Below are 54,611 nucleotides of genomic sequence, written 5' to 3'. Positions count from 1 at the left end.
GGCGGACGTGGTGCGCCTGTCGGCGGCGAAATGATGCCGGCCCCCTCGGCGGGCCGGCAGGCCGCAACCGACCTGGCCATCGTGGGCGGTGGCTCGGTCGGCGTCAGCTTCCTGTATCAGTTCCTGCTGGCGCTCCAGGCGGCGCCGGGCGCGGGCGCGTTGACGATCCACCTTTTCGAGCCCCAGCCCGAGCCCGGCCCGGGCGCCGCCTACCAGGACGACCTGCGCAGCAACCTGCTCAACATCCCCGCGGGCAACATGTCGGCGCGCGCAGACCGCAGGCTGGACTTCGTCGACTGGCTGCGTGAACAGGATCCGGGCTGGCTCGCGGGGTACGGCGTCGGGTCCATCGACCCCGCGGACTTCCTGCCCCGGCCGCTGTTCGGCGCCTACATGCGCGCGGTTTACACGCGCTGCCGCCAGCTTGCGCCGGCGCTGGGCGCGACCCTGTCGCACTTGCCCAGCCGTGTCGGCCGCGTGGCGCCCCTGGCCGACGGACGCGTGCGCGTCGAACCCGAAGCTGGCACGCCGCTGCTGGCGCGCCGCGTCGTGCTGTGCAACGGCAATCTGCCGTCGCAGGCATTCCCCTCGCTGGAAGACGCGCCCGGCTATTTCAACAGCCCGTATCCGGTTTGCACCCTGACGGCCGGCATCGCGCCCGATGCGTCGGTGTGCGTCGTCGGCACCAGCCTGAGCGCGGTGGACGCCGTGGCGGCGCTGCAGCAGGCCGGCCACCGCGGCCCCATTCTGTGCGCCTCGCGCAATGGGCGCCTGCCTTCGGTGCGCAGCCCGCACAACCGCGCGCCCGACGTCCTGCAGCGCCTGAGCCGCGACGGCGCGGTGGCGCTGGCCGCCCGCCACGGCGGCGCGCTGACCCTGGACGTCGTCTGGCAGGCGCTGCGGGACGAGGTGCTGGCGCTGAACGGATCGCTGGAAGACGCTGACCTGCTCGGACCGGACCGCGATGCGCGGTCCGCGCTCGATGAGGAAATCCAGCGCTCGGCCGCGGCGCCGCGGCCGTGGCAGGCGGTGGCGGCGGCCACCAATGCTGCGGTGGACCAGATCTGGCATCTGATCCCGGATGGCGAACGGCGCCGTTTCCAGTCGCAGTGGCGATCGCTCTGGATGGCGCGCCGTGCGACCTTCCCGATGCGCAACGCGCTGAAGCTGCAGGCCCTGTTCGGCACGGGCCAGCTCGCTATTGCCGAGGGCTATTGCGACAGCGTCCACGACGCCGCTAGCGGCCTTTTCGTCACGCGCCTGCGCACGCCGCGCGGCCAGGTCGAACATCGCAGCCGTTATCTCATCAACGCGACCAGCTTCTCGGTGGATGCGCAGCGTACGCAAGATCCGCTCGTGTCCGGCCTGCTACGCGAGGGGCATGCCCAGGCCGATCCTCACGGCGGGCTGGCGCTCGACTACGGCACCGGCTGCGTCAAAAATGCCAGCGGCCGGGTCCAGGCAGGCCTTTCCGTATTGGGCAGCCTGGCCGGCGGCACCTACTTCTGGACCACGTCCATGGACGTGAATGCCCGCCTGGCGCGCGACCAGGCCGTGCGTATCGCGGCCGACCTGCGCGCCGCGCCCGCTACTGATCCAGAAAGCCCCGGCGATATCCCATCCCCTGCGAAATGGACTGCGCACAGGCCGCCACATCCGGCGCAAGCTGCTTCATCCTAGCGGCGCTCAGGCGGTCCAGCGGGCCCGAGATGCCGACCGCCGCCACGGGCTGGTCCAGACTGTTGAACACGGTCACGGCCAGCCCGCCCACCCCTTCGCGCCATTCGCCGCGATTGACCGCGTAGCCCGCGCGGGCAATCTTGCGCAGTTCGTCCTTCAACAAGGCCATGGACACGATGGTGGACGGCGTGTGGCGGACCATCTGGTCCTCATAGCGTTCGACGTAGCCTTCGACCTGATAGGCCAGCAGCGCCTTGCCAGTCGCCACCGCGTAAGCGGGCGCGCGCCCGCCCACCATGGAATACGCGCGGATGGGCTGCGGGCTGTCGATCTTGTCCACGTAGACCACATCAAAGCCGTCCAGCACCGACAGGTGCACGGTTTCGCCGGTCTGGTCCGCCAGCGTGCGCATGTGCGGCGCGGCCAGCTTGCGCACGTCCAGTTGCGCCAGTTGCCGCGCCGCCAGTTCGAACAGGCGCACGGCGCCGCGATAGCCGCCGCCGTCATCGTCCTTGATGACATAGCCTGCGTGGATCAGCGTCTGCAAGGTGCGGTGCGTATTGCTGCGCGTCAGCCCCACCCGCGCGGCCAGCGCATCGATGGTGCGCGGCGGATTGTCCACATCGGTCACCGCTTCCAACACCATCAGGCCTTTGAGCAGCGTCTTGTCCATTCGTGATTTTTCCTAATATTTAGGACGCGAACATAGCATGAGACGCGGCGCGGGAACAGCGCTTTCATGGCTGCCCGGCGCTACCCCAGCGCGGCGCGGACCGCGGCGGACCTGTCCCACAAATTGGGCAGCGTGGCCGACGAGTAGCCGGAGACAAAGGGCTTGGCCTGTCCGGTTTCCACATCGAAGACGTGGCGCGACACGGCCCCGATATTGCCGCCATACAGATGCACGCTGATGGAGACCCGGTCGGGATAGGCATTGGAAACGCGATGAATGTCGCCCTCGGCCGGAGACAGGCGCTCGACGTCGCCGGGCCGCAAGGTCGTGGGCTCTCCTGCGGGGGCCAGCCGGCCGTCGGCGGCGCGCACGTAACGCTGATTGATCTCGGCCCCGCGCAGCATGCCCACGTAGCCCCAGACCTCGTGATCGTGCACCGGCGTGAACTGGCCCGGCCCCCAGACGAAGCTCACCAGCGAAAAACGCTCCAGCGGATCGCAATGCAGCAGGTATTGCTGGTAGTACTGCGGGTGCGGCACGGTACAGGCCTCGGGCAGCCAGTCATCGTGGCCCACCAGGTCGGCGAAGGCGGCGGCAAGCTCGGGGGTCTGAGCCAGCGCCTGCGGCGAGGCCAACCGCGTCGCGATGGCGATAAAGCTGCGCAGCCGTTCCAGGCCGGTGATCGATTCGGGCATTGCACATCTCCAAGGCGGATTGAAATCCCAGATTGAAATCCCAGATTGAAAAAGCAGTATCCACCATTCAGGACGCAGACGCACGCGCCGCCCCACTCATGGCCCGGGAAATGGCCACAAGCCGCCCTTGACAGGTCCTTGGCGGGACGGGCAGCGTAATGGACTGTCTGCAAGGTTGGAAATGAAAAACACGCATCACGATATTGCTCCAGCGTTGGCGCAGGCGCTGCGCGCCGCGCGGCGCGTCGTCGTCTTCACGGGCGCGGGGGTGTCCGCCGAAAGCGGCATCGCCACCTTCCGCGACGCCCTGACGGGCCTGTGGTCGCGCTTCGACGCCCAGGCGCTGGCCACGCCCGAGGCCTTCCGCGAGCATCCCGACATCGTGTGGGGCTGGTACGAATGGCGCCGCGCGCAGGTCCTGCGCGCCGCGCCCAACGCCGCCCACCATGCCATCGCGGCCCTCGCGCACCACGTGCCGGAACTGGCCGTCATCACCCAGAACGTGGACGACCTGCACGAACGCGCCGGCAGCCAGGACGTCACGCATCTGCATGGCAGCCTGCATGCGCCCCGCTGTTCGCGCTGCGCCGCGCCCCAGGCCTTCGCCTCGCCCACGCCCGACGAGCCCGACGCCGGCCGGCGCATCGCCCCGCCCCTGTGCGCCGCATGCGGCGCGCCCGTGCGGCCGGGCGTCGTGTGGTTCGGAGAAAGTCTGCCTGCCCAGGCATGGCGCGATGCCACGCTTGCCGCGCAGCAGTGCGACCTGCTGTTCAGCATAGGCACCTCGTCCCTGGTGTACCCCGCCGCCGAACTGCCCCGCCTGGCGCTGGCCGGCGGCGCCAAGATCGTGCAGGTCAACCCCGCCGCCACGCCGCTGGACGCGCTGGCGCATCACAACCTGCGCGGCGCCGCCGCCGACGTGATGCCCCGGGTGCTCGCGGCCGCGTTCTCCGCGGGGATGGCGCCGCCGGCGTCCGGCCAAGGCGAGGTTTCGTGAGGATCCGGCCAGGCACTGGCACCGTGTGATGACACGGCGCGACAGTCGAGGGGAAACCCCAAATCTCACCATCGCACCAGGGCGATACAGTGGTGTAATGGGTTTCGATTGTGGAGATGATCATTCCGTTTTCCTGGAGACTTCCTGACGTCTTCGTACGTTCGCCGGACGGGGTGCTGCACCGTGTTGTGCGCCATGCCACGACGACGGAAACCATCGCCCAGCTTGAAGGCATGCCCAGCAATACTCACCTGGATTGCGAATGCAAGCTCGACAACGGCGAAACCCTTTGCTGGATAGGCAATGACAGATACCGCCAACTGAACGGCGGCGCGATTTTCATTGCCGTTTCGGCAAACACGACACCCCGGGGCGACGCGCGCAAGCGCGGCGACGCCTTGGGCCAAGAAAAGCCGGCGAGCGCACCGCCCCCCTTGCGCAAGCAGCTTGCCGGGGCGCAAGCGCATCTGCCGCCTGCTGTAGTCAATCTGAAAACCGGCAACGATTGGAGCCTGATACGAGCCTGGCGTGAGCATCTGAACATCAGCACCGCGGACATGGCGGCGCGGCTGGGCGTGGATCACTCCATCTATATCGAATTGGAACGGCCGCGCCCGCGGCCCCGGCAGGTCATCCTTGACCGCGTGTCGGAGGCACTGGGCGTATCGCCAGACCAGCTAGATGATTCATTGTTTGGAGGACACTTTCATTAGCGCAGCGCGCAGCGCATGCCATCGCGCCTGTGCCATGAATTGTTCAAACGACTTTGGCGCCGACACCTGACGGCCCGCGCATGGAGGTATTGAATATGCTCGGCACCGCAAGACGATTGACCGACGTGCTCGCCACATCGCCGGATGGCACGTTGTATCGCATTGAACGCTTCGTTTCCGACCCATGCGCGTATTCCGCCCTGGGAACGCCACGCTTCGACCCAAAAACGCATTGCATCTGCCGCACCAGTTCCGGCGAAAAAGTCACGTGGCTGGGCGGACAGACCTACCAGCTCCTCAAATCCGGCACTTCCCTGACGGCGGTGGACCGACGACGCATTTGATGGTTGCCGGACAAAAGAAAAGCGGCTTGATGAAATTCATCAAGCCGCTATTCATGTACGCATGACTGCGATTTTTTGACACCACGCGGTATTGGCGTGATCTCGAATAAGTTGGCGCGCCCGGCAGGATTCGAACCTACGACCCCCTGGTTCGTAGCCAGGTACTCTATCCAGCTGAGCTACGGGCGCCCCGAAAGAGGCGTGTTTATAACACGAAAAAACCAAGCCATGCAAATCGCCCCGCCTGAATTGGCCCTTGCGGCGCATCACGACCCCGCGCTTGCGCCAGGTCAATGAAACGCATGGACGCCGCGCAGTACCCTGAACGCAAGAAGAACACGTCAGGCAGACAGCATGGCCAAGAAGTTTCCCCTGCACCCCAAGCACCCCGAACGCATCTGCTGGGGCTGCGACCGATACTGCTCAACCGATTCCATGGCCTGCGGCAACGGCTCCGGGCGCACGATGCATCCGGCGGAGTCGCTGGGGGAAGATTGGTATTTGTTTGGAGACTGGGGATTCGACGACGAGAAAGACGAGGCGCGGGTTCTCGGAGAACAAGCCTCCACGTAAATACCTGCGCCTCGCCTCTGGACTTTTTTTCAGGGGCGCATCGACATTGGCAGGCTTCGCGTTTAATTCGTGAAGACGAAGCGGTAGCAGACTGCCCGACCTCAGACCTCCTCAATTTTGGGTATGCGGACGCAGGGGATAGTGGAATATAAATCGCTGCACCTGGGCAGCTAAATGATCCCGCTCTCCCGATCTTGTACCGACAGCCGGTGCCTGAGGTGGCGCGACGTTCTAGTGCGACCTGGTTCCATTCGATTGGCTATCAACCGGAGGCATCGCCATGCCCACAAAAATCCGGACAGGCTCCGCCACAACGTCGAAAGCACCCAGCGGCGATACCGACTGGGCCAAATTGGAAGATGCGCTACTAAACCTCAGTACACGCGACAAGCGGGGCCCCGAGACTTCGAAGGTGCTGGAGGGCTTTGATGAAGCCGAGCTCCAGGTGCTGCGCCGCCTCGCCATGCGGTCGCAGGTTGAGCGGTCACGCGCTTCTCCGCGCGGCAATGTCGTATTCCTGCATGGCATCACGGGATCAGATCTGGCAGTCACGGAAAACGGCGACCAAGATAATATCTGGATCAACTTCGCGCGCCTGATCTTCGGACGCATTCGCGATCTGAAGCTGCACGCCGATGGCGACCGTGAAGAAAATCCACGCCTGAAGGTCGCCGCCACACGTATCAACAAGCGTTATTACGCTCGAATCATGGTGGCGCTACGCGCTCGCTGGAACGCAGAATCCTTTGCGTATGACTGGCGCAAGGACATTGACACCTCGGCCGATGAGCTCGCCGGTCTAATCCGAGCGCGATTTTCTGGCCAGCCGGTGCACCTGGTTGCGCATTCCATGGGAGGGCTCGTGTCGCGCAACATGATCCGACGCCATTCCAAGCTGTGGGACGAAATGCGCGGCGCGGACCTCTCGGCGGGCGGAAGGCTGATCATGCTGGGCACGCCCAACTACGGTTCCTTTGCAATCGTGCAAGCCATGACAGGCGAAGATCGGATGATGGGGCTGCTGGAGAAGGTGGACCAGAAGCACGACATGTCGCAGCTTCTCACCATCACCAATTCCTTTCTTGGCAGCTACCAGTTACTGCCCGCGCCGTCGAAACTGCCACCAGCCCTCAACGATCTATATCTGGCGGGTTCGTGGTCCGAAGACGCTCATATCTCGCAATCACATTTAGACCGCGCCCACCGGTTCTACGAAGACTTGGAAGCGAGCCCAACCATCGATCCCGCCCGAATGATCTATGTCGCTGGCTGCCGTCAGCCAACCATAGAATCGATGACCATCGACGGTCGCGGCGACTTCGAGTACACACTATCGCGGGACGGCGACGGTCGCGTACCGCATTCGCTGGGGTTGCTGGAGGATGTACCCACCTACTACGTCGACGAGGTGCACGGCGATCTGGCGCGCAACGAAAAAATACTGACGTCACTCGACGACTTGCTGGAGACGGGTTCTACACGGAGCCTGGATACGAAACCGCTGCCCGCTCTTGAGCGCAACGTGCCCAGCATGCGCGAATATCGCAGCGCAAGCGACCAAGTGCTTATGGACAATTTGTCCCAAATCGCGGTCGCTGCGCAGCAGCGAGGCGAATCTGCGAAGCTGCCCCGCGAAGACTTGGAGCTATGTGAGGACGCATTGATCCGTGCCGCCTTGGGCAGCGGCCGGAGCTCGACCCCGGTCAAATTGTCGGGCGAAGTCCAGCAGGCTGCTGTCCGAGACAGAATGGCACTGCAGGTCAGGATCCACCGGGGCGACATCTGCGAGATCAAAACGCCGTTGATATGTGTTGGCCACTACCGCGGATTGACGCCGGTGCACGGTTTAGGCGCCATCGATGCTCGGCTTGAAGGCTGGATTTCGCGAGCGGTTCGACAGGGCATGATAGGCGGCTCGCTCGGCGAAACTTTCTACGTCCCCGGTGCCGGACGCATCGGCGCTGGCGGATTGGTCATTGCAGGGATGGGGGAATTCGGTACGTTCAATGAAGATCGTCTGCGCATTCTTATGACTAATGTCGCCATGGGAGCCAGCGCTTTAGGCATCGAGAACTTTGCCACACTCCTGGTCGGCTCCGGCGAGGGCAACCTGGGACTGGATAAAGTACTGCGCGGGCTGCTGAACGGTATCGGCGTTGGTCTCTCAAACCTGCACGACCAGACAGGCAAACTTCCTAGCCTCAAGAGCGTGACTATTGTGGAACACGACGCCGCGCGCTACGTGGAACTTACGAAAGACCTTGAGAAGCTCAGTGACGAAAATGCACTTCCGAACGTGCTCCTTCAACTGCACAAGCCAACCGCGAATGAAATGGCCAGCGCTCGGAAAGCGGCGACCACGCAACGGAACAGTAATGGCTCCAGGATGAACGGCGCAAAGGCGGCACAGCCGACGTTTGACGAGCTTCGGATTACCGTCGAATCCCCCAACGAGGGCCGAGATACTTATCGCTTTTCAGCCATCGCACAGAATTCGGTCGTTCCCGTGCGTGAAGTGGAAGTCAACGCCGATGTCGTGCGACGAACAGCCGATGCGCTGCGCACGTCTCACTCTCCGATCGAACAACAGAAGTACGGTCGACTGCTGTACGACTATCTGCTGCCAGAAGACTTTCACGACCTGATTCAGATCGATTCGCAGATGCGCCTGATCGTCGACCGCGCCACCGCGTCGGTCCCCTGGGAGATGGCCTGCTTCGAAACACGTTCCGGTGGTGGCGTGCGGTGGCTCGGATTGGATCATAAGCTCTCTCGTCAGTTTCGCAGCCTCCTAACCCAGCCGCCGGGCACGACGCCTCCGCTGAACCAGCACCTGAAGGTACTTGTGATAGCCGACCCAGCTGAAGAACGGGAGTTGCAATTGCCGTTCGCCCGCATGGAAGGCCGCCGTGTCGTGGACCTCCTGCGGCGCATGAATCGGGCTGACTTGCGTATCGACGTCGAGAGCCGCATCGGCTTCAGAGACTGCGACATGGTCGAGATCCTCGCCCTGGTCCTCGTTGGGGGATTCGATGTCGTGCACTTCGCCGGGCATGGCGACTATGACGCAGCTAACCCGATGAAGTCGGGCTGGATCTTTGGCCGGGACCAAGTGCTGACAGCGCGGGATATATTCCGCGCGCGACGGGTACCACGGCTGATTTTCGCGAATGCGTGCTTTTCCGGCGTGATCCGCGATGGCTACGCCCATGCTTCGGACGAACGGGACAAGGGGCTTGCATCCATCGCGCAAGCATTCTTCGAACGCGGCGTGCCCAACTTCATCGGATCCGGCTGGCCTATCAGCGATCAGCAGGCAGCAGACTTTGCGGAGACGTTCTATAAGAATGCGCTGGGCGAAGCCCCTCGCCTTTTGGATGCACTAACAGCGGCGCGCCAGCAAATTTTTAACCAGGGTAGAGGCGCGACGTGGGGCGCGTACCAACACTACGGCAACCCCGATGACCGACTGTTCAGGGAACCGACATAGGGCGCGCCAAAAAAGCAAAACAAAAAGGCCTTCGATGCAAGATCAAAGGCCTTTTCATTTTCTTTGCGGTTAGTGGCGCGCCCGGCAGGATTCGAACCTACGACCCCCTGGTTCGTAGCCAGGTACTCTATCCAGCTGAGCTACGGGCGCTCCGGCAAAGAGGCAAAATTATATCAGAATAATCGTGCCGTTGCTTTTACTACGATTGCTTTTTACTACCACTGCTTTTTACTACCACTGCATTCGCATCTTTCAATGCATTTGCAATGCATTTGAAATTTTTGGCGCGCCCGGCAGGATTCGAACCTACGACCCCCTGGTTCGTAGCCAGGTACTCTATCCAGCTGAGCTACGGGCGCTTGAAAAAGCAAGCCTTGAATAATAGCGTTGTTTCCAAAGATGCGCAAGTCAGGAAGGCTTGCCCCATCGTGGCGTACAGCTTGCCGACAGCGGATCGTCACACCGATAGCACCTTCCCTCTTTAGCCTAGCGGCCGTTACCGATGCCGGCTGTCATCCGGCGTTTCCGTGACGCAATGACAGTGCGCCACGTCATCCGCTAGCCAAAGAGACTTCCACATGTCCGACAAAGACAAACGCCCTGGAGAACCTTCCCAGGAAACCACGGGTGCAACGCCGTCCGTGCGCGCCACCCGCCGCGGGTTTCTGACCGGCATTGCCGCGCTGGGCGCCAGCGCGGCCGCCATGGGCGCGCTTCCCGGCTGCTCCAACGACAATGACGATGACGACGACAGTTCCGCCGCGCCCGCTCCCGCGCCAGAACCCGCCCCCGCGCCGGACCTGACCGCGCAACTGCGCGAGAACGTGAAAACGCTGGTCGTAATCTTTGCCGAGAACCGCAGCTTCAACAACCTGTTCGCCAATTTCCCCGGCGTGGAAAAGCCCCTGTCCGCGCTGACGCCGGCCGATTACACGCAGCTCGACCGCGACGGCACGCCGCTGCCCGTACTGCCGCCCGTCTGGAATGGCATGGTGCCTACCGCGCAGCAAGCCAATCACATCACCTACCAGGTCGACCAGGCCGCGGCCTACATGAACAACCTGCCCAACGCGCCCTTCGCGCTGCTGGGACCGCAAGGCGAACCCCTGCCCCAGGGCCTGGTCACGCGCGATCTCTGGCACGTGTTCTACCAGAACCAGATGCAGATCAATGGCGGCAAGAACGACAAGTTCGTCGCCTGGGCCGATTCGGGCGCGCTGGTGATGGGCCATTACAGCGACGCCGCGTACAACTTGCGGTTGTGGAAGCTGGCTCAGGAATTCGTGCTGTGCGACAACTTCTTCCAGGGCGCCTTCGGCGGCTCTTTCCTGAACCACCAGTATCTGGTGGCGGCACGCCCGCCCTTCTACCCTGACGCGGCCGACTCGGTCGCCAAGACCCAGATCGCACAGCTGCAGAGCGCCGACCCCACGGACCCTCGCCTCGCGCCCAAGCCTGCATCGCCGGCCAGCGCGCTCGCGGGCATTCCCCAATTCGGCGCAAGCGCGCTCACGCCCGACGGTTACGGCGTCAATACCATGGCCCCGCCCTACTGGCCGTCGTTCAGCCGCGACGCGACCGACCCGACGCTGGCTGATCCCACCAGTCCGCAGACCATGGTGCCGCAGTCGCACGCCAACATTGGCGATCTCATGAGCGCCAAAGGGCTGGATTGGGCCTGGTACGCGGGAGGCTGGCAGGCCGCCGTGGATTCCACGGCCAGCACTGGCTTTCCGTCTTCGCCCAATTTCCAGGCCCATCACCAGCCATTCAACTATTTCAAGAGCACCGCGCCGGGCACGGCCGCGCGCACGGCCCACATACGCGACGGCGGCCTGGGCGACCTCAACACCACCAACGAATTCCTGGCCGACGCCGAAGCCGGCGTCCTGCCCCCGCTGACCTTCTACAAGCCGCAGGGAAACCTGAACATGCATGCCGGCTACGCGGACGTGGACTCGGGCGACCGCCACATCGCGCACATCGTCGACAGCCTCAAGAAAAGCCCGCAGTGGGAAAACATGGTGGTGGTGATCACCGTCGACGAGAATGGCGGCTGGTGGGATCACGTCGCGCCTCCGCAGGGCGACCGCTGGGGGCCGGGCACGCGCGTACCGGCGATCATCGCGTCGCCGTTCGCCAGGAAGGGCACGGTGGACCACACCATCTACGACACGGGCTCCATCCTGCGCCTTGCCACGCGGCTCTTCGATCTGCCCCTGCTGGAAGGGCTGAAAACACGCGACGACGCCATGGCCGCGCGCGGTCAGACGCCGATGGGCGACTTGACCCATGCACTGACCTTCGGCGCCTGACGGCCCCGGGCGGGGGCATGCGAAAATCGGGCATCGATACACCGGGGCGATTTTCGTGAACCACCTGCTCGCCGGGCTGGACAAGCTGCATGATTTCGACGAAATCATCGACGTGCGCACGCCGATGGAATACGCCGACGATCACATCCCGGGCGCCTGCAACGCGCCCGTCCTCAGCAACGAGGAGCGCGTGCTGATCGGCACGATGTACAAGCAGGTCTCGCCCTTCGAGGCGGCGCGCGCGGGCGCCGCCCTCGTCGCGCGCAACATCGCGCGCCACCTGGAGACCACCTTCGCCGACCGCCCGCAGCGCTGGCGCCCGCTGGTGTACTGCTGGCGCGGCGGCAAGCGTTCCGGGTCCATGACGCTGATGTTCAACATGATCGGCTGGCGCGCCCGGCAACTGGACGGCGGCTACAAGCAATATCGCCGCGCCACGCTGGACGCGCTGCAGACGCTGCCGCGCGCCCTGCGCTATGTGGTGCTGACCGGTCCCACCGGCAGCGGCAAGACGCGCCTGCTGCACGCGCTGCGGCAAGCCGGCGCGCAGACGCTGGACCTGGAGGAACTGGCCGCCCACCGCGGCTCGCTGCTGGGCGCATTGCCCGACGCGCAGCAGCCCTCGCAAAAGCGCTTCGATACGCTGCTCGCGGCCCGGCTGCGCGAGTTCGACGCGCACCGCCCCGTGTATGTGGAAGCGGAAAGCCGCAAGATCGGCGCGCTGGAGCTCCCGGCAGCGTTGCTGCAGGCCATGCACCAGGGAGAATGCATCGACGTGCGTTGCAGCCGCGACGATCGCACGCGCTTTCTGCAGCAGGACTACGCGCGGCTCTTCGACAATCCGGACTGGCTCAAGGCGCAATTGCAGCGCATGGTGGGCCTGCACAGCCGCGACACCATCCAAGGCTGGATCGCGCTGGTCGATGAGGGCCGGCGCGAAGACCTGGCGCGCGAACTCATCGACCGACATTACGACCCCGCCTATGCGCGCAGTTCACGCTCGCACTTCACGGGCCTGACGCAGGCGATGCGCGTGGACTTCCGCCCCAATGATGAAGACATCGCAGACCAGGCGCTTGCCCTGATACACCGGCGGCAATGAGGGCCGCGCAACGGCTAGACGCCTTGTGCCACCCACACACCGGCCGGCATGTCGACGACCTCGCAATCGACCTGCGGCCCCTTGCGCTCCAGCACCACGAAGTCGCCTGCCGCCAGCGCCAGCAAGGGGTGGTGCCACACATCCGGCGCCAGCGTGATCCCGCAACTGCCGTCCGCCAGAAACGCCTTGAGGGTGGACATGTTGGGCCTGTCCGCGCCCAACGCCACCAGCACAACGAACGGCGTGCCCATCATGGGCACGAAGGTCTGGCTGCCCACGCGATGACGCTCCATCATCTTCATCTCGAAAGGCAGCGCGCCGGCCAGGGCGCGGAACACGCTGAGCGAAGGCCGCCCGCCCTCGCGCAGGATATCGGGCTCGGGCATGTCCACGCGCAACGTCGTGCCCGCATTGATCTCGCAGCCATCGCGGCCGGCGCTGGTGATGACCGAGCCATAGGGCGCAAACGCGTCGGGCGTGAGCACGTTCAGGAGCAAGGGGTTGTGCGGCATGGGAATGGCGGCGTTGAGCGTTCGGGTGATCCGCCCGGTGTGATTGGAATCGCGCATCAGGATCGCGCGGCGGAATCCTGTACGGTAGCCGCCATGGCGGCGGACCAGCAAGCGCGCGTATTCCCCAAGGCGGCACACGGAAAACAAAAAACCCGCAGAGCAATTAGCTATGCGGGTCTTGAGGCAACCTTGGTTCACTGGTGCAAGTGTCTTTGGCGGAGACGGTGTCAACAGTACTATTTATATAAATACTTGATTTCATTGTTTTTTCCATGTTCTGAAAAAAATAATACCAGCACATATACCAGCAGGTTTGGCGGAATACATGATCCGGGCTGCGGAGGCATCCATGTTTCCGAATTCCCGCCTGCCCCCTTCCCGGTGCGTCGTAGGTGCGTCGTTTTGCGTCACCCGCCAAGCCCCATCAGCGGCCCGCAGAGGCACGCCAACGCTGGCGCCAGGGGGTGATGCATGGCCGAGTCTTTTCTCGCTCATTTAGCGCGCAGGCGCGGAGGGGGGAGAACTGCGCGCCAGACCCTCGCACCAGCCAGAATGCTGTATATTTATACAGTATTCCGAGGTGCTGCATGGATTTCTTCGACCGCCCCCCGCCCGCACCATTGCCGGCGGCCCGCATACGCGAGCTGTACGCCCGCAATCCGACCGCCGAGGCCTGCGCCTTGGCTTGGGAGATTTGGCGCCTGCAACGGGTCATCGTGGCCCTGGACGCGGGCTTGCGCAGCGCCGGCGGATTGCGGCATCGGCAGGACATCATCGACCGCGTGGCCGAGCTGCAGGCATATGTCGCGGGCGAACCCTGTTTGAATGAGGCGCTGGCTATCAAGCCAGGCGCCAGGCGCGGAGGCCAGCGGTAAGGCCTAAGGGCCTGGGAAAAAAAAGCCCCGCATGAGCGGGGCTATGGGGCACGCGACGGCGGCTTACTCGCCGCCCTCGCCTGGGATGATGTACGGCTTGAACCTGACCACCTCCTGGCCGATCCATTCGTTAATTTCCATGAACTTGGCCTGCAACGGCTCCAGCTCGTTGCGCGCGAAAACCTTGGCCGCCGATATCGGCGTGCCGAATCCGCCCGAGTTCGACGGCACCAGGCCCATCAACTGCGGCGGCACGCGGTGCGCGGCCAGCACGTCATCCCGCGACACGTTCTTGATGTTGAAGAAATCGTCACGCGCGGCCACCTCGCTGACCGGAATAATCTGCAGGCCGTCCTTCTTGCCGCCAGGCGCATATACAAACAGGTTGCGGAAGTTGCCCGGCCCCTTGGCTTCCTTCATCGCCTTGCGGATGTCGGTCACATAGGTTTCATCCTGCAGCGGATCTGTGACGTACATCACGAAGCCCGCATGACTGCCATTCAGGTAGTACTTGCGGCGGAACAGCGTCGCCGATTCGTTGAGCCATGCCGAGTTGAGGGCCGCCAGATACTCGGGCAGACCATAGATTTCCTGATTGATGTCTGGCTGCATCAGGTGGCAAATCGTCCCGTCCTGAAACTGATGTTCCTGGCCTGCGCTGGGGATGAAGTAGTACCGTCCCGGTTCCACGCCCCGCCGCGTGTACTTCGCCAGCGCGTGGCGCGTGCCCAGCAGCTTGCCTGTCACGCTATCCAGACGCTCCGCGTAGGCGTTGCCGAACGTCAGGAAGTCCACGGCCATCTTTAGGCAGGTCTCGCGCCGGAATGCCGAATGCGGCTCAAGCGTGGACGCCAGAATGTTGGCCTTGAAGTAGATGGCAGAACTATGGTGCGGACTCGCCCGGAACGTCTTGGACAGCCCGCCGAAGTGAACAGGCGGTTCATACCACCGGCCGTTTCGCCAGCATTCCAGGTAGTCCAGGATTTCGCGCCGGTCCAACACCGGCACGGGATCGCCAAAAGAGAACGCCTCGACCTGGGCAGGCGCGGCGGCCGGCTGCGTATCGGGCGCGGTAAAGCTGTCGCGCTGTTTGCGTTTGCGTGTCATCCAAATAGCTCCATAAAGCCTTTGCTGGCGCCGGCGGCGCCTCCCAATGGTTCCCAATCCAGCGCATGCATGAGCGCCCAGGCGAGGTCCGCGTGTCCTGTCTCACTCGCGCGGCCGGCGTCATAGGTGACGCTGCGCCCGCTCGCGGTCATCGTCTTTCGTATCGCCATAAGGGATTGCGCCAAGTCTGTCGCGCCCGCATCGAACTCCAGCCGCTTGTTGCGGATCACGTCGCCCGCCTTGAGCACCAGGCGTCCCTTGACCTCGGGCGAGTAGCTGTAGGCGCGTGCGGCCGGGAAAAACTGTTTGACCAGCTGATAGACGCCCTGGCCCATGCCGGTGGCGTCGATGCCGATGTACGCGACGGCGTACCGTTCCGTGATTTCTTTGATCTTCTTGGCCTGCGCGGCAAAGTCCATGCCGCGAAACTGATGATGTTCCAGCACGCGAAACTTTCCGCCAGGCGTGCGCGGCGCGGCCAGCACAACACAGCCGGCCGAATCGCCGGTAAGCGATGGGTCATAGCCCACCAGTACCGGGAAGTGCCCGTATGGCCGCAACAAGAACTTCTGCACGTCGACCCATTCGACCATCGCATCGACCATGCAGCCCTGCAGCATGGCAAGCGGGAAGATGGACGCCGTATCGTCAATGAATCCGCACATAAGCAGGTTCTCGAACTGATCCGGGCTGTACTCAAGGCGAAGCTCTTCGATGTCGAAGAGGTTGCAGCCGCCCGCCTCCGCGTCCAGGATGGTGACGATCTGCCGCCAGATACGGTCATCGCAGCGGTGGCCATTCTTCAGGATCGAGTGCGCCAGCTCGATGGCGACCTGATCGCGCTTGGCGCGTCGCTTGTTGAATACCTCACCCGTCCACAGTGGATACGCTTCGTGCGCCATGCTCGACGGCGTGGAGAAGTACGTTTTGCGCCACTGCTTATGCAGCGCCATGCCGCTGGCCACCTTGTTCAACTCGCCGAACTTGGGCACCCAGAAGAACTCATCGAAATAAAAGTTGCCGTGATAGCTCTGCGCGGTCCGCGCGTTCGTACCCAAGAAGTACAGATGTGCGCCATTTGGCAACACGATGGGATCGCCTTTCAGGTCCACGTCCGCGGCCTCGCGTGCGAACTGGATGATGTATTGCTTGAAGACGTGCGCCTGCGCCTTCGACGCGGAAAGAAAAATCTGATTCCGGCCGGTCTCTATCGCATCTATCAGGGCCTCACGGGCGAAGTACCAGGTTGCGCCAATCTGCCTGGACTTGAGGATCATGCGCGTTCGCTGATCGCCGTTGCGTAACCACACCTTCTGGTAGTCGAAAAGCGAATCGCGGAACGCCTGGGAGAGCTTTACCGCCTGGTCATCGCTGATCGCGTTGCGCTCTGGCTTGCGCTTAGGCGCCGCATTGCGCCGCTCGATGTTGGGGTTGAGGGTCGATTCGCGTCCGTCCTCGTCGTACTTGCGAACGCGGGCAGTTTTCTCCAACTGTCGCCCGAGCAGGTCTATTTCCTTGAAGTCGCGGCCATCCTTTTCCGTCTTGGCGATGAGGGTACATAGGCGCGCCTCCAGCGCCGATTCCACGCGCTCGACGGGGGAGGCGGCGTCCCATGCGTCGCGGGTCTTCCAGCTATGAACCGTCGTGCGCTTTTCGCCCAGGTGACGTGCGATGGACGAGATGCGCCAGCCCTGCCAGTAAAGGTCACGGGCAACGCGGCGCGGGTCGGTGTGGTCGGTCAATTGCAACATGCCGCCATCCTGCCGGGGTTCTCCGCGCGCGCGTGAGGCCTGGTCTTCTGGAAGGCGGTTCTACAAGCTTCGCGCGTTGAGCGCACAGTCCGGCGGGGCCAGTATGGCAACACCCGAACACCACCCACCGAGCACACCCTTATGGATAAAACCCGCTGGTTTACCGTGGCCACCGAAGGCCAGACCACCGATGGCCGCAACATCCTGCGCGCCTGGTTGGAACAAATCGCCGAGACCTACAACCGCGAGACCTACGGCGCCCGCATCTGGATGGAACACATTCGCGGCCTGGTGCCCGAAAGCCCGTTCAAGGCCTACGGCGACGTGCTGGCGGTTCGCACGCAGGAAAACAGCGCCGGCAAGTTGGAACTGCAGGCGCAGCTCGACCCCACGCCCGAGCTGGTGGCCATGACCAAGGGCCGTCAGAAAATCTACACGTCCATCGAGCTGCAGGAGAATTTCGCCGGTACGGGCAAGTGCGGCCTGGTCGGCTTGGCCGTGACCGACAGCCCGGCCAGCTTGGGGACCACCATTCTGGAGTTCGCAGCCAAGAACCCGGCCGCCAACCCCTTGGCCAGTCGCAAGCAATCGCCCAGCAACCTTTTCAGCAGCGGGCTGGAAACGGCGCTGGACTTCGACGCCGATCCGATGCCGTCCGACGAAGCCGCGTCTGCGTTCCAGGCTATCGGCGCGTTCTTCCGCGCGCTGCTGCCCGGTCAAACCTCGCAACCGCAGCAACAGGCGCCGCAGCAGCCCGCGCCGGCCTCCTTCACCCCCAGCGACGTAGCTGGGGCATTGCAGGCCTTCGGCGCACTGGAAAAGGCAATCAAGCAATCCACCGACGGCCTGGCGCAATCGGTTTCCCAGCTCGCCGCCGATCTGCAGGAGTTCAAGAAGTCCGCTGCGAGTGCCAAGGACCTTGCGGACCTGCGCGCCGAGCTGGACAAGACTCCCGGCAACTTCAACCGGCGGCCGCAGGCCTCCGGCGGCGCGGACCGCGTGCAGACTGACTGCTGACGCGCATCAATCACAAACCCATCACATCCCATTCATCGGATACCCGACATGCGCAACGAAACCCGCAAGTACTTCAACGAATACCTGGAACGCATCGCCACGCTCAACGGCGTGACGGACGCAACCAAAACCTTCAACGTCGTGCCCGCCGTGCAACAGACGCTCGAAACCAAGATTCAGGAAAGCTCCGACTTCCTGGGCAAGATCAACATGATCGGCGTCACCGAACAGCAGGGCGAAAAGCTGGGCCTGAACCTGTCCGGTCCCATCGCCTCGCGCACGAACACGCAGGAGCGCGACCGCATCCCGCGCGACCTGACCACGATGGACCAGAATGGCTACTTCTGCCGGCATACGGATTTCGATTCGTTCATCAAGTATGCGCAGCTCGACGCCTGGGCGATCTTCCCGGACTTCGAGGCCCGTATCCGTGACCTGCTGATCCAGCGTCAGGCGCTCGACCGCATCATGATCGGTTTCAACGGTACGAGTGTCGCCGCCAACACCGATCCGGCCGCCAATGCGCTGCTGCAGGACGTGAACAAGGGTTGGCTGCAAAAAATGCGCGAGAGCGCCGAAGAGCGTGTCATGGCCGATGGCAAGACGGCCGGCAAGGTGCAAGTTGGCGCCGCGGGCGATTACAAGAACCTTGACGCGCTGGTGTACGACGCCGTCACGCTGCTGGACCCGTGGCACCGTGAAAACTCCCAGCTCGTCGCCATCGTTGGCCGGGGCCTGATGCACGACAAGTACTTCCCGCTGGTCAACCAGGACAGCCGCGCCACCGACACGCTCGCCGCTGACCTCATCATCAGCCAGAAGCGGATCGGCGGCCTGGCGGCGGTGCAGGCCCCGTTCTTCCCGGAAAAAAAGGTACTCATCACCTCGCTGGACAACCTTTCCCTCTACTGGCAAATCGGCGCGCGCCGTCGTCACGTCGAAGAGAACGCCAAGCGCAGCCGCGTGGACACCTACGAAAGCTCCAATGACGACTACGTGGTGGAGGACATGGGCCTGGCCGCGCTGGTCGAAAACATCGAGCTGGTGGAAGCCTGACGATGACCAGCCCCGCTCAACGACACCGCACGCGGGTGCTGGCCGCCAAGGCGAACGCGGCCGATGGCGCCGCGCCCGCCGTGGTGGGCGGCATTTTCGGCCAGATGATGGCCAAGCTCACCCTGGACCGGCGCCGCCTGCACGATATCCAGTCCGTAGAGCGCAAGGTTGCGCTCAAGCGCGAGCTGGTTCCGGAGTACCGGGACTATCTGGACGGTGTGCTGAGCGGCGACACCGGCCAGCAGGACGAGGTACTGGCCACGCTGATGGTGTGGCAATTCGATATCGGCGACTTCGCGCGCGGCCTGACGCTGGCCGACTACGTGATGAGACACGGCTTGGCGCTACCTGAACGCCTCAAGCGCAACACGGCCACGCTGCTGCTGGACGAAGTGGCCGGCGCCATTGCTCGCGGCGCTGTCCCCAAGCATGACGAAGCCATGCAACTGCTGCAGGAGGTAGCGCGCTTGGTGGATGGCCAGGACGCGCCCGACCAGGCCCGCGCCAAGCTTCACCTGGCCATCGGCAAAACCTTGGCCGAGCAAGCGGGCGACGAGCCGCGCGGCGCGCTACTGGACATGGCGCGCGCCGCCGTCGCGCAGCTGCGCCGTGCAGTGGACCTACACAGCGGAGTCGGCTGCAAGAAGCTTATCGAGCAGCTGGAACGCAAGATCAAGAACGCCGGCCAGGCCGGCTAACCGAGTGCCCCAAAGCGCACGGCGGCGCGGGCGGAAGGCTGGTCCCTGACCTGCTGGATGCCCGCCCACCGCCGACCTGACAAGCCTACGCCATGAGCTTCATCGCCCCAGCCCCCGCTACCCGCACCGTCCCGCCCCAGGTCATCCCCAATGATGGCTTTTTCCCGGACATCCAGCTGGACGCCGCCCGCCAGGCGCTGCGCCTTGATGGAACCGTGACCGATGAGCGCCTGCGCTTTGCCCTGGTGGGCGCGCTGCTGGAGACCGGCAACAGCCTGGCCGCGTGGAAGGCGGCCCAGATGGCGCGCGGTCATGAGAACTTGGCCGCCGTGCCGGCTGACCAGGTGGATGGCAAGAGCCGCTTGCAGCACGCTTACATCCGGGCCGTCTACAGCCTGGCCAAGGCGGACCTCATCGAGCGCATGACCGACTATGACACGACGGCCGCCGGTCAGAAGCGCGCCGAGTGGCTTAGCGAGGCGTCCGACGATCACCGCCGCAACGCGCGCTTTGCCATCGCGGATGTGATGGCGGCCTCGCGCGCCGTGGTGGAGCTGATCTGATGCTGGTGCGCGCACTCCAAGGCGACACCGTGGATGCGCTGTGCTGGCGGCACCTGGGCACAACCCGCGATGTGGTCGAACAAACCTACGAACTCAATCCCGGCCTGGCCGATCTGGGCGCGGTGCTGCCGCATGGCCAGGTTGTGACGCTGCCGGAAAGCACCCCTCAACCATCGGCGGCCCCTGCCGTCAAACTTTGGGATTGATCCAATGGCCGAACCATCGACCGTATCGGGCGCCGTGGCCACCACGCTGGTATCTGGCGCGGCCCTGTCGCAAATCTTGCCTCTGATCGACGCCAACGCCGCTTTTGGCGCGGTCATGGGTGCGGCCCTGGTGGCAAGCACCAAGAAGGACCTGACCGCCTGGAAGCGCTTCGCCTCGTTCCTGGTGTCTGGTCTGTGCGGCTATGGCGGCGCGGGCGAGATCGTGGCCCGCGAGCTGGCCAAGGAAACTTTTTTGCCTGCCCTGGTTGGCGCCGTCGTTATCGTGCCACTGGCGTTGAAGCTGCTGGCCAAGGCGCCTGACTTTGACCTGAGCGCCATTTCTCGCGCCTTTGGGGAAAAGAAATGACCGACCTTCACCCTACCCCCACCCTGTCCGCTATCGCCGTTGCCTGCGCGGTTCTGTACGCCCTGACGGCCGGGCGCTTTCTCTGGTATCGGCCTAACGGCGCCCGCCACCGCCGCGCTCTGTCCTGCCTGGCGAGCGCGCTGATCGCGGCCTTGTTCTGCCGCGCCGTCGAAATCCTGCTGCTGCGCTCGCCCGCCAGCGCCTCGGAGATGGTCATCGCGTGCCTGCTATGCGCGTGCGCCTGGCGCGTTCGCGGCAACATCGCGGCGCTCGCCAGGGGGGATTCCGATGTCTGACATTTTGCGCAAGGGTGACATCGGCCAGGCCGTGGCCGACCTGCAGACCGATTTGCGCCGCGCCGGCTATGCCGTGGAGCGCACCGCGATCTATGACGATGCCACGCGCGACGCGGTGGCCGCGCTACAGGTCGCCACCGGCCTGGTTGTGGATGGCGCCTATGGTCCGAAGAGCCGCGCCGCGCTGGCGAACTTCGACATTTCCCGCCTGATGCGCGAATCCGACCTCATCGCAGCCGCTGAGCGCCTGGGCGTGCCGCTTGCCAGCATCAAGGCTGTCAATGAGGTGGAATCACGCGGGCGCGGCTTTCTGGCCGATGGTCGGCCGGTCATCCTGTATGAGCGTCACGTCTTCTGGAAGCAACTGATTGCGCACGGTGTGGACCCCGCCAAGTACGCCGACCGTGCATCCATCCTGAGCCGTCAGCGCGGCGGCTACGCCGGCGGCGCGGCCGAGTATGTCCGCCTGGCCAGCGCCATGCAGATTCACGCACCGGCCGCCCAGGAGTCTGCAAGCTGGGGCGCGTTCCAGGTCATGGGTTATCACTGGAAGGCGCTGGGCTTCGCGGATATCGAGTCTTTCGTTGCGACACAGCACCGCAGCGAGGGCGACCAGCTCGCCACCTTCACCGCCTTTGTGCTTGCGGACCCTGCGCTACACCGTGCGCTCAAGGCCAGGAAGTGGTCGCAGTTTGCGCGCTTGTACAACGGGCCGGCCTACGCCGAGAACTTCTATGACACTAAGCTGGCACGGGCCTATGCGCGCTTCGCCGGCGAAGCGCAAGAGGTGGCGGCATGAGCGCCATCATTCGCATGCTCGCGCCCTATGCCATTTCTCTGGTGCTGGCTGCGCTTCTGTGGCTCCAACACGGCCAGATTTCGAGCCAGGCCGTTGCGCTTAAGGCGTACGGCGAAATCATCAAGGGGCAAGCCAGCGAATTGGCGAGCCTGGCCGAGCGAGTGAAGGGCCAGCGCCTAGACCTGGTGCAGCTGGAGCGCACGCAAGAGGACTTTCGCAACGCGCTGGATCAGCGCACGTTCGACTTCGAGAAGCTGAAAAATGAAAATCCGGAAATTCGTAGCTGGGCTGATACTTTGCTGCCTGATCCTGTTGCAAGGCTGCGCGAGCGCCCCGCCCTCACCGGGTCCGCGGCTTACGCTGAACACCTGCGCACCCGTGACGCCGTGCAGCCTGCCAGCGGCGGCGCCACGCACGGCCGGCGACCTGAATCTGCAGATTGACCGCGTTGAGGCCGCCTGGGCGATCTGCGCGGCCAAGGTGGACAGCATCATCAAGTGCCAAAGCGAGGCCGACAATGCGCAAGGCGACTGAACTGCGGGAATATCTGACCAGGCACAACCGCTTTCTGAGCGAGAACCCGGACCGGCTGCATGTTTTTGTGGAACAAGGCAACATTCATTGCACGGCAACGCGCAGCCTGTCGCACGAATACCGCTTCACCCTCACCATCGTGGTGACGGACTACGCCGGGCCTCCCGATGCGCTCATGCTGCCCCTGCTGGCCTGGATTCGGATCAAGCAGCCCGATCTTCTGGCCAACCCGACACGCCGCGAGAATGCCATCAGCTTCGACGTGGAGCTGCTGAATCACGACGCGGCAGACGTGGAAATCAAGATTCCCCTCACCGAGCAAGTGATTGTGCGCCAGGCGCCAGACGGCACGGGCATGGTCGCCACTCACGAGGATGAGCCGATCGACCCGGATATGCCGCTCGACGCGGAGGAAGTCACCGTATCGCTGCCGGGCTTCGACCCGGTGACGATCAGCATTCCGGCCTGGCCTCACCCGTATGAGTGACGACTTTAGCGACGTGCAGGCCTGGGCGGCCGCCTTAATGGCCCAGCTCCGCCCGGCGGAACGCCGCCGCGTAAACCGTGCTGTCGCGGTGGAGCTGCGGCGCAGCGAAGGCCAGCGCATCGCCGCGCAGCAGAACCCGGATGGCACGCCATACGCACCCCGGCGGGCCAAAAAGAACCTGCGGGGCAAGGCCGGAGCCATTCGCCGCCGGATGTTCACGCGCCTGCGCACCGCGCGCTATCTGCGCGTGCAGGCGACGGACACCGAGGCGATTGTTGGCTACAGCGGCGCAACCGCGCGCTTGGCCCTCGTCCACCAGGAAGGGCGCAGCGACCGGCCCGCACCTGGACAAAAGCCTGTGCGCTATCCGCGCCGCAAGCTGCTGGGCTTCACGCAGCAAGAGCGCGACGCGGTTCTAGATACGCTGGCGCGGCACCTGGCTGGCCACGGGCTGTAGAACGGCCAAACACAAGGCGCGCCCCGTGCGCGCGCGAGGCCGCGCCGGCAACATGGCCGGTATGAATGACGCCGCCGAACTCTTTCGCCTCATCTCCAATTTGATCCGCATCGGTACGGTCTTCGCCGTCGACTTGAAGACCCGGCCCGCCAAGGTCCGCGTGACCTCCGGAGACCTACAAAGCAACTGGCTGCCGTGGCTGGAGCTGCGAGCGGGCACGACACGCACCTGGAACCCGCCCACCTTGGGCGAGCAGGTCATTGTCCTGTGCCCTGACGGCGACCCCGCCGGCGGCGTGGTCCTCGCGGGCCTGAATTCCGAGGCCATCCCCGCGCCTTCGGACAGCCAAGCCGAACACGTCACCGACTACCCGGACGGCGCGCGCATCACCTACGACCACCAGGCCGGCAAGCTCACCGCCGTGGGCATCACGTCCGCGTTTGTTCAAGCCAGTGAATCGGCCATCGTCCAATGCCCGGAAATCACGCTGGATGGCAATGTGACCGTCACAGGCTTGCTGACGTACCAGGCCGGCATGGCGGGCAAGAACGGCAAGGGGAACGCCACCACCATCGAGGGCAACATCACCCACATTGAGGGTGATCTTTCTTCAAATGGGGTCGTCCTGCATACGCATCGGCACCGCACACAAGGCCTGGATGCGCTCACTACGGAGCCAACACAATGAGCTACCTAGGCATGAATGCGGCCACCGGCCTGCGCATCACCGGCCGGGACCACCTGGCGCAGTCCATCAGCAAGGTTCTGCAAACGCCCCTTGCCACCCGCGTGCGGCGCCGAGCATTTGGCGCGAAGGCCGCCGACATGATCGACACGCCGGCCAACGGCGCGGCCATCCTGCAGCTGTACGCCGTGGCGGCCACGGCGCTCATGCTGTGGGAGCCGCGCTTGCGCGTGCGCTCGATGTCTGCCGAGGTGGACGCCGAGCGACCCGGCCGCATTGTGCTGAACCTGCAGGGCGAAGCCGACACGGGCGACCGCATTGAATCCGTGTCTATCACCACGACCTTGAGCGCCTGATATGGCAAGCCCCAACACCATTGACCTTTCCCAGCTTCCCGCGCCCGATGTGGTGGAGGCGCTCGACTACGAGCAAATCCTTGAAACCCGCAAGGCCCGCTACCTGGCGCTTTTCGCGCAAGAGGACCGCGACGCCGTGGCCAAGGCGCTGGCGCTCGAATCGGAGCCGCTGGTTATCGTGCTGCAGGAGAACGCGGAGCGCGAGGTAATCTTGCGCCAGCGCGTGAATGACGCCGCCCGCAGCGTCTTGTTGGCTTTCGCCAAACGTGGCGATCTGGAACACATTGCAGGTGAATACGGGGTATCCCGTCAGCTCATTCAGCCGGCAAACCCCGATGCCGTCCCGCCCGTCGATGCGGTGTATGAAAGCGATGACGAGCTGCGCGAGCGCGCACAGATGGCCTGGGAAGGACTATCCACGGCAGGCCCGCGCGACGGGTACGTTTTTCACGCTTTGAGCGCAGATGGCCAGGTTGCCGATGCCACCGCCACCAGCCCCGCGCCCTGCGACGTGCTGGTATGCGTGCTTGCGCGCGCCGGCGACGGCACGGCGGACGCCGAGCTGCTGGCCAAGGTCCGAGCGCAGCTCAACGACGAAGACATCCGCCCGATGGGCGACCGCGTGACCGTGCAATCGTCGCAAATCGTCCCCTACCGCGTGCGTGCCGTCCTGCACATGAAGGGCGAAGGACCAGGCCGAACGGTGGCCCTTGAAGCCGCACGCGCGGCCTGCGCGGCCTACGTGAATCGTGCCAGGCGCGCCGGCGTGTCTGTGTGGCGCTCCGCGCTCACCGCTTCGCTGCATGTCGAAGGCGTGGACCATTTGCAGCTGCTGGAGCCGGCGGACGATCTGCTGCTGACCGCGACCCAGGCGGCCACGTGCACGGGAATAGAACTGTCCATCGCGGCAGAGGGTTGATATGGCGGAAAAGCCCACCTTGCTACCGCCCGCGTCCACGCCCGTAGAGCGCAAGCTTGCCCAGGTCGGCGCTGACATCGAGGCCGTGCCGCTGCCGATTCGCACCATGCGGCGCGCGGCGTCCGCGCCCGCCGCGCTGCTGCCGTGGCTGGCCTGGGAGCGATCGGTTGATCGCTGGGACGATACCTGGTCCGTTGCCGCCAAGCGCAAAGCCCTGGCGAACTCGTTCCGCATCCACCAAATCAAGGGAACCATCGGCGCGCTGCGCCGCGTGGTGGAGCCGCTGGGGTATCTGCTGGAGGTGACCGAATGGCACCAGATGGCGCCCGAGGGCACACGCGGTACGTTCCGCCTCACCATCGGCGTACTCGATGGCGGGATATCCGAACAGATGTATTACGAGCTGGGCCGGCTCATCGACGGCACGAAGCGCCTAAGCCAGCATCTCGTCGGCCTGGCCATCGCGGTCGAAGTCCGCGCCCCAGTGAATTACGGCGTTGCGTCGTATGACGGCGACGTGATGACCGTCTACCCCTACCAACCCCAACCCGTGGAAATTCAGGCCGGCGTATCTACCGGCGTGGCCACGCACATCATCGACATTCTCACGGTGTATCCATGACAGCTTTTTTCGGAATTCTGACCAAGATAGGCGAGGCCAAAGAGGCCAGGGCCAAGGCCCTGGGCCTGCCCGTGGTCATCGCAGAAATGGAAGTTGGCGACGGCGGCAGCGACTCGCCGCCAGCGCCGGACCGAGAACAGACCGCCGTCGTCGGCACCAAGCGCCGCGCACCTATCAATCGGTCATTCGTCGACCCCAGTAATGAGTCCTGGCTCGTCATCGAGCAGGTCATCCCCGAGCAGGTCGGCGGATGGTGGATTCGCCAGCTTGGCCTGCGTGATGCGGATGGCGATCTGGTGGCCGTGGCAAATTGCCCGCCCACCTACAAGCCACTGCTTGCCGAAGGATCGGCGCGCACACAGGTTGTGCGTATGGTGCTGCAGGTTTCGAGCGCGGCAAACTTCGAGCTGAAGATTGATCCGTCCGTGGTGCTGGCTACGCGCCAGTACGTGGATGACGGGCTGCTGCAGAAGCTCGACAAGGATGGCACCGCCGTTGCGGCCGCCAAGCTGGCTACCGCGCGAACCCTGGCCCTCACGGGCGACGGTACGGCCTCTTTGTCCTTCGATGGGACCAAAGACGTTTCCGGTGCGCTGACGCTGGCCGCATCCGGCGTGACTGCAGGAAGCTACGGCGGCGCCTCTACGATTGCCACATTCACCGTCGACGCTAAAGGGCGTCTGATTGCCGCCGGGACTGTCGCGGTCGGCAACGCGGCGACAGCCACTAAGCTGGCTGCGTCCCGCTCCTTTTCGATTACGGGCGGCGCCACGGCGGCGGCGGTGAACTTTGACGGCTCCGGCAACGTCATCCTCAACGTGACGGCTCTGGATGTCTCCAAGGCCACCCTTGGCATTCTGCCGGTCGCGCGGGGGGGTATGGGCTTGAACACCGTGCCCGCCGGATCGTTTCTGAGTGGCGACGGCGCAAATGCACTTGTGGCCAGGACGCCGGCACAAGTCTTAGCCGATATCGAGGCGCTTCCCAAGGCAGGCGGGAGTCTGAGCGGCCCCGTTCTCTTGGAGACCGGTGCAACGATTGGAGCGCATTACGGCGGCAACACTACCAGCGGACGCACCGCGCATGTCGTGCTGCCTGATGGCGGCGGGTATTCCGTTCACCTCGCGGCCGTCACGGGAGCCATGAAAATCACATTGCCGCCCGCAGCGGTGGGCGTCAACACCATGCTCCGCATGCGCGTGGACACCTTCGAGTACCTGGACAGCAGTGCGCCTGTGTCTTTGCTGATCCACGGGTATGCGCAAAGTTCGAGGACCTGGAGCCGGTGCGGTGCTACCGTGATCGGCGGTTCACCAGCAGCGGATATCCCTATCCGGTTCGGCTCCGACGCGGCCGGTAATCTTTGCATCTGGATTGGCGATACCAACAAGGTCTGGTCCTATCCGTCTGTCACTGTGGCCGAGGTGATGGCGAAGTACAACGCCACCGGGGCCACCGTCCAAGGCTGGGGGACCGGTTGGAAAGTGGAGCCGGTCACCGCGTTTGAGACAGTCGCGCAGACCCTTGCCAGCGACAACCTGGCGTTCGCCCGGTCGGACCTGGCGCGCGTGGCCGGACTGCAAGATGCCCTCAATCTCAAGGCAAACACCGCCACGGCCATGACCGCAGGCAACGGCCTGACGGGAGGCGGCACACTCGCGGCAGCGCGCACCTTCACCCTCGGAACGCCCTCTACCCTTACGGGCGCCACCAGCAATGCGGTGACCGCCACCAGCCACACTCACGCACTGGATACGGCGGATGTTGCTGATGCCTTGGAGGGCACGTCCAAGACCAAGCTCATCACCCCGGAAACGCTCGCGGCCGCCGTCCCGAAGTTCGCGCCGCACGGCATTCAGGTTATTTCCTCTTCTGGAAATTGGACCGTCCCTGATGGCGTGTACTGGATATCCGCGCAGGCCTGGGGCGGTGGCGGCGGCGGGGGCGGCATCGGGTCCACCGGAGGTATCGGCGGTGGCGGCGGTGGCGGTGGCGGTTACGCGCGCGGAAAATTTCCCGTCACGCCTGGTCAGGTCATCTCCTGCACCATCGGCGCGGCGGGGGGCGCGGGCGGTGGAGGCGGTGCTGGCGGAAATGGCGGAACCACGACATTTGGCGCGTTCCTTACCGCCGTGGGCGGCGCCGGCGGACGTCCTAACGACACAGGCAACGGCGGCGCCGGCGGCGGTGCTACGGGCGGCGCCTTCGTGACGAGTGGCGGCTCGGGCTCTGCGGCAAGTACGGCGGCCGGTGGCGCTGGCGGCTCGGCTTCCTTTGGTGGCGCGGGCGGCGGCGCCGGCGTGGGCGCGTCGGGCAGCGGCAGCGCGCCCGGAGGCGGTGGAGCCGGCCGGGGCCCGTCGTCCGCCGGCTCCGGCGCAGCTGGCGCGCCGGGTCTCATCATGATCGAGTTTTAAGGGGTAATAGCATGGAAGACAAAAGCAGCAGCGTCGAATCTGTGTATGCACTGGTTGCGGATGGCGTCGTGACCAATACCATCGTTTGGGACGGCGACAGCACCGCGTGGCGCCCGACCGCCGGTCTGGTGGCTGTTCGGGTAAGCGAGCCTGACCAGGCCGTGTCTATCGGATGGCATTACGACGGCACGCGATTCATCCAACCGGAGGAACCGGCCGAAAGCTGATTCCGGCCGGCAATCTATTGCCTGGCGCTTGTACGTGCGCCAGCCACAAAGCGCGCCCCGTGCGCGCGCGAGGCCAAGCCCCCAGAATTTGAGCGATCCCCCGCATGAAGCAGAGCGGGAATGGCTCAACCTTCTGAGGGCTTTTTTATGGCGCTTGACCAATACCATCACGGCGTGCGCGTTGTCGAAGTCGACGGCGGCACGCGCCCCATCCGCACCGTTTCCACCGCCGTTGTGGGCCTTGTGGCCACGGCCGACGACGCGGACGCAGCGGCCTTTCCTCTGAATACGCCGGTCCTGGCCACCAACATGGCTACCGCCGCCGGCAAGGCCGGCACCAAAGGCACGCTCGCGCGCTCGCTGGAGGCCATCGCCTCGCAGACCAACCCGGTTGCCGTCATCGTGCGCGTGGCACAAGGCGAGACCGAGGCCGAGACCACCTCCAATGTCATCGGCGGCGTAGATTCCAATGGCCGATACACCGGCATGAAAGCATTGCTGGCCGCGCAAAATTCCGGCCCCAAGGTCAAGCCGCGCATCATCGGCATTCCCGGCCTGGAAAGCACCGCCACCATCGCGGCGCTGGCCGAGACGGCGCAGAAGCTGCGCGGCTTCGCTTACGCCAGCGTCACCGGCTGCAACACCATCGAAGAGGCGGCTGCATTCCGTGAAGGCTTTGGCCAACGCGAATTGATGCTGATCTGGCCGGACTTCCTGGGCTGGGACTCGCGCACCAATGCCGAGGGCATCATCACCGCATCGGCCGCCGCGCTGGGCCTGCGCGCGAAGCTGGATAAGGAAGTCGGCTGGCACAAGGTGCTGTCCAACGTCGCAGTCAACGGCGTCACGGGAATCAGCAAGGACATCTTCTGGGACCTGCAGGACCCCGCGACCGATGCCGGCTATCTCAACGAGAAGGACATCACCACGCTGGTGAACCGCGATGGGTTCCGCTTCTGGGGAAGCCGCACTTGCGCTGGCCCGGAAAGCCTGTACCCCTTCGAGAACTACACCCGCACCGCGCAAATCCTGGCCGACACGATGGCCGAGGCGCACATGTGGGCCGTCGATGCGCCCATGCATCCGTCGTTGGTCAAGGACATCCTGGAAAGCATTAATGCCAAGTTCCGGCAGCTCAAATCCCTGGGCTACATCATCGACGGCCGCGCCTGGTACGACGAAGAGCCGAACACCAAGGAATCCTTGAAGAGCGGCAAGCTGATCCTCGATTACGACTACACGCCCGTGCCGCCGCTGGAAGACCTGGGATTCCGTCAACGCATCACCGACCAATACCTGATGGACTTCGCGCAGCGCGTCGGCACCTAACCCCCACGGCCGGCGCCGTGCGCGCCGGTCTACCTAAATTCCTGGAGCCAAAGAAATGGGATTGCCCAGCAAGCTCAAGAACATGAACGTCTACAACGACGGCACCAGTTACGCCGGTGTCGCCACATCCGTGACGCCGCCCAAGCTCACGCGCAAGATGGAGGCCTTTCGCGGTGGCGGCCTGGGTGGAGCTGTGAAGGCTGACTTCGGCCTGGACGATGACGCGCTCAAGGTCGAATGGGCGTGCGGCGGATATCTCACGCAAACGCTCAAGCAGTACGGCGCGGTCGATGTCGCCGGCGTGCAGCTGCGGTTCGCAGCGGCCTATCAGCGTGACGACACCAATGAAGTCATGAGCGTAGAGATCATCGTCCGCGGCCGCCATTCGGAGATTGATCGGGGCGAGCTCAAGGTTGGCGAAGACACCGAAATGAAGATGGTCACCGAATGCGTCTACTACAAGGAAGTCGTTGACGGCGAAACCATCTTTGAGATCGACGTCATCAACATGATCCACATGGTTGGCAACGTCGACACCATGCAGGCCATCCGCACCGCAATCGGCCTGTAACCCCTCAACACCTATTCGGAAACATCATGACCGACACCAGCACCAGCAGCACCGAGCCGAACGCCATCAATCAACCGGCCGCAGTCATCGACACGGACAACGTGAAATCCGTGGACCTGGACGAGCCCATCAAGCGCAGCAGTGGCGAAATCAAACGCCTGCTTATCCGAAAGCCCAACGCCGGCGCGCTGCGCGGCGTCACCCTCATGGCGCTGGTGCAGGTCGATGTCCAGGCCCTGCGTACCGTGCTGCCGCGCGTGTGCGATCCCATCCTGACGCCGGCCGAGATCAACGATCTGGACCCGGCCGACCTGCTGAACACGGGGGCAACGCTGGCCAGTTTTTTTATGAGCAAGGCGGAGCGGCTGGCTATCCAAACTCCGTAGAAGACGCCATGGCGGATATCGCCATGGTCTTTCACTGGCCGCCGGCCGCCATGAACACGATGGACCTGGCCGAGCTGGCCGACTGGCGCGAGCGCGCGCGTGTACGCTACCAACCCGAGACGTAAACGATGGACAAGGCGCTACAGTTGCGCGTCATCGCGGCCCTGCAGGACAAGCTGTCTGGACCGCTGCAGAAGATAAGGACCACGGCCGGTACGTCCGCGCAAGGCGTTGCCGACCTGCGCGGCAAACTCAAGCAGCTCACGGCCGCGCAGCGCGAGGTCGGCCAGTTCCGCGAGCTGGCGCGCGGCCTGCAGTCCACCCGCGCCGAGCTGGCCACCGCGCAGCAGCGCGTAACCGCGCTTGCGCAGCAGATGCAGGCGACCACCACCCCCACCCGCGCCATGACGCGGGAATTCAATCAGGCGGTGCGATCCGCGCAGCTGCTGAAAGACCGCCACGGGCAGCAGTCCATCGAGCTGCAGCGCTTGCGTGACGGCCTAAGCCGCGCAGGCGTTTCCAGCTCAAGCCTGGCGCGCGACGAGCGCAACCTACGCCAACAGATTGACCAGACTTCCCAAGCGCTCATGCGCCAGACGCAAAAGCTGCAGGCGGCGGCCGCCCAGCAACAGAAACTGACGGCGGCCAAGGAGAAGTACAGCGCGGGCAAGGCCACCGCCGGCGCGATGGCCGGGGCAGGCGCGGGCGCGCTGGCCACGGGCGGGGCGGCGCTCTACGCCGAGTCACGATTCATTCGGCCCGGCGTGGAGTTCGACGCCAAGATGAGCAAGGTTCAGGCGCTATCCCGCCAGGACAAGGCGAGCCCCGAGATGAAGGCGCTTCGGGATCAGGCCCGCCAGCTAGGTGCAAGCACGATGTTTTCGGCGACCCAGGCCGCCGATGCGCAGGGCTTTCTTGCCATGGCCGGTTTCAACGCCAAGGCAATCCTCGACGCCATGCCGGGCATGTTGTCGCTCGCCAAGGCGGGCGATACCGACCTTGCGCAAACAGCCGATATCGGGTCCAACATCCTGACCGGCTTTCAGCTACCCGCCGACCAGATGAGCCGCGTGGGCGATGTGCTGACGGGCGCGTTTACGCGGTCCAACACCAGCCTTTATATGCTGGGCGAAACGATGAAGTACGTGGCGCCGGTGGCGGCCGGCGTCGGGGCTGACATCGAGACCGTGGCGGCCATGGCCGGCAAGCTGGGCGACGCCGGCATACAGGGGAGCATGGGCGGCACGGCGCTGCGCTCAATCCTGGGACGCCTCGCTGCCCCGCCCAAGGCCGCCGCCGATGCGCTCGATGGGCTGGGCATTAGCACGAAGGACGCCGCCGGCAACCTGCGAGAGGTTCCGGCCATCTTGGAAGAGCTGCACAAGAAGACGGCCAAGATGGGCAACGCTGAGCGCTCCGGGATTTTCAAGGCCATCGCCGGCGAAGAAGCTTTCAGCGGCCTGCAGGTGCTGGTCGGCCAGGCCGGCACGGGCGACCTGCAGAAGTTCGTCACCACCCTGAAAGAGCAGACCACGGGCGAAGCCGACAAGACCGCTGGCACGATGGCCAACAACCTGGTTGGCGATCTGGACGAGCTTTCCAGCGCCTGGGAAGACGTGGGCATCCAGGTTGAAGAGCTGCACGATGGGAGCCTACGAAAGCTGGTTCGCGGCCTGGCTGGCGTGGTCGGCAGTGTGGGCGAATGGATGAAAGCCAACCCGAAGATGGCCAGCGCGCTCACGATGGGCGCGGCCGCCGTCGCCGCATTGGTTGCTGCCTTCGGTGCCCTAACACTGGCGCTAGCGGCCGTCCTCGGGCCGTTCGTGATGGTGCGCTTTGGCCTATCCATGCTGGGCATCCAGGGCGGCAGCTTGCTGGGTGTGCTGTTCAACCTGGCCAGAGGGGGCTTCGGGGTGCTGGGCGGCGCCATCATGTCCGTGGGCAAGCTGCTGATGGCCAACCCCATCGCGCTCGCGGTCGCGGCAATCGCGGGCGCCGCGTACTTGATCTACAAACATTGGGGAACGATCAGCGCGTTTTTTTCCGATCTGTGGGCGAAAGTGAAGACCGCCTTCGGCTCTGCGCTCGCCCTGCTGCGCTCGATGCTCACCGCGCTCGATCCCCGGCCGCTGCTGTCCGCCGCCTGGGCAGGCCTGGCATCGTTCTTTACGGGGCTGTGGGGCCAGGTGTCTGCGGTCTTTGGCACGGCCCTGGCGGGGCTGCGCGCCGCACTGGCTGGCCTGAACCCCATGCCGATCTTGACGGCCGCGTGGACGGTTTTATCCGGCTTTTTCTCGGGCTTGTGGGGCCAGGTCAGGACCACATTCGATACGGCTTTGGCCGGGTTGCGCCTGGCCCTCGCCGCCCTTGACCCTATTTCGATTCTGACTACTGCCTGGACCGGGCTTACAACGTTCTTCACCGGCATTTGGGAATCCGTCAAAACCGCGTTCGATGGCGGCCTGGCTGGGATCGGCGCGCTTCTGGTGAATTGGTCTCCGCTGGGCCTGCTGTACAAGGCAATCACGGGCGCCCTGAGCGCCCTGGGCGTCGAGCTGCCCGGCAGCTTTACGGAATTCGGCTCCATGCTCATCAAGGGCCTTATCAACGGCATCACCAGCATGGGCGGCGCGTTGAAAGAATCCATTTCCAACATCGGTAGCGGCATCGTGGGCTGGTTCAAGGAAAAGCTAGGCATCCGTTCGCCCAGCCGCGTGTTTGCCGAGATGGGCGGCTTTGTTTCCGAGGGGGCCGCGGTCGGCATCGAAGACCGCCAGCCGGCCGCCGTAAAGGCCGCCCAGGCGCTCGCGGCGTCCGTGGCAATAGGTGGGGCCATGTTGCCGGCAGCGGCAGCCCTGCCGCCTCCTGCTGCGCTGGCGCCCGTTCCGGCTGCGGTCGTGGCGTCGTCTGCAGCGCAAGCACCCGTCTCCGCGCTGGCGAACGAAGGCGGCGCCCTGGCCAGGATCGACAACAGCCCCGCCATGGCGCCGGCGACGGCGGGCGCGCGGTCCATCACCGTGCAGGGCGACACCATCACCATTCAAATCAACGGCGCCGGTGCCGGCGCCAACGACATCGCCCGAGCGGTAGAGGACGCCTTGCGCCGCCGCGATAGCGACAAGGCCGCGCGCCTGCGCTCTGCCTACCACGACAACGAATAGGAGATCGCCACCATGATGATGGCCCTAGGCATGTTCATTTTCGGCCTGCCCACGGCCGCCTACCAGACGCTCAAGCGGCAAACGGAATGGCGGCACCCCTCGAACTCCCGGATGGGAGCCGGACCCGCATACCAATTCGTGGGCAAGGGCGAAGACACCTTCACGCTGGGAGGAACGATCATCCCCCAGCTCTTCGGCACTACCAGCAGTCTGCGGCTGCTGCGCCGCATGGGAGACACCGGAAAGGCGTATGTCATGGTGGACGGGATCGGCACCGTTCACGGCGCATTCGTCATCACAGGCCTGGATGACGAAAGCTCGATGTTGATGGTCAACGGCTTGCCGCAGAAGGTCGACTTCACGCTTACGCTCAAATGCGTGGACGATTCGCAAGCGCGGCCGCTGCTGGATGACCTGCAGATACCCATCGACAAAATGGATGGCTCGATCTTGGGCTGGGGACTGTGATGGCGCTGCAATCGACCGCCAGCCAGGCAGGCCCGCGCGCCGAGCATCCCGCGCCGCAGTGGCGTGTCATCGTGGACGGCAAGGATATGACCGCCAGGGTTGCGCCGCGCCTCATGAGCTTGTCGATTACGGAATGCCGATCCGACCAGGCCGACCAGTTGGACCTGGTGCTAGACGACGCTGATGGACGCCTGGAGCTTCCCCGGCGTGGCGTTTCTGTGCGCGTCTACCTGGGGTGGAACGGTCCGCGCGGCCTGGTCGACAAAGGCACGTTTGAAGTCGACGAGGTGGAGTTCTCCGGCCCGCCCGACACTATCACCCTGCGGGCGCGCAGCGCGGACATGGGAAACGCCTTGCGCACGCGCGCCACGCGCAGCTTTCACCAGACCACCATCCGGGCCATCGTTCAGACCGTGGCCGAGGCTCACGCCCTCGCGCCCGTGGTGGGCCAGTTCGGCGAGACGAAGATTGCGCATATCGACCAGACCGACGAATCGGACTTGGCATTTCTCAACCGCATCGGCAAGCGTTACGACGCGGTGGCGACGATCAAAGAGGGCAGGCTACTGTTTCTGCCGGTGGGCAAGGGCGACACCGCCAGCGGCAAGGAAATGCCCACCATCGAATTGACGCGACGCGACGGTGACCGCATCCGGTATCACGTCGCCGACCGCGATTCTTACACTGGCGTGCGCGCGTCATGGCAGGACAAGGGAAAGGCCACGCGGCGGCACGTCCTTGCTGGCGTTATCGGCAATGCCAAGCGCCTGCGCCAGTTATATGCCAGCGAAGAGGACGCGCTTGAAGCTGCCCGCGCCGAATGGGCACGACTGCAGCGAGGCATGGCGACACTGCATTTTGATTTGGCCTATGGCCGGCCAGAGCTGTCGCCGCAAACGAAGGTGCGGTTTGCCGGACTCAAGGAACCCATGGGATCCACTGTCTGGTTGCTATCGCGCGTCACGCACAAGCTGGACGATGGCGGTCTGACCACCAGTGGAGAGGGCGAAACCATCGACTCTTTCCAGAAAGGCGAAGACGCGGAAAGCGACAACGACAACGACAACGACAACGACGACCAACCCTAACATTGAGTTGCTGTTAACGCATTTAGTTACGTGAAAGGGAAATTTTTTTCCCAGCGGCGTACGTGAATCACGTTGCCATCCCCCCGAACGAAAACCGGCTCGGGCTCTTCTTCAGGCGGCTGCTCGTCCTCGTTTTTTTTCCAGTCCAAAGCTATCGACAAAGCTGCGGACCATGACGTCTATACGCTTGCGTTCAGAGGCAGGCAATGAGTCAAACGCGGCGCGCGAAACTGAAAACGGCCAGTCATCAACCTGTTTCGTCACAGGCGGAGGGGCCCACGCTCGACCAGAAGCGTGCTGGGCGAGTCGATCAATTTGATTCTGCAACTGCTCGCTGAAATCCGAGACTCTGCACCGCAGCTGCTCAGCAAACAACACAGCGACTTCGGCGTTCAACGGAATCTTCCCATTCAGATACTGGCTCACACCGCTTTGATTCGCAAAGCCGAGTTGATCTGCGAGGACGGCTTGCGTCAGGCCCAACGCCTCTTTACGCGCGAGATAGATGTTCTTCAAGCGCGAAGCGTCCTGCAGCTGTTCGACGGAAAGAGGTTTGGCGGGCATATGGTCCACTTTATTACAACGACTAATAATTGACGAAACACTACGAATGTTGACATAATTTATTCGTCTTACTAATATTCATCGTCATGAACCCGATTCAACGCATCCGCCAGCGCCTGGGTATGACCCAGGTAGACCTTGCCAAAGCGCTTGGCAAGAGTCAGTCCAACATTTCGCACTATGAGCGCGGCCGCCAGAAAGTCCCGCCGGCGGTAGCACATGCGTTAGTAGCGGTGGCCAAAACAAAAGGCAAGCGCGTCACGCTCAGCCAAATCTATGGACCCACACCCAAAGCGAACAAATGAGTTCCAAACTCGGTATTAGCTGCCCTCACTGCGACACCTGGGCCACCGTCCGCACGAGCGAGGCGGTATCGGCCACCATGCGAATTGCCTATTTCCAATGCAAGAACATCGCGTGTGGTCACACCTGGAAAGCGCATATCGAAGTGGTCGCAACTATTTCCCCCTCGGCCATTCCCCGGCCCGGTATCAACCTGCCGATGTCGCCCCTCAGCGAAACGCTGCGCATGGCGGTTACGGCAATCTCTGACCCTCGACAAGCGAGCCTGCTATGAACTGCCCTGTCCCTGGCTTTGCCGCGCCTGACTTCTCGCGCGACTTCATTTCGGATCAAGCGATGGCATTCGTACGCCACGATATCGGCATGTCCCGTAAGCCGATCACTGCACACGGCATGCAAATGCTGACTGAACGCTGCACCGCCCACCTGCAGGCTCTCTGCAGTTGCTCCGCCGCCACGGCAGAGACGCATTCCGCCCAGGCCGTCGCTGAAGCCCTGCATGCCAGTCCCGTGACCATCGACACCGACCGCAGCACCACTTTTGCCCTATTTCTGCAGGTGCGCGGTCACCCCAAATCAGTGGTCATCACGACGGAAGAGCTGATGTGCTTCCTCATGCACCGCGCCCAGCTCTCCAGCAGCTAACACCCCTCTTTTCTCTCCCCCGTTTCGAGGTTTCAACGCCTTGCCATTCAGGTGAGGCAGGGACCACTTTTGCCTAAGGAATTCTTAGATGCCCGCGATACCAGTCCTGGCCCGTGTTGAGGCGCACATGAGCGATACGCAACTGATCGCCCTGTGCAAGCTGATGGAACAGTTGCTTGTGCAGCACTTCGAGCAAGGCGCCGCTGTATTCGTGATCGCCGCGGAAGGCGAGCAGGTCCTTGCCAATGACATGCGCGATGCCGCTTGCCAGGTTCACGCCGCTACCCGCCGCGCGATGCGCGAAAGGGACATGCTGGGGGCCGAATCATGAGCAACCTAAGTAAGAAATCCGCGATGGAGCTGCTTGCCAATATCCGCCGCGCCAAGATCACGGCGCAGACCATCGCCGGAATGGTCGGCGAGTGCGAAAGATTGAACATGCAGAACGCTGGCTTTCTAGGCGGCTTGGAGTCGGTACTGCGTCACTTCCTCCTTCAGCATGGCTGCAATGCCGAAGCGGCCGCACTGCGAAACGCCATGAACGACGAACCCACTGCCGAAGAACTGGCCCGCTACCGCCAGTTGTTCGGACCGAAGGGCGAACGATGAAAGCACCCGCCGTGACTCCCACCACTGCCCAGCTCGCCAAGGCCCACACGGCCGCCCGCCTGTCCGGTCCCCTAGATGTCGCCTTGCGCTCGCCGTTGCTGGCGCGCTGCTTGGCGCTCACTGCCGAGGCAATGGCCGCTCGCGTCCAATCCCGCGCCGATTCCCCTGCCCTTTCAACTGCTCCGCGCGTCATACGCAGCAGTAACCCGATTCAACCCAAGTCATCCTTTCATCCAGCCCCCCTGCGTCGTGACGTGAAGCGTGCCAGCGCGGGCGATACAGAAGACTGACATGCACACTTCCCAAATGATCCTAGGCCTTGCCTCAAAGCTCGTTGTCGACATCTTTGCTGGTGGCGGCGGCTGGTCAACGGCCTATGAGCAGGCCACCGGCCAGCACGTTCACATCGCCATCAACCACAACCCAGACGCCTTGAGTATGCACGAGGTGAACCACCCGCAAGCCCGGCACTACATCGCCGATGTGTGGGAAGTCTGCCCGCGCCAGGCTACCGATGGGATGCCGGTGGGCTGGCTGCACCTGTCGCCGGACTGCACCGACCACAGCCAAGCCAAAGGCGGGCAGCCGCGCCGCAAGAACATCCGCGCTCTGGCATGGGTAACCGTTCGCTGGGCCGGGACTGTCATGCCCGACATCATCAGCCTGGAGAATGTGGTTCAGATCCTGAAGTGGGGCCGGCTGATTGCAAAGCGAGATCCTGCCACGCGCCGCGTTGTGAAGCTGGATGGCACGGTTGCCGCTCCGGGCGAGCGCGTACCCGTCGAGCAGCAATACTTGCTCCCCGATCCCAAGCAACAGGGCAAGCACTGGCACCGCCTGGTGGCGATCCTGCGCGGCATGGGCTACATCGTCGAATGGCGTGAGCTGAATGCTGCCGACTACGGCGCCGGCACGACACGCACGCGCCTTTTCATGATGGCGCGCCGGGACGGCCTGCCGATCATCTGGCCGCAGGCCACGCACCACAAGAAGCCTTCCAAGGGTCAGCGCGGCTGGCGCCCGGCCGCTTACGGCATCGACTGGAGCATCGAGGGCAAGACGATCTTCGGCCGCAAGAAGCCGCTGGCGGATGCCACGATGCGCCGGATTTCGCGCGGCATGAAGCGGTACGTTCTGGATAGCGCAGATCCCTTCATCGTACCTATCGCCAACTGGAGCCGCGATGGATCGCATTCCGCGCGACAACCAATCAGCACCATCACGGCAAAGCCACGCGGCGGCGCACATGCTGTCGTGGCGCCCGCGCTGGTGCCTGCGACGCATCATGGCGCAGACCGCGTTTACGACCTGCGCGAGCCTGCCAAGACGATTACCGCCGCCCACCGCGGCGAGTTCATGCTGTCCGCACCCGTCCTGATTCAGGCCGGGTATGGCGAACGCGAAGGCCAGGCGCCCCGCACGCTCGATCTGCATCAGCCGCTGGGTACCGTCACTGCGGGCGGCATCAAGCACGCCATGGCGTCAGGTTTTATGGTGCAGGCAAACGGCGGCTACAACAGCACTCCCGCGCATGACCTGCGCCGGGCCGCGTCGACCATCACGAACAGCGGCAGTCAGCAGCAGCTGATCACGGCACATCTCACGACGCTGCGTCGGCATAGCTTCGGCACCGATGCCAGCGATCCCGTGGCAGGCATCGCGGCGCGCGGACAGCACCATGGTCTGGTTGCCGCGCACCTGACCGCGATGAGCCAGAACGTCATCGGATCGGACATGCGCGAGCCCGCGCAGACCGTCCTGGCGGGCGCTGCGCGCTTCGGCCTGGTGCAGTACGACCTGGCCCCCGAAGACGAGGCCGGCGCGCTCCAGGTCGCGGCATTCCTGATGCGCTACTACGGCGAGGGCGGCCAATGGGGCGACCTGCGAGAGCCTGCAAGCACCCTGACCACCCGCGACCGCCTGGCGCTCGTCACCGTCCACATCCAGGGCACGCCTTACGTGATCGTGGACATCCGCCTGCGCATGCTCACGCCGGCCGAACTGTACGACCTGCAGGGATTCCCGCGCGACTACATCATCACGCACGGTCATGACGGCCGCGTGTTCACGAAGTCCCAGCAGGTCCACATGGTCGGCAACAGTGTCAGCCCGCCGCCGGCGGTCGCGCTCATTGCCGCCAATGCGCCGAAGGAACTGCTCTTGAGGAAGGCGGCATGACGACGACCGTAGACATCAAGCTGAAACCCGAAGGGCTCTATGCGTGGTCCGAAATTGCCCCATTCGTCGGCGTCGGCCGCGAAACATGGCGGCGCTACGTCCTGGCCAGGACAGCGCCGCAGCCCGTACGCCTTGGCACCCGTTGCACACGCTACAGGGGCGGCGACGTGCTGGCCTGGATCAAAGAGCCCGCGACGTACCGCGTACCCGAAACAGAAGTGAACTGATATGCAGGCATCGAACAACACCAGCAACCCGGCCCTGCGCGCGTGGTTCTCTCGACTCAAGAACGATATCGACCTGCACGACCTGGCCGACCGCCTGGGCCTGCGCCGCCACGGCGCAAAGGGCAACTACCACAGCCCCCACCACGACGACAAAAGCGCATCGCTGAGTATCTTCGACGGCGGCCGTGGATGGAAAGACTGGTCCGACGAGGGCAAAGGCGGTAGCTGCATTGATCTCGTCCAATACTGCATGCCGGAAGCCGCTCATAGCCCCATGGAGGCGGCCAAACTCCTGGGGCAATGGTTCGGCATGCCCCCGCCAGAAAAAGCGGCTGTGGAGCGCGCGGTGCCCGAACGAAAGAGCATGGTTGACCACATTGCCGACAAGAGCTTGGCCAACGCGGCCGCAGCACGCGATTACCTGAAGGGGCGTGCGATATCGGAAGCGGTGATAGAAAAGGCAATCCGCAACCGCATGCTCGGATGGAACGACTGGAAAAGCCCCACTGTTAAAGCCGGCACCCCCGGCCACGGGGGGCCTGCGGCCGCATTCATCGTGCGTGACGAGCGCACAAACGGCGTTGTCGCCGTAGACCTCCGCTACCAAGATGCGGCCCTCAATGGCGACGTGAAGACGCAGTGCCAGGGCGAAAAGCAAGGACACTACTGGTGCAGCTCGATGCGCGAGCTGCGCCAAGCCCATACCGTCTACGTGGTGGAAAGCCCCATTAACGCGCTCTCCGTCGAAACGTGTGGCTTGCCGGCGGGCACCGCCGTCATGGCCATTCGGGGCACCGGCAACGTCCAGCACATCGACTGGACGTTTCTGCGTGGCAAGCGCGTCATCATCGCGCTGGACCATAACGACAAGGTCAACCCGCGCACTAACCTCCGCCCCGGCCTTGCGGCGGCGTGGGCACTGTCGGAAATTCTCACCGCCATGGACATCGGCTCCATGATGGTGGACATGCTCGATTGGGAGGAAGGCCGGGACATCAACGATGTCCTGCAGGCCGACGGTCCGGACATCCTGCTGCGCCTGCTCAAGGTACTGGAACCGTGGCTGATCCCGGGCATGCCGGGCGCCGGCGAGCGCCAGGACGGCGCGCGCCGCGTGTTCCTGCCTGGCCATGACTTCGGCGTGTACTGGCGCTATCGGGTGAAGGACGACTTCACGCAGTACGTCGAAAAGTGGAAGGATGACGCCGATGACGACGGCGATAAAAGCAGGTCCGAAACCATGGGCGACCTCTGCTCTTTCCGCGTGGCGGGCTTTTCTCGCCTGCGCATTCAAAGCCATCTCGCCACCATCAACGGCGGGGCAGATTCTCAGCCCGACACCGTCTTCGGTGTCAGTGCCCAGGTTGCACGCCATGGCAACGTGCTGCAGCGCGAAGTCGTGAACGATGACCGGCTCTACAACCTCGAATGGTGGAAAGGCAAGTTCGGCCACATCTGGAAGCCTGCCGAATTCGCCCGCATGGTCAACATCCTGGAACGCACAGCGAATCTGGGCGCGCGCGACGTAGTGAACTTTGTCGGCCTGGCCTGGCGCGACGGCGAGCTGGCTGCCCTGGAAGGGGCGGACTGCTATTTCACCGAGCCTCAGAAACAATGCCTGTACTACAACATGACATTTCCGCGCGGCCACCAGAGCGACGCCGCCCGCGTCATCCAGGCCTATCAATCCACGTTCCAGGGCAACGCGGCCGCCATCGGCGTCGTCTGGGCCTTGGGCGCACACCTGAAGGCGGTGCTGGGCTTCTATCCGCACATGCAGATGCAGGCCGAGAAAGGTTCAGGCAAGTCGAAGCTGTTGGAGTCTATGCAGGCGTCACTCGCGTTCCAGGTGCTCTCTGGGCAGATGCTCAAGACTGACCACCGCCGGCGGGCCAGCGTCTCCTACACCACGCAACCGGTGGGCTGGGACGAGTTCTCCAAGCTGCCAAAACAAGTGCTGTCCGACATCGACGGCCTGCTGCAGTCAACCTACCGATTCGAGTTCACGCGCGTGGGCGCATCGCTGACGCCGTACCTTATGTGTGCGCCGGTGCTGCTCGCCGGCGAAGAGGTGGACGTTGAAAGCCTGCAATCTAAGATTTGCCGCACGTCGCTGGCCGTAGCCAAGCAAGGCCCGATGCTGCCGCACGACTTGCCCCAGTTCCCTGTGTGGGACTGGCTGCGCTTCATCGCTGGCCAGCCGCCGGCCGTAATCCGCGAGCTGCACGCCAAGTACTTCGCCATGTGCCAGAAGCGCGGCCGCGCGGATCCACGCGACGCAACAGCCAACCGCATGAAGGAAAACTATGCGGCCATCCTGACGGCGTGGGAGCTGCTGGCCAAGTTCGCCGGCATCGACGTTGACCAGGGGGGCTTTATTGAGGACCTGCTCACGGAAATGAACGTTCATATCTCCGACACCAATGGCACGCGCCTGCCCTGGGTGTGGATCATGGAAATTCTGCTGTCGGAACTGGAAGCCAAGCGCTACGAGTACCCATACGCCTGGGATAACGTAAAGACCGACGCCGGCACCGAAACCATCCTGTACCTGCGGCCGAACCACGTCATGGACCACCTATCCACATCGTCACACCTGCGCGCCAAGTTCGACGCGCTACCGGTCAAGACCGGCCGCATCTTCAAGCAGCAGCTCATGGCCTCGGGCGTCGTGGCCACCGCTGGCGGCAAACCGATCGACAACGCCGACAAGATCATCCGGGGCCAGCGAACCGCGCGCCTGACGGGCATCCGACTTTCCCAGCTCGAAGCTTTGGGCCTATATGCCACGCCCTTCTTTCCTGGTGAGTCCTTCGGCCCGCCGTAAGGCTCAACGGCACCACCGCCGCGCTACCGAGACAGCCCGCAGCCGCGGGCGTTTTCTTGCGGGAATAACCACACTGTCGTATCAACTATCCCCTGTGGAGGTCGTTGCGCCTACCTCGGCGGGCGAGCGGCGTCAAGAGGGCGGCGGCCGTCGCGCCGGGTCATTTTCGGTCTGGGGACAGGCACAGAAGATAAAATCACCGTGGATACACTTGATACAACTAACCTAAGTCGTTGATCGTGGAGCAGAATCCCTTGCTCACCACCCCTCAAAAGTCCCACGGTTTACCCTCCACAGTCCCACGGTTTCAACTTATCGACCGTGGGACCATTGCCCCCGCCTTCTTCCCTCTTTTCTTCTTTTTTCTCTTTAAAAACAAGAAGAAAGAAGAAAGGAGGCAGTGAAAAAATGAATTCGGCTGGTCCCACGGTCTGTAATATTGTGGATATCTTGTATCCACGGTTTCAACAGCGGAAAGCGGCGAAACCGTGGGACTTCCACGCGTAAGCCATTTCCGTAAGTCCTTGAAAAGAAAAGGGACGCCGGAGCGTCCCACGGTTTCACACGGTCCCACGGTGTTTTTGCTACCCCTCCCCCTGGGCGCGCTGCCGTCCACGTTGCCGCGCCTCTTCGCGCAACCCTTCTAGGTAATCGGCCCACCGCTGCATGAAGGCGATGCGCTCATCCAAAAACGCAGTGCGGTTGTATGACCGTCCCAACGCATCGACCACCTTGTGGCTGATCTGCAAGTCCAGCAGCTCGGGCGGAACCTTCAAGCGCTCTTCGGCCAGAGTCCGCGTGGAAGCTCGGAACCCGTGCGCCGTCATCTCCCCGTGGAAACCCAGACGCTGCAGCGCGGCCCGGATGGCGCCATCCGATAGCGGGTTTCCGGGATTGCGCGACGAATGGAACACATAGGGCGTGTGCCCGGTCAGCGGGCGCAGCGCCTGCAGGATCGCCACAGACTGTGTGCACAGCGGCACCAGATGACTTTCCCACCCAGTGCGCGTGATCTTGGTGTCTCCGGTGGCGCCCGCACGCTCTGGCGAGATATCCCACATAGGCGATCCCCACCCCTTGCCATCAAGGTCGAACTCTTCCCACCTGGCCTGTCGCAGCTCGCTGGGGCGCTGGAACAACAGCGGAGATAGCTGCAGCAGACAGCGTGTGACCATCTCGCCGTTCTCGTAGCTCGATAGCGCCAGCATCAGATCACCGAACCGCTGGGGGCTGGTGATGGCGGCAAAGTGGCCCGCCTTGGGCGTCAACACCGCGCCTCTCATGGCAACGGTGGGATCGCTGGTGGCTTTGCCGCAAGCCATGGCCCAGCGGAACACCTGGCCCATGATCCCGCGCAGGCGGCGTGCCGTCTCGGGCGCTCGCGCTTCAACGCGGTTCAGGATGGCCAGGATTTCGGGCGGGATGATGTCCGCGATGGGTCGCGTGCCGATCCACGGGAACACATCCTTTTCCAGCTTTTCGATGATGGACTTGACGTAGCCCTCGCTACGCCCTGCTCGCCGCTTCGATTGCCACAATGTGCGGGCGATGCTCTCGAAGTCGTCAGCCATGGCGTTGGCCTTTAGCAGCTTGGCTTTCTTGCGCTCAGCTGCAGGGTCCAGGCCGGCACTAAGCTGAGCGCGGGCGGCCTGGTGTTCCTGCCTGGCCTGTCGTGCGGACACGGCTGGATAGACGCCCAGGGCTAGCGTGGCCTGCTTGCCATGGTATCGGTAGTCAAAGCGCCAATACTTCGCGCCGCTCGGCATCACCGCCAGATAGAGGCCACCGCCGTCGGATAGTTTGACCTGTTTGTCTTGAGGCTTGGCATTGCGCAGCGCAACGTCCGTCAGCTTGGCAAACGCACCCATGTTCCTGCCCTCCTGCTGGTATTTTTTGCTGGTTGCCGCGAAAGGGCCGAATGTACCAGCAAAAATACCAGCAAAAAACGTGAGCTGTCCGGGGGCAACGTGGGGCAACGTGAGGCAAGAAAAAACCCGCACAGCAAGCGCTGGTGCGGGTTTTGGGGCAACCTGAGGCAATCAGGTGCAAAATTCTGGCGGAGACGGTGGGATTCGAACCCACGATGCAGTTTTTAGCCACATACTCCCTTAGCAGGGGAGCCCCTTCAGCCTCTCGGGCACGTCTCCGAAAAGAGAACGAGATTCTAGCACGATTTTTTTCGGTCTTGCCCGCGATGCGGGCCTTCCATCAAAAAAATCGTGCCGGACCCGTTGCCTTTACACCTTCGTGGCGGGCGCCTGGTCCAGGCCGAAGGCCTTGTGCAGTGCGCGCACGCCCAGTTCCATGTACTTGTCGTCGATGATCACCGAGGTCTTGATTTCGCTGGTGCTGATCATCTGGATGTTGATGCCCTCTTGCGAAAGCGTCTGGAACATCAGGCTGGCAACGCCGACGTGCGAGCGCATGCCGATGCCGACGATGGAGACCTTGGCGACCTTTTCGTCGGTGGACAGTTCGCGCGCGCCCACGGCGGGGATGACTTCGCGCTTGAGCAGGTCCACGGCGCGCCCAAATTCGTTGCGGTTCACGGTGAACGAGAAGTCGGTCGTGCCGGCCACGGACTGGTTCTGCACGATCATGTCGACGTCGATGTTGGCGGCGGCGACCGGGCCCAGGATGGAGAAGGCGATGCCGGGCTTGTCGGGAACGCCCAGCAGGGTGATTTTGGCTTCGTCGCGGCTGAAGGCGATGCCGGAGACAACGGCGGCTTCCATTTTTTCGTCTTCCTCAAAAGTAATCAGCGTGCCCGAGACCATTTCTTCCTCGAGCGGGATAAGGGGGTCGGTCAGCGAGGACAGGACCCGGACCGGCACACGGTATTTGCCGGCGAATTCGACCGAACGGATCTGCAGGACCTTGGAGCCCAGCGATGCCATTTCCAGCATTTCCTCGAAGGAAACGACGGACATGCGGCGCGCCTCGGGCACCACGCGCGGATCGGTCGTGTAGACGCCGTCCACGTCGGTGTAGATCAGGCATTCGTCGGCCTTGATGGCGGCCGCCACGGCCACGGCCGAGGTGTCGGAACCGCCACGGCCCAGCGTGGTGATGTGGCCGTCGGGGTCGATCCCCTGGAAGCCCGTCACGATGACCACGCGGCCGGCATCGAGGTCGGCGCGGATGCGCGCGTCGTCGATGGACGAAATGCGGGCTTTCGTGAACGACGAATCGGTGCGCACGGGCACTTGCCAACCGGCATAGCTGCGCGCGGACACGCCCTCGGCCTGCAAGGCAATGGCCAGAAGGCCGCTGCTGGCTTGCTCGCCGGTGGCGGCGATCATGTCGAGTTCGCGGCCGTCGGGCTGGGGCGTGATTTCGCGCGCCAGACCCAACAGACGATTCGTTTCGCCCGCCATGGCGGACGGGACTACAACAACCTGGTGGCCGGCGGCATGCCACTTCGCGACGCGACGCGCCACGTTTTTGATGCGCTCGACCGAGCCCATCGAAGTACCGCCATATTTGTGAACGATCAGGGACATCTCGTGCTCTGGCTGGACACCCGCCGCAAGTGTTGACGGGCAAAACCATATATTCTAGCGCGACGATAAAAATTTGCGCAGATTGCGCGGATTTATGTCCATTTTGGGGTCAGAAATAAGAAAAAACCCCCGCCGTGGCGTCTACGGACGCGGTTCCACCCACACCCGGCCGCGATGGCAGCGGATGACGTGGCCCGCCTGCTCGACCCGCAACTGGCGGTCGTGGCCCAGGCTGTGCAGGCCACGAAGCTGTCGCAGCAGATCGGCCATGCGCGCGTCCGTGGGCATGCGGACGCCGTTGCGCTCCAGCCAGTGCCTGAGCACCTGCGCCTGGCGGGCGGACGAGAGACGCCGCCACGCCTGCAGCGAAAAGCTCACGCCGTCGGGGCTGGGATCAAGTCCCGCAAAATCTTCACGGGCCACTTCGTCCAGGATCTCGGCGGCCTCGGCCATGTGCCGCGCGTGGCGCGCGACGATGGCGCGCCAACCGGGCCAACGCGCGTCCAGCACCGGCGCCAGCAGTTCACGCAGCGCGGCGCGGGTATAGCGCGGATCGGCATTGGTGGGGTCCTGCACCGCGCGCCAGCCGGTGGCGGCCTCGACCGCGTCCGCCGCTTGCAGGATCGCGCCGCGGTCCTGGTCCAGCCAGGGGCGCAGATAGGCCACGCCATCGCGCCGCGCAACCGGCGCCATGGCCGCCATGCCCGCCAGCCCCGTGCCGCGCAGCAGGCGCAGCAGCACGGTTTCGGCCTGGTCGTTGCGATGGTGGGCTAGAAGGATGTGTGCCACGCCGTGTTCCCGGGCCAGGCGCGCCAGCGCCGCATAGCGCGCGTCGCGCGCGGCGGCCTCGATGCCCTTGCCGGCCGCCGGCTCGACCTGGACGCGCGCCTCGACGAGCGGCACGGCAAGCCTGGCCGCCAGCGCCTGCCCATGCCGCGCCCAGGCGTCGGCCTGGACCTGCAGCCCGTGGTGCACATGAAAGAGCAGGACGTCGATGCCAAGCGCCGGCGCGATGGCGGCCGCATGCACGGCCAGCATGGCCGAGTCCGCGCCGCCGCTGAATGCGACGGCGACACGGGCCGGACGTTCGGGCAAGGCCTCGAGCGCCCGGCGCAACGCGGCCGCGAGCGTGGGGGAAATGGGAAGGGAGGGACCGGGACCCGCGTCGGCCCCGGGCGTGCTGTCGGGTGGCGGGACGTCGGTCATGGGCGATGGCGCGTGGGCCGCGGCGCCGGCGGTTGGCCGGCGCCCTGCCCGCTTTACGCGCGCACTTCCTGGTAGGCGCCGTAGGACAGCAGGCGCTGGACGCGCTGTTCCACGAGCTGCTCAGGCGTCATGTCCTGGAGCTGGCGCAGGGCGTCGCCCAGCGCGCGGCGCAGCAGGCGCGCCATGACGCGGGGGTCGCGGTGCGCGCCGCCCACGGGTTCGTTGACGACGCGGTCCACCAGGCCCAGGTCCTTGAGGCGAGGCGCAATGATGGCCAGCGCCTCGGCGGCATCGGGGGCCTTCTCGGCGCTGCGCCAGAGGATCGAGGCGCAGCCTTCGGGCGAAATCACCGCGTACGTGGCGTATTGCAGCATCAGCACGGCGTTGCCCACGGCGATGGCCAGGGCGCCGCCCGAGCCGCCTTCGCCGATGATCGTGCAGATGATCGGCACCTTCAGTTCGGCCATGGCATACAGGTTGTGGCCGATGGCTTCGGACTGGCCGCGCTCTTCGGCGCCGATACCGGGATAGGCGCCCGGGGTGTCCACGAAGGTGAAGACCGGAATGCCGAATTTTTCAGCGAGGCGCATCAGGCGCAGGGCCTTGCGATAGCCCTCGGGGCGCGGCATGCCGAAGTTGCGCGCGGCGCGTTCCTTGGTGTCGCGGCCCTTCTGGTGGCCGATGACCATGCAGGGCGTGCCGTTGAAGCGCGCCAGGCCGCCCACGATGGACTGGTCGTCGGCGTACATGCGGTCGCCATGCAGTTCATGGAAGTCGGTGAACATTTCGCGCACGTAGTCCAGCGTGTAGGGACGCTGGGGATGGCGCGCGACGAGCGCCGTCTGCCAGGGCGTGAGCTTGGCGTAGATCTCCTTGGCGAGCGTCTGGCTCTTCTGCTGCAGACGTCCGATTTCATCGGAGATGTCTACTGCCGAATCGGCCTGCACATAGCGCAGCTGCTCGATCTTGTTCTCAAGCTCGGCGAGCGGCTGTTCAAATTCCAGAAATGTATTGCGCATGTAGTGTGGTTCCGTAGATGGGCTGCCTGGAGTGCGTCAGTATTGGACCGGCGTCGGTTCCAGACTGCGCCACAGATACCAGGTTGCCACGGTACGCCAGGGTTGCCACGCCAACGAGACTTCGCGAGCCTCGAAGCGCGAGACAGGCTCGCCGCTGAAATAGTGTAGCGAGATTGCCTTGAGCAACCCAGGATCATCCAGCGGCAGGACGTCAGGCCGCTGTAGATTGAAAATCAAAAACATCTCCGCCGTCCAGCGCCCGATGCCGCGGATGGCGACCAGCTCGGAAATGACGGCCTCGTCGTCCATGGCCGCCCATTTCTCGGGATGGACCCGGCGCTCGCCGAAATGCACGGCCAGGTCGACCACGTATTCGGCCTTGCGCTGGGACAGTCCGGCCTTGCGCAGGCCGTCCAGGCCCACGCGCAGCACGGCCACGGGCGTGGGACGCTTGCCCACGGCGTCGATGAACTTGGTCCAGACGGCGTCGGCCGCCTTGGGGGAAATCTGTTGGCCGATGATCGCCCGCGCCAGCGTGATGAACGGCGTGCCGCGCGAGGTCAGCCAGACCTCGGGGTGCTGGGGGATGATCTTTTTCAGGATGCGGTCGCGGCGCATCAGGTGCGCTACGGCGGCTTCCCAATAATCAGGCTTGGGAATCTCGAGATCTGCAGTGGACATGTCCGGCGTATCCTGCGGCGTCACGCTCGACGCCATTGCGTCAGGCCGCCCGGTTTGTCGTCCAGCTCGATGCCCGCTTCGCGCAGTTCGGCGCGAATACGGTCGGCCTCGGCGAAATTGCGGGCGGCCTTGGCCGCCGCGCGCGCGTCGATCAGGGACTGGATGGCATCGGCGTCCAGCGTGCTGCGCACGCCCTGCTCGATCGCGGCTGCGGAGTAGCGGGTGGGCGACTGGAAGTACGCGGCCGGCTCCTGCTGCAGCAGGCCCAGCAAGGCGGCGAGCGCCTTCATCTGGCCTGCGCTGCGCGCGCTCTTGGTGCGGTTGGCTTCGGAGGCGAGTTCGAACAGGGCCGCGACAGCGCCCGAACTGTTGAAGTCGTCGTCCATGGCGGCCTTGAAGGCCTGGGCCTGCGGCTCGTTCCAGTCGATGCCCTGCCCGTCGGCCGGCACGTTCTGCAAGGCCTGGTACAGGCGATCCAGTGCGTTCTGCGCGTCGATGAGGTTATCGGGCGTGTAGTTCTGCGGGCTGCGGTAGTGGTTGCGCACAATGAAGAAACGCACCATTTCGGCTTCGCGCGGATTCACCGGGTAATCGGACTGGTCAGCCGCCGGATCGTTTTGCGCAACCGTCTGGCGGATGGTGCGGAAATTGCCCAGGGACTTGGACATCTTGTCCGAATCGACCATGAGCGGGCCGCAGTGCATCCAGATGTTGGCCAGCGTGCCGCCGAACGCGCCCTCGGTCTGGGCGATCTCGTTCTCGTGGTGCGGGAATTTCAGGTCCGGACCGCCGCCGTGGATGTCCAGGGGCAGGCCCAGGAGCGACTTGCTCATGGCCGAGCACTCGATGTGCCAGCCCGGACGGCCCAGGCCATAGGGCGATTCCCACTTGGTGTCGGCGGGTTCCTCGGCCTTGGCGGACTTCCAGAGGACGAAATCGAGCGGATCGCGCTTGCTGGAGCCGACCGCCACGCGCTCGCCGGCGCGCAGGTCGTCCAGCGTCTTGCCGGAGAGCTTGCCGTATCCGGAAAAACCGCGCACCGCGTAGTTCACGTCGCCGTCCTCGGCCTGGTAGGCCAGGCCGTTCTTTTCCAGCTTGCCGATGATGTCGAGCATCTCGCCCACGTACTGCGTGGCGCGCGGCTCGCGGTCGGGGGATTCGACGCCCAGCGCGCGTTCGTCGGCGTGCATGGCGTCGATGTAGAACTCGGTGACTTCGCCGATGCGGCGGCCGGTTTCGACGGCGCGGCGGATGATCTTGTCGTCGATGTCCGTGATGTTGCGCACGTAATCCACAGCAAGGCCGCTTGCGCGCAGCCAGCGCTGGACGACGTCGAACGACACCAGCATGCGGGCGTGGCCGAGGTGGCAGAAGTCATAGACGGTCATGCCGCATACGTACATGCGCACCTGGCCGGCCTGGGCCGGTTTGAACGGTTCTTTGGTACGCGATAACGTATTGTAGATTTGCAGCATGGCGCGATAGGCTTTGTCTGGTTTTCCGTGGCGGTTGCGGAAATGGTTGCTGTCGTCCCGGCGCATCCGGTCCTGGATCTGCGCCCGTGACGTATCTCCGGCTTTTGAACACGATTCGGAGCGCGATGATCGAGCCAAAAACCTAACCGGGGCTAAAATGGCGGTCGTCAAGTATAGCAAGCGGCCCGCTCGCGCGCGTAAGCGCATGACGGCCAAGACTTTTAACGGAACCCACGTGACCATCAAGCCGCGTTTTTGCGTTGCCCTGCTCGCGCTGGCCCTGGCCGGCGCACCGGCCGGGGTCGCCCTCGCCCAGTCGATGAGCGGCGGCGGGGGAGAGAACCCCAACTCCAGCCGCACCACCCTGGACCCGATTCCGCCGGACGGCGGCTGGGACGCCCTGGCCAACCTGCTGGAAGCGGCCAAGCCCAGCGTGGACACGCGCCTGATCCCCTCCGCCTCGCAGATCACCACGCACATCGAGCGCATGCTGAACCGCGGCGAAAACCAGGAAGCCCTGGAGATGATCGAAAAGCGCCAGGCCGAGATCAAGGACCAACGCGGCACCGACGTGCAACTGATGTTCCAGCACGCGCGCGCCCTGGCCGCCCTGAACCGCACCAACGAGGCCATCGACGTCTACAACGAAATGACCACGCGGTTTCCCGAATTGCCGGAACCCTGGAACAACCTGGCGGCTCTATATGCCAGCCGCGGCGAACTGGACCGGGCGCAGGATGCCTTGCAGATGGCACTGCGCGCCGACCCGGGCTACGCCGCCGCGCGCGCCAATCTGGGCGACCTGCAACTGCTGCAGGCCTTGCGCACCTACAAGAAGGCCGCCGGCGACGGCGTGCCCGGCATGAAGGAAAAGGTCCGCGAAGTTGAAACAATGTTGAAGGATAAACAAGGCAAATGATGTCCCGTTACTCTCCTCTACACCTGCTGCGCCTGACGGCGTGCTCGTTCGCGCTGGCGGCATTCGCCCCGGCCCTCGTCAGCGCCGCCCCCGCGGCCACTTCTTCCAACTCCACCTCCGAAGGCACAAAAACCATGAGCACCAATCCCCGCGTCAAGCTCCACACGAACCAAGGCGACATGGTCATCACCCTGGACGCCGCCAAGGCGCCCAAGTCCGTCGAAAACTTCCTCACCTACGTCAAGGAAGGCTTCTACAACGGCACGGTGTTCCATCGCGTGATCGACGGCTTCATGATCCAGGGCGGCGGCTTCGAACCCGGCATGAAGCAGAAGCAGACCCACGCCCCGATCGAAAACGAGGCCAACAACGGCCTGAAGAACGACAAGTACACGCTCGCCATGGCCCGCACCAGCGACCCCCACTCGGCCACCGCGCAGTTCTTCATCAACGTGTCCAACAATGACTTCCTGAACTTCACGTCGCCCACGCCGAACGGCTGGGGCTACGCCGTGTTCGGCGCCGTCACCGAAGGCCAGGACGTGGTCGACAAGATCAAGGGCGTGAAGACCGGCAACAAGGGCTTCCACCAGAACGTGCCCAACGAAGACGTCATCATCGAGAAGGCCGAAGTTCTTGAATAAGATCACCCTGTCCGGCCCGATCTGGCTGGCGTCCGACCTGCACCTGGGGCCGGCCACGCCGGCCACCTCGGAGGCCTTCGTGGCCTTCCTGCAGGCGGCTCAGGAAGAGGCCGCCGCCCTGCTCCTGCCGGGCGACATCTTCGACGCCTGGATCGGCGACGACGTGATCCGCGCCGCGCCGCCGTGGCTCGCCACGGCGCTGACGGCGCTGCGGGACACTGCCGCGCGCATCCCGGTCTGGCTGGGACGCGGCAACCGGGACTTCCTCATCGGGGAAGAACTGGCCAAGGCCGTGGGCGCCCGCCTGCTGCCCGAGCCCGCGTTGCTGGAGACCGATTTCGGCCAGATCCTGCTGACGCACGGCGACGAATTCTGTACCGACGACACGGCCTACCAGCAGTTCCGCACGATGGTGCGCAACCCGCAATGGCAGGCCGAGTTCCTGTCCAAGACCATCCCCGAGCGGCTGGCCATGGCGCAGCAGGCGCGCGGCGAAAGCCAGGCGGCCAACCAGATGAAGTCCATGGAGATCATGGACGTGAATGCGGCCGCGGTGGAGTCGATCTTCCGCGACACCCATGTCCGCGTGCTGGTGCATGGCCACACGCACCGCCCCGCCCGCCACGTGCTGGAGGTCGACGGCGTCAAGCGTGAACGCTGGGTGCTGCCCGACTGGGATTGCGACCACGTGACGCCGCCGCGCGGCGGCTGGCTGGTCATCGACCGCGACGGGCTGCAGTTCTACGACCTGGAAACCGAAGCGTAGCCGCCTGGCTTGCAGGCAGCGCAAAAGAACGAGGGCCGCTTGGAAAAGCGGCCCTCGTTCTTTTGGCGCCCGCCGCGGCGGGCCCGGTCAGCGCGTGAAGATCCAGGCCGCCACGATGCCGCCGAAGATGATCCGGTACCAGGCGAACACCCGGTACGTGTGGTTGGCCACGAAGCGCAGCACGGCGCGGACCACCACCATGGCGCTCAGGAACGCGGCGATGAAACCCACCGCGATACCGGAGAGGTCGTGCTGGGTGAGAAGGCCGAAGTTCTTGTACATGTCGTAGGCTGCGGCGCCCAGCATGGTCGGCATGGCCAGGAAGAACGAAAACTCGGTGGCCGTCTTGCGCTGGATGCCGGCGATCATGCCGCCGATGATGGTGGCGCCCGACCGCGAAGTGCCGGGAATCATCGCGAAGCACTGGGCCACGCCCACGCCCAGCGCCTGCTTCCAGGTGATCTGTTCCAGCGTGTGGGCCGACGCGCGCTCGTCCGACGCAGTGTCGTCCGAGGCGCCCGGCACGTCGCCCGGCGTGTGGCGGGTGCGGCGTTCGACGTACAGCATGATCAGCCCGCCCAGGACCAGCGTCACCACCACCACCGCGGGATGGTAGAACACCGACTTGATGGTCTTGATGAAGATCGCGCCGATCACCGCGGCCGGCAGGAAGGCCAAGAGGAGGTTGCGGGTGAAGGCGACCTCGCTGGGCACGCCGGTCAGCGTGCCGCGGATCAGCTTGAGCAGCCGGGTGCGAAAGACCCACATCACCGCAAGAATGGAGCCGAGCTGGATGACCACCTCGAACACCTTGCCGTCGCCCGAATCGAAATTGAGCCAGTCGCCGACCAGGATGAGGTGGCCCGTGCTGGACACGGGAATGAATTCCGTCAGGCCTTCCAGGACACCCAGGATGAATGCTTTGATCAGATAGAGCGCGTTCTCTGTCACGGGCAAGGTTCTCTCTCTGTGTGAGTCTGTCTTAGTCGTTGGCGAGGGATGCTTCGTCGGAGAAATGCTCGTCGGGGCGTTTCTCCACGCGCACCAGTGCGATGCGGCGGCCGTCCATTTCCAGGACTTCGAAGCGGAAATGCTGGTGATGGATCGTATATTCGCAGACGTCGCCCGGCTTGGGCAGATGTCCGAAGCGCGACAGCAGATAGCCCGCCAGGGTGGAGAAGTCCTGGGCGTCATCGACCAGGCCTTCGGTTTCAAGCACCTGCTCGACGTGGTGCAGGTCGGCCGCGCCGTCGATCTTCCAGGTATTGGCGCCATCGGCCACGATGTCGGGCAGTTCGTCTTCGTCGGGGAACTCGCCTGCGATCGCCTCGAAGACGTCGATGGGCGTCACCAGCCCTTCGATGGCGCCGAACTCGTCGGCCACCAGCACAAGCTGGCCGCGCGAGCGCTTGAGGGTGTCCATGAGGCGCAGGATGCCGATGGACTCGTGCACGATGATGGGATCGCGCAGGCGGTTGCGGCGCACGCGGCCCTCGGTGATGAGGTCCGCGA

General features: G+C 64.2%; 59 protein-coding genes, 4 tRNA genes and 1 pseudogene (2 of these 64 running past the window's edge). 46 read left to right on the top strand and 18 right to left on the bottom strand.

The features are described 5' to 3' along the window. Both ACZ50Q_RS09640 and ACZ50Q_RS09635 read left to right on the top strand, forming a co-directional pair. A protein-coding gene (locus ACZ50Q_RS09640) for a Bug family tripartite tricarboxylate transporter substrate binding protein (protein WP_464081332.1) crosses the window boundary here: on the top strand, positions 1 to 34 show its 3' end. The gene continues 935 nt to the left of window position 1, outside the view; the window shows 34 of its 969 coding nt (coding positions 936–969); its start codon lies off the left edge, out of view; its stop codon occupies positions 32 to 34. Next, positions 31 to 1,680, top strand: a complete 1,650-nt coding sequence (locus tag ACZ50Q_RS09635; protein WP_464081331.1) for an FAD/NAD(P)-binding protein — start codon at positions 31 to 33, stop codon at positions 1,678 to 1,680. Before ACZ50Q_RS09640 ends, ACZ50Q_RS09635 begins: the two co-directional genes overlap by 4 nt. Here ACZ50Q_RS09635 and ACZ50Q_RS09630 read toward each other — a convergent pair. Both ACZ50Q_RS09630 and ACZ50Q_RS09625 read right to left on the bottom strand, forming a co-directional pair. Beyond that, positions 1,589 to 2,353: an IclR family transcriptional regulator gene (locus ACZ50Q_RS09630; protein WP_464081330.1), complete on the bottom strand. Its 765-nt coding sequence runs from the start codon at positions 2,351 to 2,353 to the stop codon at positions 1,589 to 1,591. The genes ACZ50Q_RS09635 and ACZ50Q_RS09630 overlap by 92 nt on opposite strands. Positions 2,354 to 2,433: 80 nt before the next feature. Next, entirely contained in the window at positions 2,434 to 3,048 is a 615-nt protein-coding gene (locus ACZ50Q_RS09625) for a cysteine dioxygenase family protein (protein ID WP_464081329.1), read from the bottom strand. A 181-nt stretch (positions 3,049 to 3,229) separates the two neighbouring features. On the opposite strand from ACZ50Q_RS09625, the gene ACZ50Q_RS09620 reads away from it, so the two are divergent. The 3 genes from ACZ50Q_RS09620 to ACZ50Q_RS09610 all read left to right on the top strand — a co-directional run bounded on the left by ACZ50Q_RS09620 (position 3,230) and on the right by ACZ50Q_RS09610 (position 5,102). Next, entirely contained in the window at positions 3,230 to 4,045 is an 816-nt protein-coding gene (locus ACZ50Q_RS09620) for an NAD-dependent protein deacylase (protein ID WP_464081328.1), read from the top strand. A gap of 110 nt (positions 4,046 to 4,155) precedes the next feature. Beyond that, complete coding sequence (locus tag ACZ50Q_RS09615) at positions 4,156 to 4,758, top strand: helix-turn-helix domain-containing protein (RefSeq protein WP_076520059.1); 603 nt, start codon at positions 4,156 to 4,158, stop codon at positions 4,756 to 4,758. 95 nt (positions 4,759 to 4,853) lie between these two features. Further along, entirely contained in the window at positions 4,854 to 5,102 is a 249-nt protein-coding gene (locus tag ACZ50Q_RS09610) for a hypothetical protein (RefSeq protein ID WP_172805879.1), read from the top strand. A 112-nt stretch (positions 5,103 to 5,214) separates the two neighbouring features. On the opposite strand, the gene ACZ50Q_RS09605 is transcribed toward ACZ50Q_RS09610, so the two are convergent. Further along, positions 5,215 to 5,291, bottom strand: a tRNA-Arg gene (locus ACZ50Q_RS09605). 165 nt (positions 5,292 to 5,456) lie between these two features. On the opposite strand from ACZ50Q_RS09605, the gene ACZ50Q_RS09600 reads away from it, so the two are divergent. Next, positions 5,457 to 5,675: a DUF3079 domain-containing protein gene (locus tag ACZ50Q_RS09600; RefSeq protein WP_464081327.1), complete on the top strand. Its 219-nt coding sequence runs from the start codon at positions 5,457 to 5,459 to the stop codon at positions 5,673 to 5,675. Positions 5,676 to 5,955: 280 nt separating this feature from the next. Further along, positions 5,956 to 9,165, top strand: a complete 3,210-nt coding sequence (locus ACZ50Q_RS09595; protein ID WP_464081326.1) for a CHAT domain-containing protein — start codon at positions 5,956 to 5,958, stop codon at positions 9,163 to 9,165. A 73-nt stretch (positions 9,166 to 9,238) separates the two neighbouring features. Here ACZ50Q_RS09595 and ACZ50Q_RS09590 read toward each other — a convergent pair. Both ACZ50Q_RS09590 and ACZ50Q_RS09585 read right to left on the bottom strand, forming a co-directional pair. Further along, a tRNA-Arg gene (locus ACZ50Q_RS09590) sits at positions 9,239 to 9,315 on the bottom strand. A 132-nt stretch (positions 9,316 to 9,447) separates the two neighbouring features. Continuing rightward, a tRNA-Arg gene (locus tag ACZ50Q_RS09585) sits at positions 9,448 to 9,524 on the bottom strand. A gap of 219 nt (positions 9,525 to 9,743) precedes the next feature. Here ACZ50Q_RS09585 and acpA point away from each other — a divergent pair. Both acpA and mnmH read left to right on the top strand, forming a co-directional pair. Continuing rightward, positions 9,744 to 11,480 (top strand): acid phosphatase, encoded by a 1,737-nt coding sequence (gene acpA, locus ACZ50Q_RS09580; RefSeq protein WP_464081325.1) that lies wholly within the window; start codon positions 9,744 to 9,746, stop codon positions 11,478 to 11,480. 55 nt (positions 11,481 to 11,535) lie between these two features. Then, entirely contained in the window at positions 11,536 to 12,582 is a 1,047-nt protein-coding gene (gene mnmH / locus ACZ50Q_RS09575) for a tRNA 2-selenouridine(34) synthase MnmH (protein ID WP_464081324.1), read from the top strand. Between the two features lie 14 nt (positions 12,583 to 12,596). Here the strand turns inward: mnmH and ACZ50Q_RS09570 are convergent, their stop codons facing one another. After that, on the bottom strand, positions 12,597 to 13,151 hold the full coding sequence (locus ACZ50Q_RS09570) for an ureidoglycolate lyase (protein ID WP_464081323.1): 555 nt from the start codon (positions 13,149 to 13,151) through the stop codon (positions 12,597 to 12,599). Between the two features lie 530 nt (positions 13,152 to 13,681). On the opposite strand from ACZ50Q_RS09570, the gene ACZ50Q_RS09565 reads away from it, so the two are divergent. Further along, a complete protein-coding gene (locus ACZ50Q_RS09565; protein ID WP_463094990.1) occupies positions 13,682 to 13,969 on the top strand; it encodes a hypothetical protein in 288 nt (95 codons plus the stop codon). A 63-nt stretch (positions 13,970 to 14,032) separates the two neighbouring features. Here the strand turns inward: ACZ50Q_RS09565 and ACZ50Q_RS09560 are convergent, their stop codons facing one another. Together ACZ50Q_RS09560 and ACZ50Q_RS09555 are read right to left on the bottom strand one after the other, a co-directional pair. Further along, positions 14,033 to 15,076 carry a phage portal protein gene (locus ACZ50Q_RS09560; RefSeq protein WP_464081975.1) on the bottom strand — a complete coding sequence of 348 codons (1,044 nt, stop codon included), beginning with the start codon at positions 15,074 to 15,076 and terminating at the stop codon, positions 14,033 to 14,035. Beyond that, positions 15,073 to 16,827 (bottom strand): terminase ATPase subunit family protein, encoded by a 1,755-nt coding sequence (locus ACZ50Q_RS09555; RefSeq protein ID WP_464081322.1) that lies wholly within the window; start codon positions 16,825 to 16,827, stop codon positions 15,073 to 15,075. Before ACZ50Q_RS09555 ends, ACZ50Q_RS09560 begins: the two co-directional genes overlap by 4 nt. Before the next feature lie 141 nt (positions 16,828 to 16,968). Here ACZ50Q_RS09555 and ACZ50Q_RS09550 point away from each other — a divergent pair, with 141 nt between their 5' ends. From ACZ50Q_RS09550 to ACZ50Q_RS09430, 25 genes and pseudogenes are all read left to right on the top strand, one after another. Continuing rightward, on the top strand, positions 16,969 to 17,844 hold the full coding sequence (locus tag ACZ50Q_RS09550; RefSeq protein ID WP_464081321.1) for a GPO family capsid scaffolding protein: 876 nt from the start codon (positions 16,969 to 16,971) through the stop codon (positions 17,842 to 17,844). A 48-nt stretch (positions 17,845 to 17,892) separates the two neighbouring features. Further along, positions 17,893 to 18,900: a phage major capsid protein, P2 family gene (locus ACZ50Q_RS09545; RefSeq protein WP_464081320.1), complete on the top strand. Its 1,008-nt coding sequence runs from the start codon at positions 17,893 to 17,895 to the stop codon at positions 18,898 to 18,900. Positions 18,901 to 18,902: 2 nt separating this feature from the next. Then, entirely contained in the window at positions 18,903 to 19,598 is a 696-nt protein-coding gene (gpM, locus tag ACZ50Q_RS09540; RefSeq protein ID WP_464081319.1) for a phage terminase small subunit, read from the top strand. 92 nt (positions 19,599 to 19,690) lie between these two features. Next, positions 19,691 to 20,161 carry a head completion/stabilization protein gene (locus ACZ50Q_RS09535; RefSeq protein WP_464081318.1) on the top strand — a complete coding sequence of 157 codons (471 nt, stop codon included), beginning with the start codon at positions 19,691 to 19,693 and terminating at the stop codon, positions 20,159 to 20,161. Then, positions 20,161 to 20,367, top strand: a complete 207-nt coding sequence (locus tag ACZ50Q_RS09530) for a tail protein X (RefSeq protein ID WP_223576264.1) — start codon at positions 20,161 to 20,163, stop codon at positions 20,365 to 20,367. The genes ACZ50Q_RS09535 and ACZ50Q_RS09530 overlap by 1 nt, the downstream gene beginning before the upstream one ends. Positions 20,368 to 20,401: 34 nt before the next feature. Then, positions 20,402 to 20,734: a putative holin gene (locus ACZ50Q_RS09525; RefSeq protein ID WP_464081317.1), complete on the top strand. Its 333-nt coding sequence runs from the start codon at positions 20,402 to 20,404 to the stop codon at positions 20,732 to 20,734. Continuing rightward, a complete protein-coding gene (locus tag ACZ50Q_RS09520; RefSeq protein WP_464081316.1) occupies positions 20,731 to 21,030 on the top strand; it encodes a phage holin family protein in 300 nt (99 codons plus the stop codon). Before ACZ50Q_RS09525 ends, ACZ50Q_RS09520 begins: the two co-directional genes overlap by 4 nt. Continuing rightward, the gene (locus tag ACZ50Q_RS09515; RefSeq protein ID WP_464081315.1) at positions 21,023 to 21,829 is read left to right on the top strand and encodes an N-acetylmuramidase domain-containing protein; all 807 of its coding nucleotides are present in this window, start codon (positions 21,023 to 21,025) and stop codon (positions 21,827 to 21,829) included. Before ACZ50Q_RS09520 ends, ACZ50Q_RS09515 begins: the two co-directional genes overlap by 8 nt. Further along, a pseudogene (locus tag ACZ50Q_RS09510) lies at positions 21,826 to 22,167 on the top strand (hypothetical protein); the annotation flags it as partial. The gene ACZ50Q_RS09515 and the pseudogene ACZ50Q_RS09510, both read left to right, overlap by 4 nt. After that, complete coding sequence (lysC, locus tag ACZ50Q_RS09505; RefSeq protein ID WP_280001981.1) at positions 22,091 to 22,363, top strand: Rz1-like lysis system protein LysC; 273 nt, start codon at positions 22,091 to 22,093, stop codon at positions 22,361 to 22,363. The pseudogene ACZ50Q_RS09510 and the gene lysC, both read left to right, overlap by 77 nt. Then, positions 22,347 to 22,850 carry a phage tail protein gene (locus ACZ50Q_RS09500; protein ID WP_464081314.1) on the top strand — a complete coding sequence of 168 codons (504 nt, stop codon included), beginning with the start codon at positions 22,347 to 22,349 and terminating at the stop codon, positions 22,848 to 22,850. The genes lysC and ACZ50Q_RS09500 overlap by 17 nt, the downstream gene beginning before the upstream one ends. Further along, on the top strand, positions 22,843 to 23,307 hold the full coding sequence (locus ACZ50Q_RS09495; protein ID WP_464081313.1) for a phage virion morphogenesis protein: 465 nt from the start codon (positions 22,843 to 22,845) through the stop codon (positions 23,305 to 23,307). Before ACZ50Q_RS09500 ends, ACZ50Q_RS09495 begins: the two co-directional genes overlap by 8 nt. A gap of 61 nt (positions 23,308 to 23,368) precedes the next feature. Further along, the gene (locus ACZ50Q_RS09490; protein ID WP_464081312.1) at positions 23,369 to 23,995 is read left to right on the top strand and encodes a phage baseplate assembly protein V; all 627 of its coding nucleotides are present in this window, start codon (positions 23,369 to 23,371) and stop codon (positions 23,993 to 23,995) included. After that, a complete protein-coding gene (locus ACZ50Q_RS09485) occupies positions 23,992 to 24,348 on the top strand; it encodes a GPW/gp25 family protein (protein WP_463094978.1) in 357 nt (118 codons plus the stop codon). The genes ACZ50Q_RS09490 and ACZ50Q_RS09485 overlap by 4 nt, the downstream gene beginning before the upstream one ends. A 1-nt stretch (position 24,349) precedes the next feature. Then, entirely contained in the window at positions 24,350 to 25,267 is a 918-nt protein-coding gene (locus ACZ50Q_RS09480) for a baseplate J/gp47 family protein (protein ID WP_464081311.1), read from the top strand. 19 nt (positions 25,268 to 25,286) lie between these two features. Next, positions 25,287 to 25,889 (top strand): phage tail protein I, encoded by a 603-nt coding sequence (locus ACZ50Q_RS09475; RefSeq protein WP_464081310.1) that lies wholly within the window; start codon positions 25,287 to 25,289, stop codon positions 25,887 to 25,889. After that, positions 25,886 to 28,303, top strand: coding sequence for a phage tail protein (locus ACZ50Q_RS09470; protein ID WP_464081309.1), 2,418 nt, complete (start codon positions 25,886 to 25,888; stop codon positions 28,301 to 28,303). The genes ACZ50Q_RS09475 and ACZ50Q_RS09470 overlap by 4 nt, the downstream gene beginning before the upstream one ends. Before the next feature lie 11 nt (positions 28,304 to 28,314). Then, positions 28,315 to 28,530 carry a hypothetical protein gene (locus ACZ50Q_RS09465; RefSeq protein WP_464081308.1) on the top strand — a complete coding sequence of 72 codons (216 nt, stop codon included), beginning with the start codon at positions 28,315 to 28,317 and terminating at the stop codon, positions 28,528 to 28,530. Positions 28,531 to 28,677: 147 nt separating this feature from the next. Continuing rightward, positions 28,678 to 29,859 carry a phage tail sheath protein gene (locus tag ACZ50Q_RS09460; RefSeq protein WP_464081974.1) on the top strand — a complete coding sequence of 394 codons (1,182 nt, stop codon included), beginning with the start codon at positions 28,678 to 28,680 and terminating at the stop codon, positions 29,857 to 29,859. A 55-nt stretch (positions 29,860 to 29,914) separates the two neighbouring features. Then, on the top strand, positions 29,915 to 30,430 hold the full coding sequence (locus ACZ50Q_RS09455) for a phage major tail tube protein (protein ID WP_464081307.1): 516 nt from the start codon (positions 29,915 to 29,917) through the stop codon (positions 30,428 to 30,430). A 26-nt stretch (positions 30,431 to 30,456) separates the two neighbouring features. Beyond that, complete coding sequence (locus ACZ50Q_RS09450) at positions 30,457 to 30,816, top strand: phage tail assembly protein (RefSeq protein ID WP_464081306.1); 360 nt, start codon at positions 30,457 to 30,459, stop codon at positions 30,814 to 30,816. Positions 30,817 to 30,824: 8 nt separating this feature from the next. After that, on the top strand, positions 30,825 to 30,941 hold the full coding sequence (locus ACZ50Q_RS09445; RefSeq protein WP_463094970.1) for a GpE family phage tail protein: 117 nt from the start codon (positions 30,825 to 30,827) through the stop codon (positions 30,939 to 30,941). A 3-nt stretch (positions 30,942 to 30,944) separates the two neighbouring features. Further along, on the top strand, positions 30,945 to 33,977 hold the full coding sequence (locus ACZ50Q_RS09440) for a phage tail tape measure protein (protein WP_464081305.1): 3,033 nt from the start codon (positions 30,945 to 30,947) through the stop codon (positions 33,975 to 33,977). A 12-nt stretch (positions 33,978 to 33,989) separates the two neighbouring features. Continuing rightward, positions 33,990 to 34,445 carry a phage tail protein gene (locus ACZ50Q_RS09435; RefSeq protein WP_464081304.1) on the top strand — a complete coding sequence of 152 codons (456 nt, stop codon included), beginning with the start codon at positions 33,990 to 33,992 and terminating at the stop codon, positions 34,443 to 34,445. After that, positions 34,445 to 35,533: a contractile injection system protein, VgrG/Pvc8 family gene (locus ACZ50Q_RS09430; protein ID WP_464081303.1), complete on the top strand. Its 1,089-nt coding sequence runs from the start codon at positions 34,445 to 34,447 to the stop codon at positions 35,531 to 35,533. The genes ACZ50Q_RS09435 and ACZ50Q_RS09430 overlap by 1 nt, the downstream gene beginning before the upstream one ends. Before the next feature lie 111 nt (positions 35,534 to 35,644). Here ACZ50Q_RS09430 and ACZ50Q_RS09425 read toward each other — a convergent pair whose 3' ends face one another. Next, a complete protein-coding gene (locus tag ACZ50Q_RS09425; protein ID WP_464081302.1) occupies positions 35,645 to 36,097 on the bottom strand; it encodes a helix-turn-helix domain-containing protein in 453 nt (150 codons plus the stop codon). An 86-nt stretch (positions 36,098 to 36,183) separates the two neighbouring features. On the opposite strand from ACZ50Q_RS09425, the gene ACZ50Q_RS09420 reads away from it, so the two are divergent. The 8 genes from ACZ50Q_RS09420 to ACZ50Q_RS09385 all read left to right on the top strand — a co-directional run bounded on the left by ACZ50Q_RS09420 (position 36,184) and on the right by ACZ50Q_RS09385 (position 42,886). Next, positions 36,184 to 36,402 carry a helix-turn-helix domain-containing protein gene (locus ACZ50Q_RS09420; protein ID WP_464081301.1) on the top strand — a complete coding sequence of 73 codons (219 nt, stop codon included), beginning with the start codon at positions 36,184 to 36,186 and terminating at the stop codon, positions 36,400 to 36,402. Beyond that, positions 36,399 to 36,674, top strand: a complete 276-nt coding sequence (locus tag ACZ50Q_RS09415) for an Ogr/Delta-like zinc finger protein (RefSeq protein WP_464081300.1) — start codon at positions 36,399 to 36,401, stop codon at positions 36,672 to 36,674. The genes ACZ50Q_RS09420 and ACZ50Q_RS09415 overlap by 4 nt, the downstream gene beginning before the upstream one ends. Beyond that, on the top strand, positions 36,671 to 37,045 hold the full coding sequence (locus ACZ50Q_RS09410) for a hypothetical protein (RefSeq protein ID WP_464081299.1): 375 nt from the start codon (positions 36,671 to 36,673) through the stop codon (positions 37,043 to 37,045). The genes ACZ50Q_RS09415 and ACZ50Q_RS09410 overlap by 4 nt, the downstream gene beginning before the upstream one ends. Before the next feature lie 127 nt (positions 37,046 to 37,172). Further along, the gene (locus ACZ50Q_RS09405; protein WP_464081298.1) at positions 37,173 to 37,376 is read left to right on the top strand and encodes a hypothetical protein; all 204 of its coding nucleotides are present in this window, start codon (positions 37,173 to 37,175) and stop codon (positions 37,374 to 37,376) included. Continuing rightward, positions 37,373 to 37,654, top strand: a complete 282-nt coding sequence (locus tag ACZ50Q_RS09400; RefSeq protein WP_464081297.1) for a hypothetical protein — start codon at positions 37,373 to 37,375, stop codon at positions 37,652 to 37,654. The genes ACZ50Q_RS09405 and ACZ50Q_RS09400 overlap by 4 nt, the downstream gene beginning before the upstream one ends. Before the next feature lie 291 nt (positions 37,655 to 37,945). Further along, complete coding sequence (locus tag ACZ50Q_RS09395; protein ID WP_464081296.1) at positions 37,946 to 39,832, top strand: DNA cytosine methyltransferase; 1,887 nt, start codon at positions 37,946 to 37,948, stop codon at positions 39,830 to 39,832. Next, complete coding sequence (locus ACZ50Q_RS09390) at positions 39,829 to 40,059, top strand: helix-turn-helix transcriptional regulator (protein WP_464081295.1); 231 nt, start codon at positions 39,829 to 39,831, stop codon at positions 40,057 to 40,059. Before ACZ50Q_RS09395 ends, ACZ50Q_RS09390 begins: the two co-directional genes overlap by 4 nt. A 1-nt stretch (position 40,060) precedes the next feature. After that, positions 40,061 to 42,886, top strand: a complete 2,826-nt coding sequence (locus ACZ50Q_RS09385; RefSeq protein WP_464081294.1) for a toprim domain-containing protein — start codon at positions 40,061 to 40,063, stop codon at positions 42,884 to 42,886. Between the two features lie 584 nt (positions 42,887 to 43,470). Here the strand turns inward: ACZ50Q_RS09385 and ACZ50Q_RS09380 are convergent. The 7 genes from ACZ50Q_RS09380 to cysS all read right to left on the bottom strand — a co-directional run bounded on the left by ACZ50Q_RS09380 (position 43,471) and on the right by cysS (position 50,770). Beyond that, a complete protein-coding gene (locus tag ACZ50Q_RS09380; RefSeq protein WP_464081293.1) occupies positions 43,471 to 44,754 on the bottom strand; it encodes a tyrosine-type recombinase/integrase in 1,284 nt (427 codons plus the stop codon). Between the two features lie 186 nt (positions 44,755 to 44,940). Continuing rightward, positions 44,941 to 45,033, bottom strand: a tRNA-Ser gene (locus ACZ50Q_RS09375). Positions 45,034 to 45,123: 90 nt separating this feature from the next. After that, a complete protein-coding gene (locus ACZ50Q_RS09370) occupies positions 45,124 to 46,389 on the bottom strand; it encodes an aspartate kinase (protein ID WP_076520055.1) in 1,266 nt (421 codons plus the stop codon). 141 nt (positions 46,390 to 46,530) lie between these two features. Continuing rightward, positions 46,531 to 47,505 carry a tRNA lysidine(34) synthetase TilS gene (gene tilS, locus ACZ50Q_RS09365; RefSeq protein WP_464081973.1) on the bottom strand — a complete coding sequence of 325 codons (975 nt, stop codon included), beginning with the start codon at positions 47,503 to 47,505 and terminating at the stop codon, positions 46,531 to 46,533. Between the two features lie 143 nt (positions 47,506 to 47,648). Next, positions 47,649 to 48,614 (bottom strand): acetyl-CoA carboxylase carboxyltransferase subunit alpha, encoded by a 966-nt coding sequence (locus ACZ50Q_RS09360; RefSeq protein WP_076520053.1) that lies wholly within the window; start codon positions 48,612 to 48,614, stop codon positions 47,649 to 47,651. 36 nt (positions 48,615 to 48,650) lie between these two features. After that, a complete protein-coding gene (locus ACZ50Q_RS09355) occupies positions 48,651 to 49,295 on the bottom strand; it encodes a DNA-3-methyladenine glycosylase family protein (RefSeq protein WP_076522012.1) in 645 nt (214 codons plus the stop codon). A 20-nt stretch (positions 49,296 to 49,315) separates the two neighbouring features. Beyond that, entirely contained in the window at positions 49,316 to 50,770 is a 1,455-nt protein-coding gene (cysS, locus tag ACZ50Q_RS09350; RefSeq protein WP_092582077.1) for a cysteine--tRNA ligase, read from the bottom strand. A gap of 235 nt (positions 50,771 to 51,005) precedes the next feature. Here cysS and ACZ50Q_RS09345 point away from each other — a divergent pair, with 235 nt between their 5' ends. The 3 genes from ACZ50Q_RS09345 to ACZ50Q_RS09335 all read left to right on the top strand — a co-directional run bounded on the left by ACZ50Q_RS09345 (position 51,006) and on the right by ACZ50Q_RS09335 (position 53,099). Next, a complete protein-coding gene (locus ACZ50Q_RS09345) occupies positions 51,006 to 51,689 on the top strand; it encodes a tetratricopeptide repeat protein (protein WP_464081972.1) in 684 nt (227 codons plus the stop codon). Positions 51,690 to 51,823: 134 nt separating this feature from the next. Next, on the top strand, positions 51,824 to 52,333 hold the full coding sequence (locus tag ACZ50Q_RS09340; protein WP_464081971.1) for a peptidylprolyl isomerase: 510 nt from the start codon (positions 51,824 to 51,826) through the stop codon (positions 52,331 to 52,333). Next, positions 52,326 to 53,099 carry a UDP-2,3-diacylglucosamine diphosphatase gene (locus ACZ50Q_RS09335; protein ID WP_092581982.1) on the top strand — a complete coding sequence of 258 codons (774 nt, stop codon included), beginning with the start codon at positions 52,326 to 52,328 and terminating at the stop codon, positions 53,097 to 53,099. The genes ACZ50Q_RS09340 and ACZ50Q_RS09335 overlap by 8 nt, the downstream gene beginning before the upstream one ends. An 87-nt stretch (positions 53,100 to 53,186) precedes the next feature. Here the strand turns inward: ACZ50Q_RS09335 and ACZ50Q_RS09330 are convergent, their stop codons facing one another. Beyond that, positions 53,187 to 54,050 (bottom strand): undecaprenyl-diphosphate phosphatase, encoded by an 864-nt coding sequence (locus tag ACZ50Q_RS09330; RefSeq protein ID WP_092582079.1) that lies wholly within the window; start codon positions 54,048 to 54,050, stop codon positions 53,187 to 53,189. Positions 54,051 to 54,081: 31 nt separating this feature from the next. Then, positions 54,082 to 54,611 carry the end of a TerC family protein gene (locus ACZ50Q_RS09325; RefSeq protein WP_464081292.1) on the bottom strand. Its footprint extends 1,057 nt past the window's final position, so only the last 530 of its 1,587 coding nucleotides appear in the window; its start codon lies beyond the right edge, outside the window; it ends in the stop codon at positions 54,082 to 54,084.

The organism is Achromobacter sp. T5-5, from assembly GCF_055397965.1.
This window is presented reverse-complemented; position numbering and strand designations above follow the sequence as displayed.

Bases quoted from the DNA above. Each gene is read 5' to 3' on its own strand.
- ACZ50Q_RS09635 (WP_464081331.1), top strand. From the start codon at position 31: ATGATGCCGGCCCCCTCGGCGGGCCGGCAGGCCGCAACCGACCTGGCC.
- ACZ50Q_RS09630 (WP_464081330.1), bottom strand. From the start codon at position 2,353: ATGGACAAGACGCTGCTCAAAGGCCTGATGGTGTTGGAAGCGGTGACC.
- ACZ50Q_RS09625 (WP_464081329.1), bottom strand. From the start codon at position 3,048: ATGCCCGAATCGATCACCGGCCTGGAACGGCTGCGCAGCTTTATCGCC.
- ACZ50Q_RS09620 (WP_464081328.1), top strand. From the start codon at position 3,230: ATGAAAAACACGCATCACGATATTGCTCCAGCGTTGGCGCAGGCGCTG.
- ACZ50Q_RS09610 (WP_172805879.1), top strand. From the start codon at position 4,854: ATGCTCGGCACCGCAAGACGATTGACCGACGTGCTCGCCACATCGCCG.
- ACZ50Q_RS09600 (WP_464081327.1), top strand. From the start codon at position 5,457: ATGGCCAAGAAGTTTCCCCTGCACCCCAAGCACCCCGAACGCATCTGC.
- ACZ50Q_RS09595 (WP_464081326.1), top strand. From the start codon at position 5,956: ATGCCCACAAAAATCCGGACAGGCTCCGCCACAACGTCGAAAGCACCC.
- acpA (WP_464081325.1), top strand. From the start codon at position 9,744: ATGTCCGACAAAGACAAACGCCCTGGAGAACCTTCCCAGGAAACCACG.
- ACZ50Q_RS09570 (WP_464081323.1), bottom strand. From the start codon at position 13,151: ATGCGCGATTCCAATCACACCGGGCGGATCACCCGAACGCTCAACGCC.
- ACZ50Q_RS09565 (WP_463094990.1), top strand. From the start codon at position 13,682: ATGGATTTCTTCGACCGCCCCCCGCCCGCACCATTGCCGGCGGCCCGC.
- ACZ50Q_RS09560 (WP_464081975.1), bottom strand. From the start codon at position 15,076: ATGACACGCAAACGCAAACAGCGCGACAGCTTTACCGCGCCCGATACG.
- ACZ50Q_RS09555 (WP_464081322.1), bottom strand. From the start codon at position 16,827: ATGTTGCAATTGACCGACCACACCGACCCGCGCCGCGTTGCCCGTGAC.
- ACZ50Q_RS09550 (WP_464081321.1), top strand. From the start codon at position 16,969: ATGGATAAAACCCGCTGGTTTACCGTGGCCACCGAAGGCCAGACCACC.
- ACZ50Q_RS09545 (WP_464081320.1), top strand. From the start codon at position 17,893: ATGCGCAACGAAACCCGCAAGTACTTCAACGAATACCTGGAACGCATC.
- gpM (WP_464081319.1), top strand. From the start codon at position 18,903: ATGACCAGCCCCGCTCAACGACACCGCACGCGGGTGCTGGCCGCCAAG.
- ACZ50Q_RS09535 (WP_464081318.1), top strand. From the start codon at position 19,691: ATGAGCTTCATCGCCCCAGCCCCCGCTACCCGCACCGTCCCGCCCCAG.
- ACZ50Q_RS09530 (WP_223576264.1), top strand. From the start codon at position 20,161: ATGCTGGTGCGCGCACTCCAAGGCGACACCGTGGATGCGCTGTGCTGG.
- ACZ50Q_RS09520 (WP_464081316.1), top strand. From the start codon at position 20,731: ATGACCGACCTTCACCCTACCCCCACCCTGTCCGCTATCGCCGTTGCC.
- ACZ50Q_RS09515 (WP_464081315.1), top strand. From the start codon at position 21,023: ATGTCTGACATTTTGCGCAAGGGTGACATCGGCCAGGCCGTGGCCGAC.
- lysC (WP_280001981.1), top strand. From the start codon at position 22,091: ATGAAAATCCGGAAATTCGTAGCTGGGCTGATACTTTGCTGCCTGATC.
- ACZ50Q_RS09500 (WP_464081314.1), top strand. From the start codon at position 22,347: ATGCGCAAGGCGACTGAACTGCGGGAATATCTGACCAGGCACAACCGC.
- ACZ50Q_RS09495 (WP_464081313.1), top strand. From the start codon at position 22,843: ATGAGTGACGACTTTAGCGACGTGCAGGCCTGGGCGGCCGCCTTAATG.
- ACZ50Q_RS09490 (WP_464081312.1), top strand. From the start codon at position 23,369: ATGAATGACGCCGCCGAACTCTTTCGCCTCATCTCCAATTTGATCCGC.
- ACZ50Q_RS09485 (WP_463094978.1), top strand. From the start codon at position 23,992: ATGAGCTACCTAGGCATGAATGCGGCCACCGGCCTGCGCATCACCGGC.
- ACZ50Q_RS09480 (WP_464081311.1), top strand. From the start codon at position 24,350: ATGGCAAGCCCCAACACCATTGACCTTTCCCAGCTTCCCGCGCCCGAT.
- ACZ50Q_RS09470 (WP_464081309.1), top strand. From the start codon at position 25,886: ATGACAGCTTTTTTCGGAATTCTGACCAAGATAGGCGAGGCCAAAGAG.
- ACZ50Q_RS09465 (WP_464081308.1), top strand. From the start codon at position 28,315: ATGGAAGACAAAAGCAGCAGCGTCGAATCTGTGTATGCACTGGTTGCG.
- ACZ50Q_RS09460 (WP_464081974.1), top strand. From the start codon at position 28,678: ATGGCGCTTGACCAATACCATCACGGCGTGCGCGTTGTCGAAGTCGAC.
- ACZ50Q_RS09455 (WP_464081307.1), top strand. From the start codon at position 29,915: ATGGGATTGCCCAGCAAGCTCAAGAACATGAACGTCTACAACGACGGC.
- ACZ50Q_RS09450 (WP_464081306.1), top strand. From the start codon at position 30,457: ATGACCGACACCAGCACCAGCAGCACCGAGCCGAACGCCATCAATCAA.
- ACZ50Q_RS09445 (WP_463094970.1), top strand. From the start codon at position 30,825: ATGGCGGATATCGCCATGGTCTTTCACTGGCCGCCGGCCGCCATGAAC.
- ACZ50Q_RS09440 (WP_464081305.1), top strand. From the start codon at position 30,945: ATGGACAAGGCGCTACAGTTGCGCGTCATCGCGGCCCTGCAGGACAAG.
- ACZ50Q_RS09435 (WP_464081304.1), top strand. From the start codon at position 33,990: ATGATGATGGCCCTAGGCATGTTCATTTTCGGCCTGCCCACGGCCGCC.
- ACZ50Q_RS09430 (WP_464081303.1), top strand. From the start codon at position 34,445: ATGGCGCTGCAATCGACCGCCAGCCAGGCAGGCCCGCGCGCCGAGCAT.
- ACZ50Q_RS09425 (WP_464081302.1), bottom strand. From the start codon at position 36,097: ATGCCCGCCAAACCTCTTTCCGTCGAACAGCTGCAGGACGCTTCGCGC.
- ACZ50Q_RS09420 (WP_464081301.1), top strand. From the start codon at position 36,184: ATGAACCCGATTCAACGCATCCGCCAGCGCCTGGGTATGACCCAGGTA.
- ACZ50Q_RS09415 (WP_464081300.1), top strand. From the start codon at position 36,399: ATGAGTTCCAAACTCGGTATTAGCTGCCCTCACTGCGACACCTGGGCC.
- ACZ50Q_RS09410 (WP_464081299.1), top strand. From the start codon at position 36,671: ATGAACTGCCCTGTCCCTGGCTTTGCCGCGCCTGACTTCTCGCGCGAC.
- ACZ50Q_RS09405 (WP_464081298.1), top strand. From the start codon at position 37,173: ATGAGCGATACGCAACTGATCGCCCTGTGCAAGCTGATGGAACAGTTG.
- ACZ50Q_RS09400 (WP_464081297.1), top strand. From the start codon at position 37,373: ATGAGCAACCTAAGTAAGAAATCCGCGATGGAGCTGCTTGCCAATATC.
- ACZ50Q_RS09395 (WP_464081296.1), top strand. From the start codon at position 37,946: ATGCACACTTCCCAAATGATCCTAGGCCTTGCCTCAAAGCTCGTTGTC.
- ACZ50Q_RS09390 (WP_464081295.1), top strand. From the start codon at position 39,829: ATGACGACGACCGTAGACATCAAGCTGAAACCCGAAGGGCTCTATGCG.
- ACZ50Q_RS09385 (WP_464081294.1), top strand. From the start codon at position 40,061: ATGCAGGCATCGAACAACACCAGCAACCCGGCCCTGCGCGCGTGGTTC.
- ACZ50Q_RS09380 (WP_464081293.1), bottom strand. From the start codon at position 44,754: ATGGGTGCGTTTGCCAAGCTGACGGACGTTGCGCTGCGCAATGCCAAG.
- ACZ50Q_RS09370 (WP_076520055.1), bottom strand. From the start codon at position 46,389: ATGTCCCTGATCGTTCACAAATATGGCGGTACTTCGATGGGCTCGGTC.
- ACZ50Q_RS09360 (WP_076520053.1), bottom strand. From the start codon at position 48,614: ATGCGCAATACATTTCTGGAATTTGAACAGCCGCTCGCCGAGCTTGAG.
- ACZ50Q_RS09355 (WP_076522012.1), bottom strand. From the start codon at position 49,295: ATGTCCACTGCAGATCTCGAGATTCCCAAGCCTGATTATTGGGAAGCC.
- cysS (WP_092582077.1), bottom strand. From the start codon at position 50,770: ATGCTGCAAATCTACAATACGTTATCGCGTACCAAAGAACCGTTCAAA.
- ACZ50Q_RS09340 (WP_464081971.1), top strand. From the start codon at position 51,824: ATGAGCACCAATCCCCGCGTCAAGCTCCACACGAACCAAGGCGACATG.